Source organism: Shewanella sp. SR1, from assembly GCF_020447145.1.
In the GTDB taxonomy this organism is placed as follows: Bacteria; Pseudomonadota; Gammaproteobacteria; order Enterobacterales; family Shewanellaceae; genus Shewanella; species Shewanella baltica.
This window is the reverse complement of sequence record NZ_JAJAEF010000028.1, coordinates 1-57,671: the sequence shown is the minus strand read 5'-3', so window position 1 is coordinate 57,671 and position 57,671 is coordinate 1. Positions and strand designations below refer to the sequence as shown.

Sequence of the window (57,671 nt, the reverse complement as noted above, 5' to 3'; positions counted from 1 at the left end):
ACTAGATCGATATCCAGTGTCTTAAGGCAGTCGAGCATTTTCGTTTGGTCTACACGGCCATTTAACATGCGGCCTAGGAGTTGTTCCACGGGATCTGGCACGCAGACGAGTTCGTCACAGTTGCGGCTAATGGTATGAAATTGTTCAGATAAATTAGCTAAGTTGAGGAACTGGTTAAATGCCTTTGCAAACGGAACTAATTCTTCGTCTGGCAGGGCGGTAAGTAACTCGAGCATTTGCTCTCTAGCGGCTTGATCGCCCCGGCGTGAATCTTTAGCAAGTTTACGGATCTGTTCAACCTTCTCGAGAAAAGAGTCCCCGAGGTGGGTGCGCATAGTGTCACCGAGGATTTGTCCTAACATACTCACGTTCGATCTTAATGACGCATACATATCGGTCATATTGTCTGCCTTGGTTACAACCATAGTTACTCCGAATAGAAAAACATGAAAATTCCGCATTGCATTTAGCCCGTTAGCACAATACCTATCACTTGGGGCAATGGTCAACAGAAGAACTTATAACTTATACGACTGGCTTATCTAATATGCAACTAATCGCAATGATCGTTGAGGAATATTCAATATAAATGCGAAGCTACGCAATATTTTGTGATGATTAGCGTAAGTGAATATGAAGTGCATCATTTTAGGTTTTGCAGGCATGTATCTTAGCTGTTAATAAAAAGGACTGATTTTGGCGCAAATTAACCCTAGATAACTGAGTTATTAACGAGTTAGCTGAACGGATGATAGGCGGGCGAGATCTGCATTTCAGTAAGAAATATAAAAATAAATTAAAAATATATATTCACATATATTGCATAAGTAGATCTTTGTGGTAGTCTAGCCTGCAGTTGAGATGAGTCACCCCCTGTGACCTGTAGAGTAAATATCATGATTCAGAGCATTAACCTGACAGTGAATAAAATAACAACCAATTACGATTTCCTGCGACGATAATCTTGTCATCATAGATATGCGCAGTTGCGTGTACGCTATTCATCTATTCTTTAAGTTTCTTTGATTCGGTTAATAAGACAACAACACATGAAAAATATCGCCATTATTGGTGCCAGTGGTTACACAGGCGCACAACTGACCGCTTTAATCTATGCAGAAGCAGAACTGACGATTCAGGGTTTGTATGTTTCTGAAAACAGTTTAGATAAAGGTAAGCCTTTAGCGGATTTGTACCCTAGCTATAGCCATATCGCATTAACGCTGTCGCCATTGTCCGAAGACGCTAAGGCAAAAATCGTTGCCGAAGCCGATGCCGTGGTATTAGCGACTGAGCATTCAGTGAGCTTACATTTAGCCGCTTGGTTTTATAGTCAAGGGTTAGCGGTATTCGATTTAAGCGGTGCTTATCGTTTTAGCGATGTGGCGCAATATCCTAAGTGGTATGGCTTTGAGCATGAATATCCTGAAGTTTTAGCCAAAGCTGTGTACGGACTTGCTGAATGGAATGCTAAAGAAATTGCGGCAACTAAGATGATTGCAGTGCCAGGTTGTTATCCAACCGCATCACTTACAGCGTTAAAACCGCTGGCGAGTTTACTGACATCGGCTTATCCGGTGATCAATGCCGTAAGCGGCGTAACGGGTGCGGGCCGTAAGGCGCAGTTACACACCAGTTTTTGTGAAGTGAGCCTGACACCTTACGGCGTATTAGGCCACAGACATCAACCCGAGATCGCCACTCAGCTTGGTCAAGAAGTGATATTTACCCCGCACCTTGGCAACTTTAAGCGTGGCATTTTAGCGACTATTACCGTGCAGCTAAAACCAGGCACTACGACTGCCGATGTGGCAGCGGCCTATAGCGTGTATGACCAGGCGCCATTGGTCACCGTGAAGCACAATCAGTTCCCGAAAGTGGACGATGTGGTGCTGACACCTAACTGCCACTTAGGTTGGAAGTTTGATGAGAATAGCGGTTACTTAGTGGTCGCCAGTGCAATCGATAATTTGATGAAAGGTGCTGCCAGCCAAGCGCTGCAATGCATAAAGATTCATTTTAACCTTTAATTGTTCATCCTTATTTAAGAGAGTCGTCAAGATGTCTACAAACAACTCAGTATTAGTTCTTAAAGTGGGCGGCGCGCTGCTGCAGTGTGAAATGGGGATGGCGCGGTTAATGGATACGGCTGCGGCTATGTTAGCCAATGGTCAGCAAGTGTTGATGGTGCATGGCGGCGGCTGTTTAGTGGATGAACAGTTAGCGGCAAACGGCATGGAAACCGTCAAGTTAGAAGGTTTACGGGTGACTCCTCCTGAGCAAATGCCGATTATTGCCGGCGCACTTGCGGGCACTTCGAACAAGATCCTCCAAGGCGCAGCGACTAAAGCAGGGATTGTGAGTGTGGGCATGAGCCTCGCCGATGGCAATACTGTATCGGCAAAGATTAAAGATGAACGTTTAGGCCTAGTGGGTGAAGTGACACCAAAAGATGGCGCTTATCTTAAGTTTATCCTCGCCCAAGGTTGGATGCCGATTTGTAGCTCTATCGCCATGATGGACGATGGCCAAATGCTTAACGTCAATGCTGACCAAGCTGCGACGGCCTTAGCCAAATTAGTGGGCGGCAAGTTAGTGCTGCTGTCGGATGTGTCTGGTGTACTCGATGGTAAAGGCCAGCTCATTCACAGTTTAAATGGCAAGCAGATTGCAGACCTTGTTAAACAAGGTGTTATCGAAAAGGGAATGAAGGTCAAAGTTGAAGCTGCGCTCGAAGTTGCACAGTGGATGGGGCAGGCGGTTCAAGTTGCCTCGTGGCGTGATGCAAGCCAATTAATCGCATTAGCAAAAGGTGAAGCCGTAGGAACACAAATCCAACCATAAGTGGAGTAGGTTATGAAGCATTTACTATCGATAAAAGAGTTAACCCAGCAGCAGTTACTCGATCTGATTGCCTTGGCAAAAACGATCAAAGCCAATCCGGCTGAGTACCGCCACGCGCTGGATGGCAAGAGTGTGGTGATGTTATTTGAAAAGCCCTCGCTCAGAACACGCGTTAGCTTTGATATTGGTATTAATAAGCTTGGTGGCCACTGTTTATACCTAGACCAACAAAATGGTGCGCTAGGTCAACGGGAATCGGTTGCTGACTTTGCTGCTAACCTGTCTTGCTGGGCCGATGCGATTGTGGCGAGAACCTATTCGCACACCACCATTGAGCAATTAGCCGAGTGTGGCACAGTGCCCGTGATTAATGCCTTGTCGGATCTTTATCATCCTTGCCAAGCATTAGCCGACTTTTTAACACTGGCCGAGCAGTTTGAGGATGTCAGCAAAGCCAAATTAGCTTATGTTGGTGATGGTAATAATGTCACTAACTCGCTGATGTACTGTGCGGCTATTCTCGGTGCTACCATGACAGTGATCTGCCCAGCGGGTCACTTTCCTGATGGCTACGTAGTGGCAGAAGTGCAAGAGCTTGCTAAGCGATATGGCGGTAAGCTGGTACTGACTTCAGATATCGATGCGATTGAAGGTCACGATGCGATTTATACCGATACTTGGATTTCAATGGGCGATCCAACGCCGCTGGCGGATATCAAAGCGAAGTTTGCGCCATACCAAGTAAACAAAGCCTTGATGATGAAAGCGGGCGCTAACTTCTTTATGCATTGTTTGCCCGCCCACCGTGGTGTAGAAGTAACAGATGAAGTGATGGACGGTGCAGGCTCCTTAATTCTGCAACAAGCCGAAAATCGGATGCATGCCCAAAATGCGGTACTGGTAACCTTATTTAGTTAAATTAACCCTGTTTAGCAGCCTGTTTTCTCCTAGGTGAGAAACGAGTCATAGGAATTTAAGATGTCTATCGAGATAAAAAATACTGGCGTGAAAAAAGTGGTTTTAGCCTATTCAGGTGGTCTAGATACCTCGGCCATTATTCCTTGGTTAAAAGAAAACTACGATAACTGTGAAATCATCGCATTCTGCGCCGACGTTGGCCAAGGCGAAGAAGAGCTGGTTGGCTTGACTGAAAAAGCCTTAGCTTCGGGTGCGTCTGAATGTCATATCGTCGACCTGAAAGAAGAATTCGTTAAAGAATATATCTACCCAACGATTGCGAGCGGGGCGATTTACGAAGGCACTTATTTACTCGGTACGTCAATGGCGCGTCCTATCATTGCCAAAGCACAGGTTGAAGTGGCCCGTAAAGTGGGCGCCGATGCTCTGTGCCACGGTTGTACCGGTAAAGGTAACGACCAAGTGCGTTTCGAAGGTTGTTTCGCTGCATTAGCGCCTGATTTAAAAGTGATTGCACCATGGCGTGAATGGACCATGCAGAGCCGTGAAGATCTACTGGCCTATTTAGCCGAACGTGACATTAAGACGTCAGCGTCAGCGACTAAAATCTATAGCCGTGATGCTAATGCTTTCCATATTTCCCATGAAGGTGGTGAGTTAGAAGATCCATGGAACGAGCCAAGCAAAGGTGTGTGGACTCTGACCGCCGATCCTGAAGATGCACCGAACAAGCCTGAATATGTGTCGCTAGAAGTAGAACATGGCCGTATCACGAAAGTGAATGGTGAAGCGCTAACGCCTTATGCTGCACTGATGACATTGAACGCGATTGCTGCGCCACACGGTGTGGGTCGTATCGACATCACAGAAAACCGTTTAGTGGGCATGAAGTCTCGTGGCTGTTACGAAACACCCGGCGGCACCGTGATGTTCGCTGCGCTGCGTGCGATTGAAGAACTTGTACTCGACAAAACCAGCCGTAACTGGCGTGAGCAAGTTGCCGCACAAATGGCGCATTTAGTGTATGACGGCCGTTGGTTCACGCCACTTTGTAAGTCACTGCTGGCAGCATCTGAGTCACTGGCAGAATCAGTTAACGGTGAAGTCGTGGTTAAACTCTACAAAGGCCAAGCAACGGCAGTGAAGAAACGTTCACCTAACAGCTTGTACTCCGAAGCGTTTGCCACCTTTGGTGAAGATCAAGTGTACGATCAAAAACATGCAGAAGGCTTTATCCGCCTGTACTCATTAGCGAGCCGCATCCGCGCCCTCAACGCTAATGACGTTAAGTCTAAGTAATAGGTCGTTTAAAAGGGCGCCTAGCGCCCTTTTTTGTTTCTAGGTTTTGATCAAGTTTTTTGATTCAGATGAGTCGATTTCAAATCAGCAGTGAGTAAGGGGAGTTAGCATGGCTTTATGGGGTGGAAGATTTCAGGGCGAAACGAGCGCGCTATTCAAATTATTCAACGATTCGCTACCCGTGGATTATCGCCTGTTCGAACAGGATGTGGTCGGTTCTATCGCTTGGGCTGATGCGATTGCTAGTGTGGGTATTATCACGGCCACTGAATGCAGCGACTTGAAAAAAGCGCTCAATGACTTGCTGGTGGAAGTGAATGGCGATCCAGCGATTATTCTCGCTTCGGGCGCTGAAGATATTCACAGTTTCGTTGAGTCGGCCTTGATTGCCAAAGTGGGCGATCTCGGTAAGAAATTGCACACCGGCCGGAGCCGTAACGATCAAGTCGCCACCGATTTAAAGCTTTGGTGTCAATCCGAAGGGGCTATATTACTGGCGCGCCTTCAAAGCTTACATGCTGAATTGCTGGCGTTGGCTGAACGTGAATTTGATGCGGTAATGCCTGGTTACACTCACTTACAACGCGCACAACCTGTGACATTTGGTCACTGGTGTTTAGCGTATGTGGAAATGTATGAGCGTGATATCAGCCGTTTAGCCGATGCGTTAACCCGTGCTAATACCTGTCCATTAGGTTCAGGTGCCCTTGCTGGCACAGCCTATAAAATGGATCGACATGCACTGGCTGCCGCGCTGAATTTTGCCGCACCGACGCTCAATAGTTTAGACAGTGTGTCAGACAGAGATCACGTAGTAGAGCTTTGTTCTACAGCATCGATCAGCATGATGCATTTAAGCCGTATGGCCGAAGATTTGATTTTCTTTAACTCGGGCGAAGCCAACTTTATCTCTCTGAGTGATGAAGTGACCTCGGGTTCATCCCTGATGCCACAGAAGAAAAATCCTGATGCATTAGAGCTTATCCGTGGTAAAACGGGTCGGGTTTATGGCAGTTTAGTGGGTATTCTCACCACCATGAAAGCGCTGCCTTTGGCGTATAACAAAGATATGCAGGAAGATAAAGAAGGCCTGTTTGACGTAGTTGATAGCTGGGCAATTTGCCTCGATATGGCGGCGTTAGTGTTATCGGGTTTGAAAGTTAATCGTCCTAATGCGCTGTTAGCTGCGCAGCAAGGTTATGCCAACTCTACTGAGTTAGCTGATTATCTAGTTTCTAAGGGTATGCCTTTCCGTGAGGCGCACCACGTTGTGGGTGAAGTGGTGGTTGCCGCGATAGCGAAGCAAATTCCGCTGGAGGAATTCTCCTTGGCCGAGTTAAAAACCTTTGCCGCCATCATTGAAGATGACGTTTATCCTAACCTCACCATTGAAGCCTGTTTAGCGAAACGCGATGTGCTTGGTGGTACTGCTCTGCCGCAAATTCAGCAGGCGATCGCGGCTAAAAAAGCCCGCTAAGGCAAGTTGTTCAAATCAACAAGCCAATAAAAAACGCGACTTTAAGTCGCGTTTTTTATTGGGTCATTATCCGTATGGGCAATGACTTTCTATGCGTTGTTTATTGGAATAGATCGTCAGTTGGCGCATCGATGAAGATGTTGTTCTCATCCTGAGTTTCGCTGATGTATTCCTTCGGCTCAGTGCCCGAGATGAAGTATTCGAACGCGCTGGTATAGTCGGTTTTGCGCGTAAGTTTACCCGTTGCTAAATCGATCCGTACCGAGACAATACCTTCTGGTGGAATCGATGTGGTTTCAGGTGTGCCTTGTAAGACACTGTTCATAAACTCGTTCCAACCCGGACCTGCCGTTTTCGCGCCAGCTTCGGCGCCGGTTATCTGATCTTTCTCTGCGCTGGCATTCCATGCGGTTCTGCCCAGTTGTCGACCGTGATCGTCGAAACCGACCCAGAACGTACTGGTGAGCACAGGGCTAAATCCACTGAACCACGTATCGCGAGATTCGTTGGTTGTACCTGTTTTACCCGCAATATCATGGCGTTTAATCAATCTTGCTGCACGCCAAGCCGTACCTTGCCAACCAGTGCCGTGACTCCAATCACCGCCACCCCAGATCACGCTCTTTAACGCCTCGGTGATGAGGAATGCAGTTTGCTCTGAAATGATCTGTGGCGCAAAGCGACCCGTTTGCTCGAAACACTGGGCAACAGGTGCACTCGGTTCAGCACTAGAGTCTCCACTAACACTGAACGCTATAGGATCGCTCGGTGTAACTGGTTGGCTAAGACTTTGGCTAGGCTTACAGGCCAATGTTGGATTCGCTTTTTCAATCACATTACCGTAGGCATCTTCGACGCGATCGATATAGAAAGGTTCGAGTAAGAAACCACCGTTAGCAAACACGTTAAATGCCGTGACCACTTGTAATGGCGTTACTGAAGACGAACCTAATGCAATCGACTCGTTACGCGGTAAGTCATTAGGGTCGAAACCAAATTTTATCAATTCAGCAATGGTGGCATCAAGTCCGACATGGCGCATTGCACGCACAGACATCACGTTGATTGATTGCGCTAAGCCCACACGTAAACGGGTTGGGCCGCCATAGATATCAGGCGAGTTTTTAGGGCGCCATGCGGTGCCTTGGCTGATATCGGGTTTATTGATCGGTGCATTGTTGATGAGGGTCGCTAAGGTAAAGCCTTTCTCTAATGCGCCAGCATAGATGAAAGGTTTGATGTTCGAACCTAATTGGCGTTTTGCTTGAGTGACGCGGTTGTATTGGCTTTGGCTAAAGCTATATCCGCCGACTAAAGAACGAATCGCACCATTTTGTGGGTCGAGTGACACAGTCGCGCTGGCAACTTCTGGTACTTGCGATAACTGCAAATATTGGCCGTTATCACGGATCCAAATACGCTCACCAACCTTGAGCATGTCAGAAGCTGATTTAGGTACACTGCCTTGACGCTTATCGGTAATAAATTTACGCGCCCACTTCAAACCATCCCAAGTAATGACTTTTGTCTCGCCTTTGGCGGTCATGACACTGGCTTGTTGATCTGCCACGCTGATGACTGCTGCGGGGTGCAGTTCTTGAATCGAAGCCACCTTGGCGAGTTCAGCTTTGATTTGGGCTTGATCTGGTTTTTCATCTGTCCACAGAACGGCGGCAGGACCACGGTAGCCATGACGCTCATCATAGGCATAAACGTTATTACGTAATGCTTGCTGAGCTTTCAGCTGTATATCCGATGAAATGGTTGTGTAGACGTTGTAGCCATTGGTATAAGCTTCTTCTTCGCCGTACTTTTGCACCATATAATCTCGTGCCATTTCAGAAATATACGGCGCATAGAGATCAATTTCGGCGCCGTGGTATTTAGCGACCAGCGGTTCTTGTAGTGCGGCTTGGTATTCGGCTTGGCTGATGTAACCTACTTCATTCATCCGCATGAGGACGAGATTACGGCGAGCGACGGCACGAGAAGGTGAGGTTACAGGGTTGAGTGTCGAAGGCGCTTTAGGTAAGCCTGCGATCATGCTCATTTCTGAGAGCGTAAGATCTTTTACATCTTTACCGAAATAAACTTGTGCAGCGGCACCGACACCATAGGCGCGTTGGCCTAAGTAAATGCGGTTCACATAGAGTTCTAAAATCTCGTCTTTGGTGAGTAATTCTTCAATGTGATAGGAGATAAAAATCTCCTTCACTTTACGAATAATCGTTTTATCGCGGGTTAAGAAGAAGTTACGCGCAACCTGCATGGTAATGGTACTGGCACCTTGCTTTTTCTCACCTGTGGTCAACATCACTAATGCGGCGCGAAGTACGCCAACGGGATCTATACCGCCATGCTCGTAAAAACGCGCATCTTCAGTTGCGATAAACGCCTGAAGTAGGGGTTTTGGTACTTCGTCTAACTTCAATGGAATGCGACGTTTCTCACCAAATTGTGAAATAAGTTTGCCGTCACTGCTGTAGATGCGTAAAGGTGTTTGAAGTTGCACATTTTTTAGTGTTGAAACATCCGGCAAATCCGGCAAAACATAAAAGTATGCTGCCACAATGGCGCCTACTCCCAAAAGGGCTAGACTGAATAGTGCTATAACAATACGTTTTAACCACTTCACCAAAATTTATCCTAATGTTCCGTTAAGTGCGACAGTATATAAGGCGTACACCTCTTGGTGAAGTAAAAACGTGAGAAGCCTAAAATAGCGTTTGTAAAATGATGAAACATTCTATACAAGTAAGTATAACAAGTTGATTTTGTGCTAATCTCTTTTACTGAAATATAAATAAAAAAGTGACAATGGATATGCTTTCAAATTTATGGAAGCGTCAGGCTCCGCAGATGGTGGGAATTGACATCGGTTCCCATGAAGTTAAGGCCATTTTGTTGAGCAAGACTGCTGATGGATACAAGATATTGAGTCATGCGGCGGTACCCATTAAAAAGGGGGCCGTTAACGATCATGATATTCGTGATGCTGATGCCGTTGTCGAATGCCTTAGGCAAATAAAACGTACTTTACCTAAATCGGTTAGATATGCGGCGGTGTGTGTTTCAGGCTCTGCTGTCATGACCAAAGTGATCTACATGGACGCCTCACTGAGCGAGGAAGAAATGGAGGCGCAGATAGAAATTGAAGCCGACAACCTTATTCCGTATTCACTCGATGAAGTCAGCATAGATTTTGAAACCCTCAGCGTAAATAGTACAGATCCTACCAAGGTAGATGTGTTGTTGAGCGCATGCCGTACCGACAATATTGATGTCAGAGTCGATGCGCTCGATAGTGTTGAGCTTGAGGCTAGAGTGGTGGATGTTGAAGGTTACGCTTTAGGTCGCGCCGCCGAATTGATTCTGGCACAGCTGCCAGAAGGCGCGAAACATAAGGCCATCGCTATGGTCGATATCGGCGCGAATATGACCACTTTCTCTGTTGTTGAAGCGGGTGAGACGACCTTTATTCGCGAGCAAGCCTTCGGTGGTGAGCAATTTACTCAGTCAATATTATCTTTCTATGGCATGTCCTACGATCAAGCAGAGAAAGCAAAGATTGAAGGCGACCTACCACGAAATTATATGTTTGAAGTCTTATCACCTTTCCAAACTCAGCTATTACAACAAATAAAACGTACGCTGCAAATCTATTGTACTTCGAGCGGTAAAGATAAAGTCGACTATCTCGTATTATGTGGTGGGACATCTAAATTAGAAGGTATGGTTAATTTACTGACGAATGAATTGGGTGTTCACACTATCATCGCTGATCCTTTTCAAGGGTGTTTGCATGCCGATGAGTCGGTTAAAAGTGCGCTGCAACCTACAATCAGCAAATATATGATTGCTTGTGGCTTAGCGTTGAGGAGTTACGGTCAATGGCGAACATAAACCTACTCCCTTGGCGAGAAGAGGCGAGAGAAAAACAAAAGCGCGATTATATAAGTATCTTAGCTGCAGTTTTTTTAGCGTCAGCGATCTTAGTCTATGTGGCTGTATCTTTGTTGGGCGTGATGACCGACGAGCAAAAAGCGCGCAATGCCTATTTGCAGTCGGAAATTAGCTTACTTGAAACACAAATAGCTGAGATTAAGAAAATTACCGAGCGTAAGAAAGACATTGAGCGTCGCACCGAAATTATTCTGAATTTACAACAATCCCGTAATTTACCTACTCATGTGTTAGATGAGCTAGTGCGAATAGTGCCCCCTGGAATATACCTTTCTAGCTTAGAGAAAAAGGGCAGTTTGTTGCTGATAGAAGGGCGTAGCGAATCAAATAATAACGTTGCCAATATGATGCGTAAGGTAAAAACCTCTGAATGGCTAACCGATCCGAATATGCAATCGATCGTGACCCAAAATGAAGAATTACGGCAATTACAGCGATTCAGTTTAAGGGTCACGATTAAAGGCGCGAATGTGGGTGAGCCTGAGAAAATGACAAAAGGAGCGAGTAAATGAAACTCGATCTAAGTCAATTCAATGATATCGATTTTGAAAATATTGGTGGCTGGCCCAACCAAGTTAAAACCTTTTTTGCGATCCTATTAGCACTTTGTGTTTTTGCTGCGGGTTATTTTTTGGTCGTTTCAGATTCGGTCGATACCTATACAGCAGAGCAAGATAAGGAAGTACAACTTAGAGATGACTTTAAAAATAAGTATCAACTTGCAGCAAATTTAAAACTCTATCGTGAGCAGTTAGCAACGATGGAAGTGCAATTTGCCGAGTTACTGAAGATGCTACCCTCTGAGAATGAAATGCCTGGTTTGCTAGACGATTTAACCTTCGTAGCGACCGATGCAGGACTTCGAATAAAGAGCTTAGATTGGGAGCCGGAAATTCAGCGGGATTTCTATATTGAGTTCCCCATCAAAATGTCCGTGACGGGCGATTATCATCAACTAGGTAATATGGTGAGTGGTGTCGCAAAACTGCCGCGTATTGTCAGCCTTCATGATTTTACGATTAAGCGCGATGATGCAGGCAACTTAGCAATGGACATTTTAGCCAAGACCTATCGCTTTAAAGAAGGGGCTGAATTACCGCCTGAAAAGCCTGCTAAGAAGGGCAAGAAATAATGAAATTCTTACCTCTAGTGGTTATGTGTATTTTTTTAACGGGTTGCGTTGGCGATCGCAGTGATTTAGAGCTATTTGTTACTACAACCAAAGCGCAACATGTTGCTCATATCCCGCCCTTGAAAGAGCCGCCGAGATTTGAGCACTTCGCCTATCAAGCTGAGTTAATGCGTAGCCCTTTTGTACCTCCTTCGCGTGAATTAACGGAAGAGGTTGTCGATACCAGCAAAGATTGTTTACAACCGGATTTAAAGCGTCGAAAAGGGCGGTTAGAAACTTATCCTTTAGATAATTTAAAAATGCGCGGCACCTTAAGTGAAGCTGATACGACTTGGGCGTTAGTTGAAACAAATGACGGCAGTGTGTATCGGATGGGAACGGGTGAGTATTTAGGCCTGTTTAATGGACGCATTTCTAAAGTGACTTCACAAAATGTCGAAGTAGTAGAATTAATTCCAGATGGTTCTGGTTGTTGGTCTGAAAGGACAAGCAATTTAGAACTTTCTGGAGAATAACGAGCGAAGGATGAGGAAATAATGAAATCTTCTGCCGCGATAAAAGTCCCGTTAATTTCTTCAGGCTTAATCAAGTCTGTTATAGGGATCGCACTGATATTTGGAATTTTGCCATCGAGTTTTGCGGCAAATCGATTAATGGATGTTAAATACCACGCCTTGGTTGACCATCAATTGGAGCTAGAGCTGGTCTTTGAAGATGCGGTCACTCCGCCTGCAATAGACTCAAATGCCTCGCCCGCAGAGCTAGTGCTGACCTTCGATAACAGTATCTCAGGTTTATCTAAGGATCGTTTACCTATTAATCAGGTTGGGGTGGCAGACATCACCACTGAGCAGCAAGATACTCGTCTTAAAGTCATATTAGGTATGTCCAAAGTGAAACCTTACCAAGGTTCAGTAATGGGGAATTCATATCGACTCACTATCAACGATGAAGTGGCGGGCACTCAAGCCCAAGCTGAAAACCCTTTCGTTAATAGCATTAAAAATATCGATTTCCGTCGTAATGATAATGGTGGCGGTGAATTATTAGTCTATTTAAATAATCGCTCGGTTGCGGCTAATGTCGAGCAAGTGGGCGCTAAGCTCGAAGTGAAGCTATATAACACAGATATTAATAACGATCTTCTGTATGTTATGGATGTGAAAGATTTCTCAACGCCAGTAAAAAGCTTCGAGACCTTTAAAGAAGACTTAACAACGCGCATATTAGTTGATATCGCGGGTGAGTATGAATTTACTTACAAGCAAGAAGATAACCTCTTTAGGCTCTCAATGAATAAAGTCGAGAGGGCCGCCGCCAAGAAAGACGTTAAAAAATACAATGGCCGGACTTTGTCGCTTAACTTCCAAAATATCCCTGTACGAACTGTGCTGCAGATCATCGCCGACTATAACAACTTTAACTTAGTCACCAGCGATACTGTGGAAGGCAATATCACCTTAAGATTGGACGATGTGCCTTGGGATCAAGCTTTAGAGTTAATTTTGCAAACCAAAGGATTAGATAAGCGTATCGAAGGCAATATCTTAATGGTGGCGCCGAGCGAAGAACTGGCAATTCGTGAAAGCCAGAACCTCAAAAACAAACAAGAGGTTAAAGAGTTAGCACCGCTCTATTCTGAGTACTTGCAAATTAACTATGCTAAAGCGGTCGATATTGCTGAGTTATTGAAAAGCGCGGATTCAAGCTTACTTTCACCACGCGGTTCAGTCGCGGTCGATGAACGTACTAACACAGTGTTAGTGAAAGATACGGCTGAAACGATTGAGAACATTCACCGTTTAGTCGAAGTTCTCGATATCCCCATCCGCCAAGTGTTGATCGAGTCACGCATGGTGACAGTGAAAGATGATGTCTCCGAAGACTTAGGTATTCGTTGGGGCGTCACAGATCAGCAGGGTAGCAAGGGAACCTCAGGCACATTAGAAGGTGCACAGAGTATTGCCAACGGGATAATTCCTACTGCCGATCAGCGTTTGAATGTTAACTTGCCCTCGGCGGCCACCAATCCAGCGAGTATTGCCTTCCATGTCGCCAAATTGGCTGACGGTACCATTCTTGATTTGGAATTAAGTGCGTTAGAGCAAGAAAATAAAGGTGAAATCATCGCTAGCCCTCGTATTACCACCTCTAACCAAAAGGCGGCTTATATTGAGCAAGGTGTCGAGATCCCTTATGTGCAGTCGACTTCTAGTGGTGCAACGTCAGTCACGTTTAAGAAGGCGGTGTTGTCTCTACGGGTTACACCACAAATTACGCCTGATAACCGAGTCATTTTAGATTTAGAAATCACTCAAGATTCTCAGGGTAAAACCGTTGATACTCCAACGGGTCCCGCAGTTGCCATCGATACTCAACGCATCGGCACCCAAGTGCTCGTTAATAACGGCGAAACCATAGTGCTTGGCGGTATTTATCAGCAAAATCTGATCAGCCGTGTGAGTAAAGTACCAATTCTAGGTGACATTCCTCTGGTAGGTTTCCTGTTTAGGAACACAACAGACAAAAATGAGCGTCAAGAGCTACTTATTTTCGTCACCCCCAAAATAGTCGGTGAGAAGATCTAAGCACTTGCTATGTATCGACTAAAGCCAGCAGTGATTGCTGGCTTTATTATTACTGTTATACAATTCTTTGCATAAATAGCGCACATGGCTTGCCATAGTAGACCCTAAGCTGAGATAATCCTCGGTCAAGTCTCATAAGAGCAAGGTAACATATAGGTCGGCTTGATTTTGAGTCGATATAGGCATACTTTTCAATAAGATTCAGACGTACAAGAAATGGCTGAAAAACGTAATATTTTTCTGGTAGGCCCTATGGGCGCAGGTAAAAGCACAATTGGTCGCCATCTGGCGCAAATGCTGCATTTAGAATTCCACGATTCAGATCAAGAGATTGAGCAACGCACAGGCGCTGATATTGCTTGGGTGTTTGACGTCGAAGGTGAAGAAGGCTTCCGTCGTCGTGAAGCTCAGGTTATTGCTGATTTGTCTGAAAAACAAGGTATCGTCCTTGCCACCGGTGGTGGTTCAGTACAAAGCAAAGATATCCGTAATCATCTGTCTGCTCGTGGCATTGTGGTTTATCTGGAAACCACTATCGACAAACAGGTCGCTCGTACTCAAAGAGACAAGCGACGCCCATTATTGCAAGTGGATGATCCTCGAGAAGTGTTGGAGAATCTTGCAGAGATCCGTAATCCATTGTACGAAGAAATTGCCGATGTGATTGTCAAAACCGATGATCAAAGCGCAAAGATTGTCGCCAATCAGATCATTGAGCAATTAGGTTTTTAGGCAGAATTTATGAAGCAAATTCAGGTTGATTTAGGTGTACGTAGTTATCCCATTTACATTGGCCAGAATTTGATGAGTGATGGCGAGACCTTGTCTCGCTACCTGCTTAAAAAACGTATTCTTATCGTCACCAATGAAACTGTCGCGCCTTTGTATCTTAAACAGATACAAGAGACGATGGCTTCGTTTGGTGAGGTAGAGAGTGTTATCCTCCCCGATGGCGAACAATTCAAAGACTTAGCGCATCTAGATACTATTTTTACTGCATTGCTGCAGCAAAACTATGGTCGAGATTCTGTGCTGGTGGCTTTGGGTGGCGGCGTAATTGGTGACATGACGGGCTTTGCCGCGGCATGTTATCAACGTGGGATCGATTTTATTCAAATTCCGACAACCCTATTGTCGCAGGTGGATTCTTCCGTCGGCGGTAAAACGGCTGTTAACCATCCTCTTGGTAAAAACATGATTGGGGCCTTTTATCAGCCACAAATCGTGCTTATCGATACCTTATGTTTACATGCGCTTCCAGCGCGCGAGTTTGCGGCGGGAATGGCGGAAGTCATCAAGTATGGCATCATGTGGGATGCTGATTTTTTTCAATGGCTTGAAGATAATGTAACGGCACTAAAAACCTTAGATGCCCAAGCATTGGTTTATGCTATCTCCCGTTGCTGTGAGATTAAGGCCGATGTGGTTAGCCAAGACGAAACTGAGCAGGGTGTACGTGCTTTATTGAATCTAGGTCATACCTTTGGTCATGCGATTGAAGCCGAAATGGGCTACGGTAATTGGTTGCATGGTGAAGCCGTGTCAGCTGGCACAGTCCTTGCTGCTCAAACAGCTAAGGCACTGGGGCTTATCGATGAGTCAATAGTTTGTCGTATCATACAGTTACTACAAGCTTTTGATCTTCCAGTGAGTGCGCCGGAATCTATGGATTTCGACAGTTTCATTCAACATATGCGACGCGATAAAAAAGTTTTAGGCGGTCAGATTCGACTGGTGCTCCCAACGGCTATAGGCCGCGCGGATGTGTTTAGTCAAGTCACTGAATCTACCCTCGAACAGGTTATTCGCTGCGCATAAACACTGTGTGGTGGGCGAGTGACGTTTCAAGGTTCTGTCTTGCTTCCTTCTCAGGAAGCCCTCATACAAAGAATGCATCATGTTGCCAGTTATAGCGATCAGCTACTGGTGCTTTCTGGCATCAGCGGTTCAGGCAAAACCACCTTAGTGACCGGATTAGCGACCGATTTTGACGAGTCAAATGCGGCATTTGTGATTTGTCCTATGCATGCCGATAACGCTGAGATCCGCCGTAAAATTCTGGTCCAGTTAATTTCATCCCCGATTTTTGACGACGATATTCCCCTCGCCGATACCCTGTTGCGGCTTGCTAGCACGCAAACTAAACCCTTACATATCATTATCGATGATGCGCATTTATTGCCTAAGGCTTTGTGGGCTGAGTGCATTATTCTCAATCAAATTCAGTGTGCGGGTAAGAATATTGCCGTCACACTCACGGTTCCACCGGCATTTTTAGCAGATCTACTTCCACAATTACCGGAGCAGTTACGGCGGCAGATATTGCCTATCAGTATTGAGCCGTTAACCATGCCTGAGCGTGAGGCCTTGTATCAAACGTTACTAAGATACAGCGATCAAAATCCTTTTACCCCAAGGGAAATTGTGCGCAGTCAGCTTGAGAAACAAACCGGTACGCCGCAGGAAGTGGTTAATCTATTAGATAAAGCCTTGCATAGCGCGCCGGAGAAGACATCTTCCTTGGTGAAATATAAAGCTGTGATGGTGACTGCTGTGAGTATGTTACTCACCTTAGGCATTTGGCTTGGCGTTACTCAGCCTTTTTCTGAGGAGCAAGCCTTAGAGGTTGCGACTTATCCTGCGATAGATTCACCCGTCTTTTTGTCCTATGGGCAAAAAATCTTAGCCCCCTATTTTGCTCTGCGCGCTGATCAACTAAAGTTTGCCGCCGTACCCGTGACAGTTAACGAAATAGAAACATCCAAAGCCAAAACAGAACCGGCTGTCGATCCATTAAGTGAATTCCATGGTGAGGCACCACATCCTGAGCCTGATGATGCAGCCTTAGTGATCGTTGGTGAAGTCAGTAGCAAGTCTTTTGGTGGTGATGAGCCAACTGTGGATGCAGAGCCTCAAGCTAAAACGGTAGATGTTCAGTCCCCAGCGCCAGAGGTGGCAAAGGTTGATAAAACAGTTTTGGAACCGCAAAAGCCGCTCAAAGGTTACACAATACAGATTGCCAGTGTTGCTCAGTTGGACACCCTGCGTGCAACATTAAAGAGTATTGAGCATCTTGAGGGCGTTCGCGTTGCACAACATAAGCAGCGTTGGGTTGTCCTCGTTGGTAACTACGGTAGTAGCAAGTCAGCTTCGAATGCGGCGGCACAATTGGTTAAAGAGTATCGTTTCGAGCAGCCTTGGGTAAGAAAGTGGGCGGATTTAAAAGATTATCAACTAGAAGAAAGTCTGCCAAATCGTGAAATTTCAGAATAAACAGAGTACAATCATGGCCTTTATTTTTGTCGGCATTCATCAAGTTAAATGATAAAAAAACACAGAGCCTTCCTTAAGTGGGCTGGCGGTAAATTTAAATTGGTGGATGATTTGGCCAGTTATTTACCCACAGGAGACCGTTTGGTCGAGCCATTCGTGGGTGCAGGATCCGTTTTCTTAAATACGGATTATCCTAGCTACCTGCTCTGTGACATTAATCAGGACTTGATTGAGTTATACCAGATTGTGAAGCATCAACCAGAAGCTTACATTGCCGCGGCTAAGGCAATGTTTGTTGATGAGATGAATCAAAAAGACGCTTACTATCAGGTGCGGACCGACTTTAATAAATGTCGCGACCCTTTCCAACGTTCCGTGTATTTCCTCTATCTAAACCGTCATGGTTTTAATGGCTTATGCCGTTATAACCGTAAAGGCGGCTTCAATGTGCCCTTTGGTTCCTATAAAAAGCCGTATTTCCCCGAAAAGGAAATCTGGGCCTTTTCTGAAAAAGCGCAACGTGCCGAGTTTAAATGCATAGGCTACGAAAAAGCCTTTGAGCAGACACGTAGCGGCGATGTGGTTTACTGCGATCCTCCTTATGCTCCATTATCTACCACATCCAGTTTCACTACGTATGTCGGTGCGGGCTTTAGTCTAGACGACCAAGCGCTGCTGGCCCGTCATTCGCGCCATACAGCACTAGAACGTGGTATTCCTGTGTTGATCAGTAATCACGATATTCCATTGACTCGCGAGTTATACCGCGGCGCTCACTTAGCGAAAATCCAAGTGCAACGTAACATTAGCCAAAATGGTAGTGGTCGTAACAAAGTGGATGAGTTGATGGCGTTATATGATGAAAATTACGATCCAAAGGATGACTAGGTTCGACATAGCTTAGGTTTAGCTGAGCACTTGTCCTACGAGAAACATCAGGCTTGCCACTAAGATGACTGCCAACACGATTCCCATTGCGATATAAGGTAATGGTGAGCTAGTTTGGAAATCTTTTTTTCGATTGTCGTCAGTTTGTACCCCGAAAAAGGCGGCGACTGTGCTGTGGAATACTTGCCAGATACGGCTAAGCATTAATAGGCTAGATGCGACGTAGTGGGTTTGAGATCATCCATAGGCTTATCTTGATGACCGTGTAATAGCTCAAGCAAATCGACAAAGTGGAACTGACTCGAACGGTTTTTACCTGTGAGCCACGTTTTCCAGCTTAGGGTTTGTGCTTGATCGGCGCAGCGATTATTGGGATGACTACTAGGTAAAGCACTATTGTAACGAGTGTCACTGCTACAAGCGCAAGAAGCTGTTTCGGTATTTTCCGTAAGTTTTTCAAAGCCAAAGGCTAACGTGGCCACAACAACTGCAGTGAATGCCAACATCATAGATGACTTAAATGTCACCGACCTAACATAGTGTGAAAACAAACTAAACCGCCCCTTCATAACGCTTCCTTTGAAATGAACCAGCATTGCGCCTCGAGTATAACAAACTCGCCTAGTTTATGAACAAAAATTTATCAATTGCCGCCAAAATGCGCGCAAATGTTAGCAAATTTCATATTATACCAATCACATTAAATATCTAATCAGTTCAGAGCCTCACAGGCATCTCAATCCAAGGCGCATTGACGCAGAAATGGTTATTCCCTTTTAAGTCAATGCAACACGGGAGTGGGATGCCTGTGAGGCGCCCGAAGGGCGGCTGATGTTAACGGCATGGCAACGCGCTTTATACTTCGTTCAAGGCTTTAGACAGAGCACCACTATGCCTTCAAGCCTTCGCCTTGTCTAAATCGCGTTGAACTCCCGCTGAATGAACAGATATTTAATACGATTGGTATTATCTAGACCCCTATTGACTACGATAGTTGCAGAATGTGTTGCTTTGCTGACTGCTACATCGCGTATCAATTGCCAGAAATGTGGCTTTAGCTATAGAGGCTTAGCTTAGCTCAGGGTAAAATAAGGCACTTTTTATCCAAATAGCAGCGAGTGTTTTATGCGTCCATTCTTGATTGCTCCATCGATTTTATCTGCCGATTTTGCCCGTTTGGGCGATGATGTAAAAGCCGTGTTAGATGCGGGGACCGACGTAGTGCATTTTGATGTGATGGATAATCACTATGTTCCTAACTTAACGATTGGCCCCATGGTGTGCCAAGCGCTGCGTAACTACGGTATTACCGCCGATATTGATGTGCATTTGATGGTCAAGCCAGTTGACCGCATCGTGCCTGATTTTGCTAAAGCGGGTGCGTCTATTATTACTTTCCATCCAGAAGCTTCAGAACACGTCGATCGCACACTCCAGTTGATCAAAGAGTGTGGCTGTAAAGCGGGTCTCGTGTTTAACCCTGCCACACCACTGCATTATCTCGACCATGTGATGGATAAGCTGGATGTGATTCTATTGATGTCGGTGAACCCTGGTTTTGGCGGTCAATCTTTTATCCCATCGACCTTAGATAAGCTGCGTCAAGTGCGTGCGCGTATCGATGCCAGCGGTTTTGATATTCGCTTAGAAGTGGATGGCGGCGTTAAGGTCGACAATATTGCCGAAATCGCGGCCGCCGGTGCCGACATGTTTGTTGCGGGTTCTGCCATTTTCGGCAAGCCAGATTACAAAACCGTTGTTGATGAGATGCGTGCCGAACTTGCTAAAGTTGGGGCATAGGTATGTGGGATAAGATTAAAGCGATAGCGTTTGATCTTGATGGCACGCTGATCGACAGTGTGCCTGACCTAACCGTTGCCACGCAGGAAGCCTTAGCCGAGTTAAGTTTGAAGAGCTGCTCTGAGGCCCAAGTGCGTACTTGGGTCGGTAATGGCGCAGAGATGTTGATGCGCCGCGCCATGACCCATGCCTTGGGATCGGATGTTGAGCAAACTGCGCTTGATGCGGCCATGCCGATTTTTATGCATCACTATCAAGAGAATCTTGAAAAGCACAGTGCGCTGTATAGCGACGTGCATCAAGTACTGCAAACCTTGTTCGATGCAGGTTTTAAGCTCGCCGTTGTGACCAATAAACCCTATCGTTTTACCTTGCCATTACTCAATGCCTTTGGGATTAATGACTTTTTCAGCTTAGTGTTAGGTGGCGACACTCTCGCTAAAATGAAGCCCGATCCTTTGCCGCTACAGCACTTATTACATGAGTGGCAATTGGATAAAGAGGCGTTATTGATGGTCGGCGACTCTAAAAACGACATTTTAGCGGCGAAAGCGGCTGGGATAGCGTCAATCGGCTTGACCTACGGCTACAACTACGGTGAAGATATTGGGCTCAGTGGCCCAGATGCCGTATGTGAGCAATTTAGTGAGATTTTGAACTGGGTAAAACCTACCAAGTAATGCGTGTTTACCCGTTCTTTAGTCGATTTTTTATAGTCTTTTTATATATAGATAGTGGAGCAATGACGTAATGACCAAACCCATAGTACTCAGCGGTGCACAGCCGTCCGGCGAATTAACCATAGGTAACTACATGGGTGCATTGCGTCAATGGGTTGCGATGCAAGATAGCCACGACTGCCTCTATTGTGTGGTCGACTTGCATGCCATTACCGTGCGTCAAGATCCTAAAGCGTTGCGCGAAGCCTGTTTAGACACCTTAGCCCTGTATTTGGCCTGTGGCGTCGATCCTAAAAAGAGCACAGTGTTTATCCAGTCACAAGTGCCACAACACACGCAATTGGGTTGGGCATTAAACTGCTACACCCAAATGGGCGAGTTGAGTCGTATGACGCAGTTTAAAGATAAGTCACAAAAGCACGCTAACAACATCAACGTGGGTCTGTTTGGTTACCCAGTGCTGATGGCGGCGGATATTCTGATTTATCAAGCGAACGAAATCCCAGTTGGTCAAGATCAGAAGCAACACCTTGAGTTAACTCGTGATATCGCGACTCGCTTCAACAATGCCTACGGTGATACTTTCACCATTCCTGAGCCGTTTATTCCTGAGCATGGCGCTAAAGTGATGTCGTTGCAGGAGCCGTTGAAGAAGATGTCTAAGTCAGACGAGAACCGTAATAACGTCATCGGCCTGCTAGAAGATCCAAAAGCCGTGCTGAAAAAGCTGAAAAAAGCCATGACAGACAGTGATGAGCCGCCAGTCGTGCGTTTTGACATGGACAATAAGCCAGGCGTTTCTAACCTGCTGAGTCTCATGTCGGGTGTGACGGGACAAAGCATTGCAAGCCTAGAAGCCGAGTTTGAAGGCAAGATGTATGGCCATTTGAAAGGTGCAGCAGGCGAAGCGGTTGTGAGCATGTTAGAGCCGCTGCAAGAGCGTTACCGCGCGATTCGTGCCGACCGTGCTTACTTAGACCAAGTGATGAAAGCTGGCGCTGAAAGTGCGCAGGCGCGCGCTGAAGTGACTCTGAAAAAAGTGTACGAGAAGATTGGTTTGTTAGTGTAATCAATCGATATCGATAAATTAAGCCGACGTCAGCGTCGGCTTTTTTGTGTCTGTCTGTTCACCTTAGGCCTGTGATTTTAGCCAAGAGGAGAAGGCGGCAATCGCAGGTTCTGATAAACGGCGTTGCTTACAAAAGAAAGTAAATTCAAATCCGGTATGCACATCGGGAAGATTCAAGGCGACTAAACGCCCTGTGGTGATATCGCCAGCCACCATAAAGTCCGGCGCTAGGGCTAAGCCTTGACCAGTAATCGCCGCCTCAATCGCCATCACAATATGACTAAACACATGCTGTTGTTCGTTATCAAGTGGGATTTGGTGCGCCGATGACCACTTGTGCCAGTCGAGTCCGAGTGGGCCTTCATCGACAACCAGTAGGGCTTGTTGCTGGAAATTGCCCAGGCTAATGTCGCGCCATTTAAGATAGAAATTTGGGCTGCATACTGGGATTAACCGCTCTTTATGGAGTAACTGTTGCCAGTATCCGCGTTGATTCAGTTTACCGGCGATAAAGATATCCGCCGTACTAGTGCTGAGATCAGGATCTTGGGTGATCATCTCGAGGCGGATTTTCACGCTCGGATATTGGCGGCGAAAATCGGTGAGTCTGGGGATCAACCATTTTACCGAGAAGGAACTGTAAACTGCTAAGCACAGCTGCTGATTGGGCGTGTCGCGAACCTTCAAATTAAGATCACTTAACTCGTTGAATATCCGCTCTAACTCTAGAAATAGTCCGTGTCCTTTTGGGGTTAACTGCAGTTTACGCCCCTGACGGTCGAACAGTTGCTCGCCAAAATACTCTTCTAATACCCGCACTTGGTGAGAAACCGCACTTTGGGTGATGCACAGTTCATCGGCCGCCTTAGAAAAATGCTGTTGTCTGGCGGCGGCTTCGAACACTTGCAGAGCGCGTAATGGTGGGAGCTTTCTCATTATTTTCAATATCTAAAGGCTTTAGTATGAATCTAATTCATCTAGCATGAGAAAGCATCATTTCAGCTTAAGTTTTGCGAGGATTATCATGCCGCCATTGAGATTTATGGATGTTAAAAAATGCAACGCCCAGTTGTTATCGGTTTGATTTTATTGATAGTAGGTAATCTATTCAGTGCCTTCTATGATGTGTCGATCAAGTGGTTGCCGGACGATGCAAATGCCTCGACTTTCCTCCTTGTCAGGCAAATCTCCTCAGTCTTTATGCTGTTGCCAGTGTGGCTGTATTCACAGCGGCCAATGACAACACATATTTCAGTTCACCTTTGGCGTGCCAACATAGGCTCAGTTGGCGCGCTTTTTTTAATTATTGGCTTGATGGCATTGCCACTCGCGACGGTTAGCTCGTTGTTTTATTCGGCGCCTTTGATGATCATCTTGATGGGGTATTTTTTCCTGAGAGAGCGGATCACAGCCGCCCAGACCATCTGCACAGGCTTAGGTTTTGTCGGTATTTTGATTATCCTGCGACCGAGTGAAATGAATTGGTATGGCATTGCTGTGCTATTTTCGGCTTTTACCTTTGCGGTGAATCAGTTAGCGCTGAAAAAAGTGCCCTATGCTGAACATCCCGTATTAACGCTGATGTTGTATAACTTGCTGGGTATTCCGGCGACGTTAGTGATTGCGGCGTTTCAGGGCATTGAAGGTTTGAGTTGGGAGCTGGTGGGCGTGGCATTGCTGAGCAACGTATTCTTACTTGTATATCACTGGTTCTGTGTGCTGGCCTACCGTAAAGCACAGGCGAGCGATATCGCGATTGCAGAATATAGTGGCTTGTTATTTATCGTCTTTTTAGGCTGGTTGTTGTTTGATGAATGGTTGGATAATTTAAGCTGGCTTGGCGCCGCTTTGATTGTGTTGCCTTCGTTGTTTTTACCTTGGCTAGGGTCGTTGTTATCAAAATCGACACCTAAGATAGCGGATACGCTAGCGGGGAAATAATGGTGAGCGTTTAAGCCTAAGTGTACGAGTTGACTCGCGACTTAGGCTTAACTTCCACTACGCTCAAATTACAACCTGCTCAAATTGTAAAATCACTCTGTATATTCAAATACTCTTACCACTTTACGCACGCCTGCTGTATTGCGGGCGATATCAACGGCTAAGTCTGCTTGCGAGCGATGGATCACGCCGAGCAAGAAGACTTCACCATTTTCAGTGATGACTTTAATGCGAGTCATATCCAAATCTTTCTCGTTTAGCATGCGGCCCTTCACTTTGGTGGTGATCCAAGTGTCGTTGCTGCGTGTGGTGAAAGAAGTTGGGTTGCCAATGCGGATCTGATTGTGGATCTTGCCGCCTAGCTTAAGATCTTGTACGACCTTGATGGCTTTATCCCTTAACGTAGAGTTAGGGGCTTGGCCTATCATAAGCACATTGCCATTGACGGACACACCAGTGATATTAGTTTGTTTTTTAAGATCTTCTTGCTCTAGTAGCGCACTAGTGATCCTAAAATCCGTATTAGTATCATCAATCTGTGTCTTAACAGTACGCTCATCGTTGGCCATCATAGCGCCACTCACTGCGCCCACCATAACGGCACCGGCGCAGCCTTGTAGCAGCAAGCAAACCATTAACAGCGGGGCAGCGTGTCTCATTGCTGCTCGTCCTGCGGGAAGAGTGTGCGGTCAATGTTGTCACACAGGCAGTGGATCACCAGTAAGTGCACTTCTTGAATACGTGCGGTGACGTTTGAAGGCACGCGGATTTCCACATCGCCCACGCTCAACAGGCCTGCCATAGCGCCGCCATCTTTACCCGTTAGTGCAACGATCGTCATGTCGCGGCTTAATGCGGCTTCCATGGCTTTAATCACGTTACCTGAGTTACCGCTGGTGGAGATTGCCAGCAGAATGTCGCCCGGTTGACCTAAGGCAAAAATCTGTTTTGAGAAAATCTCATCATAGCTATAGTCGTTGGCGATAGCTGTAATGGTTGAAGTGTCAGTAGACAGGGCGATGGCCGGTAAGGGTGGACGTTCAATCTCGTAGCGGTTTAGCAGTTCGGCTGAGAAATGTTGTGCATCGCCAGCACTGCCGCCGTTACCGCAAGCAAGGATTTTATTGCCACCCAAAAGACAGTGCACCATCATCTCGGCCGCTTTGGCGATTGATTCTGGCAGTGCTTCGGCTGCATCGATTTTTGTCTGGATAGATTCAGTAAAGCTGTCTTTAATGCGTTCTAACATGGATAAATCCTTTCAGGATAAAGTGTTGCTATCATGCCATATTTCCACAAGCGTGTTGAGGCACAGACGTTAAAAATAATTTGTGTCGCTACTCTCGCACTATTGGCGCTTAAAAGGCATCGACGAGCCAATGAATTTGATCGGCTTCCATGGCGATGACATCGAAACGACAGGGCACATCGAGTCTATTGAGTTGCAAATAATGGTTGGCCGCTTTGCGAATCCGCGTGATTTGCGCCGCGCTTAAAGCCTGTAATGCGCCGCCATATTGGGTTGCCGAGCGATACTTCACTTCAACAAATACCCAATGGCTTTTATGGCGCATGATCAAATCAATTTCCCCAAACGGATAGCGGACATTACGTTCGACAAAAGTTAACCCTTGCTGTTCAAGGTAACGTTGTGCGTGCGCTTCTGCCTGCTGTCCGAGTGTCATAGCTGGCGGAAGCTGCCTCTTTGGTAACGTCCCCAGCTTAATTGACGGTTTACTATGCCATCTTGACTAACCGATAAAGCGCCGCTGCGGCCATTGAATTGGTAACCCGTAAATGAGCGCATTTGTGCTAAACGGCCGATCAAGTCCATCGCATCATAACCCATAACAAACAAACGTTTCTGACTGTTATTCCAGCCCGAAAATAGTGTGTTAACCATTAGGTTTTCTTCGCCGTTTTGCATCAGCCAAGGGGCATCGCTGAGGGTGAGGTTATTTAAATCCTGCGCCGTTTGTGTGCTTTCGTTCTCAACTCGGCTGCGGCTTGAGGTATACAGGGGCACAGGTTGAGTGAACACGCTGAAGTTAACGTCGATAAAGGCCTTGAGCAGAGTCAGATCCTGCGGCGTTGAAATCATATAAATGGCATCAATATCTTGGCGTGAGCGGAAGTCAGCCTGCACTGAGTTACCCAGCAGCTCCTTGATGCGTGCGATACGGGCTTGGCTATCACGCACGCCAAGGGCATCTTGCACTGTGGTTTTCATTTGGTCGCCGCCATCGTAGTAATAGACTTCGACGACGTTATCGCTCTTCTTTTTCCACGCTTGAATAAAGCTCTCGGCCATACGTTTGCCAAGGGCATCATTGCTGGCAAGCAGCAATGGCATAGTGACGCCATCTTGATATAAATGCTCGGCGGCATCGGCTGCTTCTTGGGCTGGCGATAGCGCAAAGTAGAATTTGTTTGGATCGGGGGTGAACTTATCAACTTGATTCAAAAAGAGTTGTGGTACAGGCACCGCAGGAGCTGCAGCAACCGTATTGGCCGTTTTGTCTGGGTTGGCAGCATTGGCCTGCGCATTAGTGGCGGCAGTATTTGCCGCATTCATCACTTGTAGTTGTTCGATTTCAGTCGGCAGTAATGGGCCTATAATAAACTCGGCTCCCGCCATCAGCGCCTGTTGATACGCACTCGCCGCATCATTGGCCGTATCGTAAAAATTCACTGCGACTTTATCGTTTTGCTTCGCCATATAGCTGGCTAATATGCCTTGGCGAATCGCATTGGCGGCGTTCGCTCTTGGGCCCGTCAGCGGCAACAGCACGGCAATGTTTTTCGGTGTAAAAGGCTTAGCGTTGAGGGCTCTGTCTAAATCGGCAGGCAATTTTGCCGCAGCTGGGTGATAAGGGTTCTGCTTTTGCCATTCACCTAAGTGGCGCACTAACTGGGTGGGATCGACGGCATAATGCTTAGCGATATAAGCCAGTTGTAACCAGCCTGCAAACACTGGACTTTTAGCATCTTGGGTAAACGTCTTTATCGTTTGTTCGTGCATCGGCTGCAGCACTTGCCAAATGGTGTTATTCACTTCGTTGGCTTGGGCGGGTGGCAAGTAAGTAGTCAGTAAACTCAACTCGCGTACTTGTTCAATTGGCTGTTTATTCAATTGATATAAATGCGCTTTGAACTGGTGATAGGCCGTCATCTGCCAGCTTGGCAGGCTCCAATTACTTGGATAATTTAAGGTTTTAAGGGCATCACTGTAGGTGGACGTGTGTTCAAGTACGCGTGCAGTTAAGTATTTATGTTCGGCCAGTAATGTTGGGCTCTGAGTTAAGCTCGGCTGTATCGATTTAAGCAGCTTCTGCGCCGCGGCATAGTCATTGGCATTAATATAGGCATGGGCTGCTAGCAGCAGATTAGTATCGCGCTGCTGCGGATCTTTACTATTGGCCGCTTGCGCCAAATAGACATTTGCCGCCAAAGGTGCGGATGCTAATGAGGTAGCCAATGTGGCGGTTGTTCCAGTGGAATTGGGCGATGAAACACCACAACCCGCCAAGATTACCGATAAAATGGCCACGGAAACGAACTTAGTTGTATTCAGGCTTTTTAACACTGGGCTTCACTCTGGTAAGATGCGGCCTCTAGTTTAACCTTCTCTCGCGCTTGACGAAAGTCTTGGCACTGTCATTACAGAGGTATATATGGACCAAAGCGTCGCACTCTACATAGTTCCTACTCCCATAGGTAATTTGGGCGATATGAGCTCACGGGCAATAGAGGTGCTGAATCAGGTTTCATTGATCGCCTGTGAAGACACTCGCCACAGCGGTAAGTTGTTGAGCCACTTCGGCATTACCACTAAAACCACGGCCTTGCATGACCACAACGAGCGTGCGCGTGCCCAGTGGATTGTGGATCAGCTTGCAGCGGGTCAGTCGATAGCATTAATTTCCGATGCGGGTACGCCGTTGATTTCCGATCCTGGCTACCACTTAGTCTCACATGTGCGCCAATCTGGGTTTAATGTGATCCCATTGCCGGGCCCTTGCGCGGCGATTACTGCCTTAAGCGCCTCGGGTTTGCCATCGGACCGTTTTACTTTTGAAGGATTTCTGCCCTCAAAAGAAAAAGCCCGCGCCGATAAGTTATTGGCACTGAAAGAAGATCCGCGCACGCTGATTTTTTACGAATCACCACACCGCATCGAGCATAGCTTAACGACTATGGTCGAAGTGCTGGGCGGTGATCGCCATGTGGTGATGGCGCGTGAAGTGACCAAAACCTTCGAAACCTTTTTATCTGGCCCTGTGTCAGAAGTGCTCGCTAAAGTAAGCACTGACCTAAATCAGCAGAAGGGTGAAATCGTTCTTATGGTGCATGGTTACCATTTAAGTGATGACGAAGCGATTCCCACGGTTGCCATCAACACGCTCAAACTCTTATGTGAAGAATTGCCATTGAAGAAAGCCGCTGCAATTGCCGCGCAAATTCATGGACTTAAAAAGAATGCCTTGTATAAATACGGCCTAGAGTCTGATTTATAAGCGCTAAAACGGCCGCGAGCGGATTATCTGTGGTGCATCAGGGTGGCTTAGGCTATAATCCGCGCCGAGTTGGCCAGACAGTCGCCGCGTTCGCAAGAACGGGGAGGAAAGTCCGGGCTCCAAAGAGCGGGGTGCCAGGTAACGCCTGGGCGGTGTGAACCGACGACAAGTGCAACAGAGAGTAGACCGCCTGCCTGATTTATCAGGTCGGTAAGGGTGAAAGGGTGCGGTAAGAGCGCACCGTGCGGCTAGCAATAGTTCGTAGCAAGGTAAACTCCACCCGGAGCAAGACCAAATAGGGTTCCGTATGGCGTGGCTCGCGTTGGAACCGGGTAGGTCGCTTGAGCCTGTGAGCGATTGCAGGCCTAGATGAATGACTGTCCAAGACAGGACCCGGCTTATCGGCCAACTCACCTCATTCAATAGAAAGCCCGTTTGTCGTAATGACAAACGGGCTTTTTGTTTTTTTAACTGTTGCAGTTTTAAGTGACCGTTACTTTTTAAATTATTAAAAATCAAAGTATTGAATTCCCCGTCCGTATCCAATCTATATCCTATTTAGTTGTCTGTTCTGTCGCTCTCTTTATCATCCTTCGCTGCAGGTAAAAATTACCCTATGTAGGTAACATCTACCGTTAACTGAGGGCACGGATATACAGTGTTTAAATATAAATCTTTGTTTTTGTTTGCTTATATCGATTGGCTTAGCCATTGCATTGGTTTATATGCAAAGTGCAGCATTTTGTTGCATTGCACTCAGTTCATCAAGGAGTCTGCTAATGGCTAGTTCAAAAAGTGTAACAGAACAAACTAACAGTAAAGATAACGGCGCGTTAAATTCGCCAACCACAGCGAAAGCCAGCGAAGTGACGCATCATGCCGTTGACGCTGTGGCAGAGAAAGCCGCTGTTGCAGAGGATACTTTGCGTAAAACCGCCGCTAGCTCGCAGGAAACACTGGCGCACAAGCAAGAGGAAATCAAACAGCAACTGCAAAGCTCTTACAGTAAAACCCGTGAGCTGGCAGCGCAGAATCCTCTGGCCACAGCCGGGATAGCGTTTGCTGCTGGTGTAGTGTTGACGGCCTTGTTACGCCGTCGCTAAGGTGGGGTTATGCAAAACCGTGCACAGTCAGAGGCGCCAGAGCAAAGACCTGTCCAGCATGCTGAATCCACTGGGCAGCCCGCATCAGCTGCCCAGAATAAAGTGGTTGATCAGGCCATTGAGCAATTGGCTGAGATAGCGGCACTGAGCAGCTCGGTGAAGCAAGCCTATATCAATCAGTTAAATTTGGCAGGGAAAATAGCAACGGCAGAATGGCAGTTAACGGGTCGCAGCTTGATTGTTGCTGCGGCTTTGGTCGTCTGTTTTGGGACGGGTATTACCCTATTCTGGGGCAGTATCTTGTTGTTGCTGGGTTATTTGCTGTTTCAACTGAGCGGCTCGCTGTTGATTACCGCGAGCGCGTTAGTGGTATTGCAGTTTGTGTTATTGATTTGGTGTTGGCGTAGTCTGAGCTATGTGCTGTCGCAAGCGGGTTTTTCAAAGACTTGGCAGCAGTTACGGCTGTTGTTTTCTACTCGACACTCAGCCAATAAACAACAGGAAGATCAACAATGCTAGTGCAACAGTTACTGAAAAAACAGCAATTGAAGCTCACTGTACTGACAGAACAAGGTCAGCTGCAGCATGAGTTATTGCAGGTGAGGAAACAACAACTAGCGCAAAGCGGTCGTGCTTTCATCGGTTCGACTCCCGGCCTTATTGTCAGTTTTAGCTTGGGTTGTCTGTTTCAAATGCGCCACAACAGCACAGTAAAACTGCTGCGTAGTACCTTCGGTCTGCGTTGGATGACCAAACTCTAACTGCCCAGTTATTCTCTGGACGGTTAGCGTTTGGTTTTGTAGGGCTAACCTGCATGACTTTGTAGATCAACATCTTATCAATGCGCTTTAACTCAGCGCCCAACCTTATTCGTCATACGTAAATCAGCCGCTAAAAACTGCGTTTCACTAGGAATCGCCATTCCCAACTGTTCACTGACTCGCCGCCCGTGTAAGGAATCGAAAAATCGATATGGGCGACGTTGCCATAGCTGGAGCGTGAGGAATAAATCCGCGCGCCTATACCTATGCTGCCCAGTGGGCCACTGACTTCATTATTCTCGGCAAACTGGCCGCCGGAAGCTTGACCCAAATCAGTAAAGACGGCCCAGCCCAATTCAGCCAATTGGTATAAGTTGATGTTGGGGTAATTACGTATCTCGGCGGTCAATAACCACTGATTGTCCCCTTGTTGGTATTCGTTTGGATAACCGCGCACGCCAGTTTCATCCCCCAGCCCTTTGGTCAGATCCAGATAAGTGTTCTGTGAAAGGCTGGCCCATGCTTTGCCGTAGGCTGTCCACTTCGGATTGATTTGATAGAAGTACTCGGCTTGGACATCGACCTTGTAAGTGTCTTTTTGGGTTGTACCGATTGTGCTAGTGCCGCCCATTTCTAACAGCCACAGTTGGTCGTCGAACTTATAGCCGCCAGTACTTTGCCAATTGACGTGGTAGCCGACAGGATTGTTATCGCCTATGTCATTGGTTTCTATGCCGAGTTGCACATAGTGATGCCAGCCTAAGTTAAAGTCTTCGTTGTTGGTGATCAGGTGAACGTTATTCAGTACATGGAAATCATCTTGGATAAACTCGTAGGCGACCCAAGGGTACATAAAGTCCCTGTCTTGAGGCAGCATCGAATTGGGGTAGAGATCTGAATTGGCAAACTCGTGTTTATCTTGGGTGACCCCGGTAATAAAGCGAGAAAGATGCTCACTGTTCTTATTAATTAACCAGCCATATTGCAGATTAAGATAGTCGACTGTGTGTTCGAATTCATTTATCTCTTGCCCATTTTGCCTCAGGGTATCAATCCGGTTATCGTCTAAAAACTCCGCCGAATACATGGTATTGGTATCGAGAGAATAGAAAGGCTTACTCACATAAACGTGCTTAGCTTGGCCGTCGCTATTGTCGTAAAACTCGGCGGCAACCGTGCCGTGCTCGATAATGCTCAGCGGAGCTTCGAACGCAAATTTGTAGCCATTACGGGATTCGTTGGACTGGTACTTGAGTCGAGTGCGGATACCTGTTCCGAGTAAGTTGTCTTCTTTAACACCAAAAGAATAACGAGTGTCGCCACCTGAACTGCTCAGGCTAGCAGTGGGTAATAATGACCAGTTATCCCAGGTTTCGACGACAACGGACTCAACCGTGGGATCGGTATCGGCGAGGGGATCTTTTTCGGCGACATAAATTTTGGCGTCGCGGATATAGGGCACCGCCCGCAACAGTCGTTGCGATTCGTCGAGGTCTTTCCGGGCGACAGTATCATTTTCGCCGAAGGTCAGTTTATCGAGCACCACATATTCTTTGGTGTTGATGTGTAAAGCGTTCGCCCAGCGGTGGATGAAAAAAGCATCGGGATCGGATTCATCAAAAATAGGATTGTTAACTACGACTATCTTGCTGACTTTTTTGGTTTCTTGAGCCTTTGTTGCGGGATCGGCGAGCTTAGCGTCTTCTGCTTGGGCAGCACTGATTAGGCTGCCAACACAACAAGGTAGGATGCATGCATACTGAATGAATTTCTGCATAAAAGGCCACTCCCATGAAATTGACGACTGCAGCGAAAACAATTTCACTCTGCAATTCACAATTTAATAACACATGGAAAGCGGGTGTTAGTCAAGAAAACATTTTAATAAGTTTCTGATTTTACTTAAGGTTAACTTAAGGTGGCGGCTGGGCGCGGGCTCCAGCCGAATTCACAATTGTTACAATGTTCGCCTTGGCGGGACGGCGACGTTGGCAAAAATCAATCCTGCGATCAGCGACATAAAAATTAAAAAGATTTGTGAGCCAATATGGGACTGATTGAGCATGGTCTCACCTGAGATTAAGGCATTGAGTCCGATATAGGTTTTACTGCCGGGCACTAAGATCACTATGCCTTGCAACAGGGCGATGGAGGCGGGAGCTTTCATCCAGCGGGCGAAGAGGTTGGAGTAAATCCCGACAGCCAAGGCGCCAAAGAAAATGCCCACCGAATCACCAAAATAATGTCCGCCGAGCATGGCCGAGAAAAACGCCACAATTCCAGCTAATACGCCCCAAGGTGAATCTTGCATCCGGGCCTTGAAGATAAACACTAACGCCATAGATAAAATCGGCACCGCCGACCAAATTGCCCAGCGCGGCAACCCTTCTGGCTCGATATGAATCGCTTCGCCAAACACGGCTTTACCAATCGCCATGCCGAGCACTGCACCAAAGTACAGTTTAAACAATTGCATAATCGCATCCATGATGCGCGCCGTGCCGGAAATCAAATCCCGCGCGGCAAGTTCAGCTAGACCTAAGGTTAACGCTAAGCCGGGAATAAAAATAATGATCGAGGAGAGGATCACCACCGGGATATTAATGTTGGGATCGATACGCGCTATGCCGCAGGCGGCGATGGCGCAAAGAATGGTGGCGAAGGGTTCGAGCACTTCGGCCATGCGTGCCGAGCGTTCGGCGCGGTATACCAAGCCATAGACAAATAAGCCTAATAACCCCGACCAAAATACATCGTTCCAACCTGTGCCCATCAACATGGCAAAGGCGGCGGCAGAAGTACCAAATGAAAAACAAGTTAACACTGGGCCATAGGGATTGGGTTTGTTGGCGATTTCTTCTAAGCGGTCTAAGGCCTCGGCCAAAGTGCGCTTGCCCGAAGTTAATTCATCGACTAATTCATCGGTGCGGGCGAGTGAACCTAAATCGAGTTCGCCGGGCTTTACTCGAGCGGCATGGTTATATTCTTGATCTGTATCGTGTTGTAAAACGAAGGTCATCGAAGTTGGCGAGATAAGGAAGTAGCCTTCGATACCTAAGGTGCGCGCAACGGTTTGTAAGTGGGTTTCTAGGCGATAAGCGGGTGTGCCAAACTTATGCAATGCCTTGCCTAGCTTTATGATAAATCTGCGTTTTTCGATAAACTCGTCGTTATCCAATCGGGGTCTTCACTGTATAAAAAGTTGTAGGGATTAACGCGCGCATATTAACCTATCTTGTCTATAAAAGGTTAACGGCTTTTAACCTTAATACAAATAAATTGCTGAATTTTTGCAGCTCGGGCTATAGTCAGCTTTTTGATAAGGGGAAATAGATATGTCTTTGATGGTAACGGGTCTTTACGCTAGCCTCACTGGGCTATTAATCGTCGCTTTAGCCTATCGAGTGGTGAAAGTCAGAAAAAGTCACAAGATTGGCCTAGGGGATGGCGGTAATAATGCGCTTGCCTTAGCGAATCGCGTCCATGTAAACCTGATCGAAAATGCGCCTATCGTATTGATTCTCATGCTGGTGGCCGAAGCCGGTGGCTTACCCGTATTTTATCTCCACTGCTTTGGGACTGTGTGGATAGTGGCGCGCCTGCTCCATGCTATCGGTTTAACCCAAGGCCAAGGCGGTTACCATTTTGGACGTTTCTGGGGCGTATTGCTCACTTGGATAGTGATCATCAGTCTGGCATTGGTGAATTTGCTGCATTTTGTTCAAGGATTAGGAAAGGGTCTCTAGACGCTTGGGATTGGGCGGTTGAATCCGCCCTAAGCCATATCCATAGCGGATTTAGGGGTATTAGGCTTCAGGCTCAAATACCCCGAAAACGCCTTGATTGATGTTTTTTTAATCGCACTTATCCCTCGTTGCCTGCTATACTCCGCGTCCCTAAATTGGTGTAACTTATTTTCAGTGACGCCTTTATTTGACATTACGTTTTCGGGTCATAATCGATGCAAGTTGAATCCACACTCTTTAGTCATCCCAAGTATTGGGCTACAGGCGATAGCACTGCGCCTTTCTTACCTATGTCCCGCAAGGAGATGGATAAGCTTGGCTGGGATAGCTGTGACATTATCATAGTCACAGGCGACGCTTATGTGGATCACCCAAGCTTTGGCATGGCAGTGATCGGCCGTATGTTAGAGGCCCAAGGTTACCGAGTCGGCATTATTTCCCAGCCCGATTGGTCGAGCAAAGACGCCTTTATGCAATTGGGTCGTCCAAACCTGTTTTTTGGCGTCACCGCCGGCAACATGGATTCGATGATCAACCGTTACACTGCTGACCGTCGCTTACGTTCTGACGATGCTTATACCGCGGGCGATATTGGCGGTAAGCGCCCAGATCGCGCCGTGACTGTGTACACCCAGCGCTGTAAAGAAGCCTTTAAAGATGTGCCTGTGATCATTGGCGGTATTGAAGCCAGTTTACGCCGCATCGCCCATTACGATTATTGGTCGGACAAAGTGCGTCGCAGTGTGATTTTCGATGCCAAGGCCGACATTCTGATGTACGGCAATGCCGAGCGTCCTTTAGTTGAAGTGGCACGCCGCTTAGCTGCCGGTGAACCTATTAGCTCGCTGCACGATGTGCGTGGCACTGCGGTTATCCGTAAAGAGCCGCTGCCCGAATGGCGCGGTATGGACTCGCGCAAGATTGACCAACTGCACAAGATAGAGCCGCTGCCGAATCCTTACGGCGCCGACGATGTGGGTTGTGCTAACTTGTCTGGCCCGTCGGATGTAAAGATATTCGATAACGAAGCCCCTAAGCCAATTAGCGTTCAGCCGCCTAAACCTAAGCCATGGGATAAAACCTATGTGCTGCTGCCCGCGTTTGAAAAAGTCTCTGAAGACAAATATTTATATGCCCATGCTTCACGGATTTTGCACCAAGAGCAAAATCCAGGTTGTGCCCGTGCGTTATTCCAACCCCATGGTGATCGCGCCGTTTGGGTGAATCCGCCCGCATGGCCGCTTAATACCGATGAGATGGATGCCGTATTCGATTTACCTTACCAGCGCATTCCTCATCCTATCTATGGCAAGGAAAAAATCCCTGCCTATGACATGATCAAGACTTCTATCAACATCATGCGTGGTTGCTTTGGTGGTTGTTCTTTCTGTTCGATTACCGAACATGAAGGCCGCATCATTCAGAGTCGCTCACAAGAGTCGATTGTTAAAGAAATCAAAGATATTCAGGAAAAAGTGCCAGGCTTTACTGGAGTGATTTCCGATTTAGGCGGCCCAACCGCCAACATGTATCGTTTAGGTTGTACTAGCGAAAAGGCCGAAAAAACCTGTCGCCGTCTTTCTTGTGTGTTCCCATCGATTTGCGGCCACTTAGGCACAGATCATAAACACACTATCGACCTGTACCGCGCGGCACGTGCGGTACCTGGCATCAAGAAAGTATTGATCGCCTCTGGCGTGCGTTACGACTTGGCAATTGAAGATCCGGCTTACGTTAAAGAGTTAGTGCAGCACCATGTGGGCGGCTACTTAAAAATCGCCCCTGAGCATACGGAAGAAGGTCCGCTCAGCAAGATGATGAAACCTGGCATGGGCGCCTACGATAAGTTTAAAGAATTGTTCGATAAGTTTTCGAAGGAAGCGGGCAAAGAGCAGTTCCTGATCCCTTACTTTATTTCGGCGCATCCGGGCACGACCGACGAAGATATGGTGAACTTAGCGCTGTGGTTGAAGGAACGTAAGTTCAAGCTCGACCAAGTACAGAACTTCTATCCGTCACCGATGGCGAATGCGACCACGATTTATCATACCGAGTTAAACTCGCTGAAAAACGTCAAGCACACCAGCGAAGTGGTCTCTGTGCCGAAGAAAGGGCGTCAACGTCGCTTGCATAAAGCATTGCTGCGTTATCACGATCCTGCGGGTTGGCCATTGATCCGTGAAGGGTTAACTGCCATGGGGCGTGAAGACTTGATTGGTAATAGCCCACATCAATTAGTGCCGCCAGAAGGTCGAAATGAGCGCGGACCTAAGTGGATGAAAGATGCTAACCAAGGCCAAAAAGCCTTTACGCGCTTCTCGGGTAATCAATTCGATGATCGCAAGGGCGATGGCAAATCTAAAGGTACGGCTAAAGGCGGCGCGCAAGCTCAAGTTGGTGCGGAATCAAAACCGGCCAGCAAAGGTGGAAAACCTGCAGCGAATGGCGCTAAGCCAACGGGTTCTAAACCTAGCGGAGCACATTCGAGCCGTCCGGGAGCAAAAGCGCCCTTCGGGCAGTCTGGTTTTAAGGCCGGAGGCTCTCAGGCTAAAAGTAGTGCTAAAGGCAACAATCCATCAAAAAGTGGTGGTAAACCAGCAGGTAAGCCATCCCAAGGTCGCCAACAGGCTAAGTAATCACTTTTAGCTATCACAATAATGTACAAAGGCCGCTCCAGACATAAGTTAGGAGCGGCCTAGCTAGCACTATCATCCCGCAATACTCTCCTTTTTTACAATCCTTTTTGATTTCGCCACAATTTTGCCAGTATGTTTGCCTTAGCTCAGTCTGAAATAAGTTAATGTATATACGGGCTAGCACTTGAGCTTTTTGTTATCAGCCCCTCATCATCTTTACCGATAAATGCTTACAATGAGCGGCGCCGCGATAAAAGAGTCCTAACTGGTATCGCAGGGCGAACTATTATAAAATCTCGTCTGATGCTTATGTCTACTATTTGTTTATATTCGATATTTTAGCTATACATCTCACCCATATCCGCGGTTCGTCAACTAACATTAGATACTATGAATAAAAAGCGTAGACCCACTCTTCAAGACGTTGCCGATCAAGTTGGGGTCACCAAAATGACGGTGAGCCGCTATTTAAAAAATCCAACAAGAGTGGCGCAAAGCACTCAAGAAAAGATAGCTATCGCACTAGAAACCTTAGGTTATATTCCTAATCGCGCGCCGGAAATTTTGGCGCAAGCAACCAGCCGCGCCATTGGTGTGTTAGTGCCGTCGTTAACCAACCAAGTGTTTGCCGAAGTGCTGCGCGGTATCGAGAATGTGACCGGCAAACGCGGTTATCAAACCATGCTGGCTCACTACGGATATCAGGCAGAATTAGAAGAGGAGCGGGTGGCATCACTGCTTTCTTACAATATTGATGGCTTACTTTTATCCGAAAGTTACCACACGCCGCGTACCGTGCGAATGATTGAAACGGCGGGCATTCCGGTCATCGAAATGATGGATAGTGTGTCGCCTTCGATTCAACAGTGTGTGGGTTTTGATAACACAGCGGCTGCATGCGAAATGGTTAAGGCCATGATTGCACAAGGCTATCGCCACATTGCTTACTTAGGCGCGCGCATGGATATTCGCACTCAGCTTAAGATGCGAGGCTACGAGTTAGCGATGCAGGAAGCCAAGCTCACACCTTTGACGATGACCACCAATGAGGCTTCATCGTTTTCCTTGGGGGCGTCGTTATTGCAACAAACCTTAGCGAAATATCCCTATGTGGATAGCTTTTTCTGCACTAACGATGATTTGGCTGCGGGGGTGATATTTGAGTGTCAAAGACAAGGCATCAAGATCCCAGAACAAATAGGCGTTGCAGGGTTTCATGGCCATGATATAGGGCAATCCATGACGCCAAAATTGGCGAGCATTATTACCCCAAGAAAGGAGATCGGTCGAATTGCTGCCACTGAGTTATTAGACCGATTAAATGGCAAAGAGATAGCAGAATCGGTTATCGATCTGGGCTATCGTATTGATTTAGGGGAAACATTGTAGACTTCCCCTTGAACTTTCGCTTAACGGCTAATGCCTAATGTCTAATGTTTTTGATCACTGGCTAGCGTTAGAGAAATGCAGAGATGATGACTGCAACTATGCCGCCCGTCGTGCCAATAATGGTCTCCATTACCGTCCAGGTTTGCAGCGTTTGTTTTTCTGACAATCCAAGAAAACGGTTAGCGAGCCAGAAGCCTGAGTCATTAACGTGCGAGAGCACAATCGAACCACCGCCAATGGCAATCGTAATCGCCGCCAATTGAGCACCATCTAAGTTCAATGGCTCAAGTATCGGGATGATAAGGCCGCAAGCCGTTAACATAGCCACGGTTGCCGACCCTTGGATCACGCGCACCGACGCCGACAAAATAAATGCCAGTATCACAATCGGTAATCCCGAACCTGCCAGCATATTCCCTAACGCATCGCCGACACCCGAATCAATCAGCACTTGCTTGAACACGCCGCCAGCACCGGTGACGAGAATAATAACCCCCGCAGGTTGGAGCGCACTGCTGCAGATTTCCATGATGCGGTCATTGGGAATATTACGTCTCACGCCCAGCACATAGAATGCGATTAAACAGGCCAGCAAAATGGCGGTGAAGGGATGACCTATCAAGGCGAGCCAATTATGCAGATCGGATTTTTCATCAATAAAGCGCGACACCACCGTCTTCAAACCGATAAGCAGCAGTGGAAAAATCACAATACTGATTGATAGCGCGAATGAGGGGATAGGTCCACCTTCTCGTTCACCTTTTTCTTGCTGCTCGTGGGCTGGTAGCTCAACATGGACTTTTTGCGAGATGAGACTGGCAAAGAGTGGACCGCCTAGAATCATCGCCGGAATCGATGCCAGCAGACCAAAGACTATCATGTAGCCAAAGTCGGCATTGAGCTGTGAAGCGACCAAAATAGGCCCAGGTGCAGGGATAAGAAACGCCTGACAGGTAGCAATACCCGCGAGCAGTGAAATACCAATTTTAACGACGCTGCCGCCCCCTTTACGAACCACGGCAAAGGCGATGCCAATCAGCAGCACCACAGCAACGTCGAAGAAGAGGGGTAGCGCACAGATAAAGCCAGTAAAGGTCATCGCCCAGTGGGCTTTGTCGTTACCAAATTTATTCAGCAGTGTATGGGCTATCTGATCTAGTGCACCAGTCTCTTCCATGACGCGACCAAACATCGCCCCCAAAGCGACCACCACCGCCACAAAGCCAAGTGTTCCCCCCATACCTTGTTGAATAGTATTGGTGATATCGGCTGGGTTCATGCCGGAGAAAAGGCCAGCAATGATCGACACCAGTATCAGTGATACCACTGCATGTAATCTCACTTTCATCACTAAGAACAGTAGCAGGGCGATTGAACCCAGCGCTGTCAGAATCAATGACATATCAGACATAAGAGGACTTTTCCTTGTTAGTTAAGTTGTCCACATTTTTGTAGGTTACCGGTAACATGTTACCCGTAATATGATAGAGTGGGAAGTGACTAAATTCGAGAATTGGCATGAGGTTAACAAAGTGACTGAGAGAAAAAAAGGCAATAGCTATGTGTTCATGGGCGTCTCTAGTTGTGGCAAATCTTCGATTGGTGCTGCGGTCGCAAAGGCGTTAGAGACGAAATTTATCGATGGTGATGATCTGCATCCTAGAGCCAATATTATCAAGATGAAATCTGGCTCACCGCTTAACGATAGCGATCGCGCTCCTTGGCTTGAGCGCATCAACGATGCTGTGTATAGCATTGAACAAAAAGGTGAACAGGGGGTGATTGTCTGCTCTGCGCTGCGTCGTCAGTATCGTGACTTAATCCGTCAGAACAACAGTAAGCTGGTGTTTATTCATCTATATGGTGATTTTGAATTAGTCAAAGAACGCATGTTTGCCAGAAAAGCCCACTTTATGCCGATTGAACTACTCAAGAGTCAGTTCGACACGCTGGAGATGCCTGCGACCGATGAAGCTGACGTTATCCAAGTGAGCATAGATGGCACTTTCGAAGAGGTGGTACAGCGCTGTATTCAGGCGATAAATGGCGAAGCATAAGCATAAGTTGGTTATTGGAACTTAACGCGAGGCTTGTCTGCTTTATCATGATGTTGCAGATTAGCCTTTAAAGCGAAGGGGTAGCTGAACGACAGTCGTCGGTATTAATAAGTGCCGCCGAAGGTCGAAGCAAATCTGGAGCTAGCCGCTCGACATTGAAAAAAACCACTCCAGAAATTGACTTGGAGTGGCGTAGAGATAATGGTAAGCCTGCGGTACCATCCAATGAGTGTTACGGCGAGCGTTTGTAGACGAAACGTGCGCCGCACCTCAGCCTCAAATAAGCTCACGCATATGAGCGATGACGCGAGCTGCCTGTCCTGCAAAACATGGTTAATTGAACATGTGATTAAAACAGCCACTGAAGACTGTTACTTAAAATAGTCTCGCTATATATGACCAAGGAATGCCAAAGTTGAATGAGCGCTTTAGCCACCTTGGTTAATATCCCCTTGAGCCTTAAAAGAAGTAATTAATCCCGACTGCGAAGCTGTTGTCTTCCTGCGCTTCAAGTACGGCATCATCCATATCACTGAAATCTAGCTTCATTTCGGCAAACATCACGGTATCGTTGCTATAGCGATAGTGCAGTCCCAGCATGGCAAATTGGCGGGTCCATTTACCTTGGATAGGCGTAGTTGCATCAGTGTCTAAATCTAAATAACTGAGCACGACCATAGGCACAAAACCGTTGTCGAATTGATAGGCTGTCATCAACTCGGCACCAGTGGCGTCGTAGAGATCACCATTGACCAGTTCATTACTCTTACTTTGGTGAGCGTTAAAACCCACATAAAGACCGCTGGCTTCGCGTCCTTCGGCATAGTGGTAGTAGTCACCATACATGACACCAATACCGATGATTTCATTGGTTTCATCGACTTGGGTATTACCTAAGTGGCCTTCAAAATCACCGCGGTTAAAGCCTGCGAGTAGCTTGAATTTGTCGGTTGCCGCATAGGTGATACTGGCGCCGTAACTGCTGTCGAAACTCAGCTCAGAGTTATTCATCTCGCTGCCGTCATCATTTTTTAAGCTGACATCGCCATTGGTTTTGGCGGCATATTGCAGGGCGATTTGCACAGGGCCGACACTATTGCGGTAAATAAAGGCGGAGTCGGCACGGCCAGTGCCTGTGAGGCCGCCATCGCCAAAGGTGTAAGCGCCAACGCTGTAACCTGCGAAAACGTTAGGTAAATCTGTGGTGCCGGCGACATCGTAATAGGCGCCCCATTGTTTACCAAAGCTCAAACTCCCCCAGACATCGTGGGACATGCCGACATAACCTAAGCGGTTATAGAGAAAATCATCGGTCTTTTCGGCAGCGAGTTTGCCCCCTTGCATCACTAGGCCATCGTCGCTGGAGACCATATTGATCCCCCATTCTGTGGTGGCGAAGGCGGTCCAGCCGTTTCTCTCACTGCGCTCGAAGCTAAATCTTAAGCGTGATGAATCGTCGATAACCGAGGTATCGTGGCTGTCATTCAGGGCGGCAAACCCCAACCAACCGGTTAAATCTAATGTATTTTTTTGATCTTTATAAAGCTCAACCGCCTGACTGCTGGTGGCCGTTAATAGCATAGGTAACACTAAGGCGAGACAAGTCTTATTCATAAATCCCCCGATAATGAGCAAGTATTCTCCAGGGGATCATAGGCTTGGCCTATGATCCCTGAGTAACCGTTCTTTTAGATGGTGTGATTAATCGTTTTCGATAATGCGCTAGCCGGATTTAGGCTGGACGCGTATCGGCAACGGGTGCTTTGTTTGAGATCACGCCGAAGATAGTCCAACCGAAGAAGGTGGCCATGGCGCCAAGCATTACTGCGGTTTCGCCTGAGCTATACAGGGCATAGAAGCTATATAAGGCACCGATCACGGCAATCACGTTGGCAATACGGGCTTTATTAACCGGTACTTTTTGCTGTCTTTGCATTATGCCAAGGGCGGCCATCGATAGTATGTAAGGCACAATGTTGGTGACGACGGCGAGGTTAACGAGTGCTTCGAACTGTTTGCTCAGTGATGGGCTAATAGTCATCAGAGATAAAACGGTTTGAATACAAACGATAATGGTCATACCCCAAATTGGCGCATCGGCTTTACTGACTTTAGAGAAGATTTTAGGGAAGAATCCTTCATCGGCAGAGGCTTTAAACACTTGGGCAATAGTGAACTGCCAACCTAGCAGCGAGCCAGTACAAGAGATAATGGCACAGGCCATCACGATTTTACCGACCACAGGGTTAAACATTTGCGCGAAGGCTAAACCGAAGGGCGCGTTCGACATAGCAAGTTCGGCGTTTGGCACAATACCGGCAATGACGTTAGTAGAGACGATATAAATTACTGCTGCACCTAAAGTACCGCCCATTACTGCGATAGGGACGTTTTTCTCTGGATTATCGACGGCTTCGGAGTTGGCACAGGCCGATTCTAAACCAAGGAATGCCCACAAAGTCATCGCGATAGAACCGCCTAACGCTTTGAAGAATGGCATATCATGCGGGTTCCATGCGCCTTTGTAGAGGTCGATGTCGAACCAGAACCAACCAATTAACGACACGCCAATCACGGGCAGAATAATCCCCCACACAGTCACGCTACTTACGCGACCTGTGATACGGGCACCACCGAAGTTAGCAATCGTTGCCAGCCAAAGTACGCCAATGGTTGCAAGACAAATGGCCATTGGGCTTAGGTTTACATCAAGCAGCACGGCGGCATAACCCACGGCCGAGATCGCAATGGCGACGTTGGCGATGAGCAGCGAAACGGCATAGGTGTAGTTAGCCATAAAGTTGCCAGATCGGCCGAAGGCATATTCGGCATAACCGCCCATACCACCGGATTTCTTACTGAACATACCGCACTTGGCAAAGGCGTAGGCGAGAGCAGTTGAACCCGCCGCTGTGACTAACCAAGATAAAATCGAAATAGTACCGACTTGAGCTAATTGGGTTGGCAGCATAATAATGCCCGAACCCATCATGTTGACTATGGTGATAATAGTTAATTGGACGACGCCAATTTTATTTTCTGATTTACTCATACTAATAACCTAATGTAGGTGACTTATTATAGGGAGTATGAAATTGACTGCAGAGCGGGGTTAATAAACTCTGCAGTCAGTCTTCATTATTTATTTAGTACATAGCCCATTGCTTGAATTTTGCCGTCAGGAGTGTTTTCGAGATAAACACCTTGTAGTTCTGGCGAGAATCCAGGTAATAAGTTGATACCTTCTTCGAGAGCTTGGAAATAACGTTGAACAGAGCCACCCCATATTTCACCTGGTACCATACATAGCACACCTGGTGGATAAGGAAGTGCGCCTTCTGCGGCAATTCTTCCCTCAATTTGTGATAGTGGGACTAATTCGACTTTGCCACGAATAAACTCTAGGTTTGCTTCCTGTGGATCCATGACTTTGGTTGGGAAATGCGCTTTACGGAACATTTCTTTCTGCAGTTGTTTTACATCATGGCTGACATAAAGATTGTGCATTTCTTGGCAAAGTTGGCGGATGGTATAGTCTTGATAACGCGCTTTATTCGCGTTATAGACGTTAGGTAAAACTTCAGATAATGGCGCATCTTCATCGACTAATTTCTCGAATCGAGATATTTGCGAGACCAGATGTTGCATCTTGGCCATATCTTCCGCAGGCGTCATCAGGAATAAAATCGAATTTAAGTCGCACTTCTCAGGAATAATATTATTTTCCCGTAAGAAGTTAGCCAAAATAGTTGCTGGAATACCAAAGTCGGTATATTTACCGGTTTCTACATCTATGCCTGGTGTTGTTAATAAGAACTTACAAGGGTCAACAAAGTATTGGCCTTTGTCATAACCTTCGAAGGAGTGCCATTTCTGACCGGGTTCGAATTCGAAGAAGCGTAAGTCATCGGCCATTTGCTCTGTTTCATAGTCTTGCCATAGGCGGCCATCTATCATGGTTGGCACGAATGGCTTGATATATTTACACTTTTTCAGCAGTAGCTTACGTGCTTCGATGCCGGCTTTTACCGCTTCGCGCCACAGGTAACGACCGCTTGCGCCTTCATGCATTTTCGCGTTCACATCTAGCGCCGCAAATAGAGGATAGAAGGGGCTGGTAGAAGCATGCATCATAAAGGCGTTGTTGAAACGTTTATGGTTGCAATATCTATCTTGGCCTTTGATATGTTTATCTTTTTTATGGATTTGCGATGTTTGCGAGAAGCCCGCCTGCTGTTTATGCACCGACTGAGTCACGATAATGCCAGGATCTTCAGCGGTCAGTTCGAGCAAGAGTGGCGAGCAGTCATTCATCATAGGGATGAACTGTTCGTAACCGACCCAAGCCGAGTCAAATAAGACGTAATCACACAGATGACCAATTTTATCAATTACTTGGCGAGCATTGTAGATGGTGCCGTCATAGGTGCCGAGTTGGATTATCGCTAAACGGAAGGGGCGTTTTTCATCGGCTCTTTCTGGGGCGACTTCGCGAATTTGATCTCTTAAATAGGACTCTTGGAAGCAATGAGCGTCGATGCCACCAATAAATCCGAAGGGATTACGTGCGGTTTCTAAATAAACGGGTGTTGCACCAGCTTGGATTAACGCGCCATGGTGGTTTGATTTGTGGTTATTACGGTCGAATAATACCAGGTCACCTTTAGCTAACAGCGCATTGGTGGCCACTTTATTTGAAGATGAAGTCCCGTTAAGTACAAAGTAGGTTTTATCGGCATTAAAGACTTTGGCAGCATATTTCTGCGCTGCCAGTGGCGCGCCTTCATGGATCAATAAATCACCTAATTTGACGTCGGCATTACACATATCGGCGCGGAAAATCGTTTCGCCAAAAAAGTCGAAGAACTGACGACCCACAGGATGCTTACGGAAGAATTGTCCGCCTTGGTGACCTGGGCAAGCAAAGGTAGAATTACCCATTTCAACGTACTTTTTCAGTGTGCCGAAGAAAGGAGGTAATAGCGCTTGCTCATATTTATCTACCGCAGTTTCAACCTGTTTTCCGTAGAAGTCAGTGTTATCGCCGCAGAGTTCAAATACCCCAGTAATAGATGAGCAAACATCGTCTGGGAAAGTTTCTTCGCAGCAAACTGAAACGAAAATCGGTAGTTTCAATCCGGTGTTTTTAATCTTTTCAACAATACCATTTCTAACATCATCAACAGAGACTACAGCCGCGCCCACATCGCAAAAATCTGTGGTTAATACATTGACGACTTCTCTGTCGATATCGAAACAAGATCTAACAGATAAGCTAGCGGCTACTTTTAATGATTTCATAGTTAATTTCCCTTTTACTTTTTAAAAAATAGATACAAGTGTGCCTATACCTAATTAAAAACATTAATGGCATAAAAATTAGATATAGCTATTCCGTGCGCAGATTAGGTGTGGTTATGCCAATGTCGCGAAATAAATAAAAGTTAAAATATATTTATTGGGCGTGCAAATAGCTTAGCCGCAGTAAAACTGCACTGATAAAAGAATGCTTTGATAGTGACGCAAGTTAATAAACCAAAAAAAGACAGTACATTAAGTGTTTGCAAAAATTAGAGCAATAGCACTTTAGACCTGTTCGTTGGCCTACTACCTGCGCTGAGATTAGCGGAGGAAGATAAAGGAGTGATCGAAATAGTCACGTTGACTAGGCATCATGATATGCCGCGTGCGCCGGATATGCGCCATGATTTTAGATTTCCTCTTCATATACGACTCCATTATGACTTAGAGAAAATAGTTAGGTTTTTATTACGGAATGAAGTTTATATGTGAGTTATAAATAAAATCATGACCTATGTCTTACTTTTTAATATTCAGCGCTTAAATTTAACTTATTTAATCGATATTAAACTGAGTCAATCATACTTAAGTATCTTTATCTAAATTATGAAAGTAAATATTGTCAGTGTTATTTAAATAATTATTTTTGCATAAAACATCTTATTCTTTTTTTTCTGATTTTAATTAAAGGGCTGTAGTAATAAGCTTCTTGATTTATACCGTACGACGAACTTGCATGGTTATGCATAAATTATCTTTACAAAATCACATGCATGCTGAAAGATTGCAAAAATGACAGTTTTTTTCTCACATTTGAGCATTTGGGGCAGAAAGTTGCCGTTTTAGGGCAGATGTGATCTTTTGGATTGACGTAGATTAGTCAGGTCGAAACATCAATGGGAGATAGACATGAATAAATGGTGGCTAGGGGCGAGTTTAGTATTGGGCTTATTTGGACAGGCACATGCTATGACGTTAACGAGCAAAGATATGAGCGAGGGCAATAAACTCACATCGCAATTAGTATTTAATGGTTTCGGTTGCCAAGGTGACAACATTTCGCCGCAACTGACTTGGACTGACATACCTGCGGGGACGAAAGCGTTTGCGGTGACGGCTTATGATCCTGATGCGCCAACTGGCAGCGGTTGGTGGCACTGGGCGGTATATAACTTACCCGTAGCGCAAACATCATTGGCGCAGGGCGCGGGCTCGCATGCCGATGCACTGCCCAAAGGCGCTATTGCTTTGAAGAACGACTTCGGCACCACAGACTTTGGTGGCGCTTGTCCGCCCGAAGGTCATGGCGTACACAGGTATGAATTCACTGTGTGGGCATTGCCCAGTGCATTAGATCTGCCAAAGGACGCTAGCCCTGCATTATTAGGCTTTATGCTCAGAGCACAAGCCTTAGGTAGCGCCAAGTTGACTGCGGTATATAACCGATAATCCATTGATAATTAGGCTGGTGTCATGATCCGTTTGTTTGAATATGATTCGAAGCAGGCACAATCTTTATCTCAAGTACCTGTGCATCAGCCGTCGATTATTCGGGTTATCCATGGGGAAAAGTCTTTACTCTGGCAAGATGAATCCGTTTTGGTGGGCCAAGGTCAGTTACTGTTAATTCCTGCGGGTTCGCATATCAGCTTTGTGAATCGGCCTTTTCTTGGGCGCTATCGGGCGGTACAGTTATTACTCCCCCACGATTTGCCCCAAGGCATTTTATCGAGCACGGCCGATTGGCGCGATCCTATGCCAGTCCAAAACGTATCGCGCGCGGTGGACTTAGCTTGGAATGCGTTATTACAGAGTTTGAGCTTGTCGCTGGCTGATTCTGTTCAGCTGCATTATCTGGCTGCGTTACTGCTCAGTTTGCCTGATAAACGCAGTGTGAACTGGTTGTATGGCCACACGCAACGCAGCGTGACTCAAGCGGCCTTAGCTTTGATGAGCGTGAGTCCTTCGGCGCCATGGCAGCAGGAGGAGATTGCCGACAAGTTACACATGAGCACGGCCAGCCTTAGGCGTAAATTGGCGTTAGAAGACACCAGTTTTAGGCAGTTGTTAGTCGAAGTCCGGCTGAGCCATGGTTTGGCCATGCTGCAACACTCGGGCGAGCCATTACTACAAGTGGCCTTAGCCTGTGGTTATCAATCGGCGGAAAAGTTTTCCTTACGTTTTAAGCAACAATTTGGCCTGACCCCTGCGGCTTATCGTCGTACACTGTGAGGAGGAATAGATTGATACTCAAACAATCTCAAGCTGCAGGAGCGATATAATGGCGGATGAGCAATTTACCGACAGCGGATTTTGGAACAAGGTTAAACTCTTTAGCCGTCAGGCGGGCAGGGAAGTGATCGAGCGTGCCCTGTGGCTTTATTATGCGGCGCAGCAGCCGAATACGCCTAAATGGGCCAAGTCTGTCATCTTCGGTGCCTTGGCGTATTTTATTTCTCCCTTAGATGCGATCCCCGATCTCACACCTTTAGTGGGTTTTACCGACGATTTAGGGGCGCTTGCCGCCGCTTTGACTATGGTGACCTTATATATTGATGACGAAGTCAAATCCCTCGCGGCGGATAAACTGGCACTCTGGTTTGGCGATAAACCGACGGAACCTAAGGTTTAAGCCTAATGTGCTCGCCAAGACCTAAGTGATGCTAAATTGCGCTAAAAATATGATTTTATTAGGAGTCGTTGATTTGGTTTTACCTTAGCTTTTTTAAGGGAAAAATATTTTTTTGCAAACGTTTCACTATTGCTTGATTGCGCTATATGCTAGCGCTGTTTTGTAAACCCCTTGTGTTTGTTTAGGCAGATAAATGAAAAATATTATGGTAGTGATCCTATGGCTTTTAGGTGTCTCTGCCGCTACCCCCGCGTTTGCCGATGAGGCCTCTCCGGAACAACTCGCCCGTCTTTACCTCGATTTTATGGCGCAGAATAGTCGCCAGAGCGAAGCTCTGTGGCCGGGTTTTCGCCTCGAAGATAAAGTGCACCTCTTTAGTTATGGCGGCAACGTTTGGCTACGTCAGCCAGGCGGTGAAATCATCCAAGATAACAGCGTCTTAGAGTCAGTCAACCTGCAGTCTGGTTTGTCTGTTAATTTCGGTTTTCCGCAATATCAAGGTCAGCCTGGGGTATTAATCCAACTCGAAGCGCCGAACATCCAATTTACTGCCGACACTAAGCCCACTGATTTAGCTTTTTTAATCTGGGCCAGTAATGGTCTGCATGAAGCTTTTCACTTTTATGCGCAATCCGAATGGCGAGTTTTAGAAGAGGGCAGGCGTTACGAGGGCGAAGTGTTTCCGCTCAGCCTCGATGCCCGTTATTACCGTTTACAGTTGTTTGATGCCTTAATGGCGGCGCTGGCACAACCCGAGCAGCAGTCATTACACTTGAGCCATGCGGCCTACTGGTTACAGCAATGGCGTCAAATTGCGCCGAACGAGGATAGAGTCGGTTACATCAACGACCTCGTCGAAGGCAGCGCTAAGTATGTGGAACTGGCTGCTGGCGCACGTATCTTGAGCCAAAATCAAACCTTACTCGGTTATCAGCAAATACTGACCCAATATGTGCACGACTATTACCAGCAGAGGAAAATGTTGGGTGGTTGGACGGCGGAGGCGGAAAACATCGGTGCTCTGGCGGGCATATTGTTGGATAGCACTCAAGACCCTTACGTGTGGAAAGAGTCTGTCATGTCGGGCATGTTACCGCTAGATTTACTGTTAAATCGCGTGAAACCAGTGCAGCCGGTGGAAAGAAAAGATAATAAACAGAAGAAGCCGTTACAGGAAATGCTGGCGTATTATCCCGCCACTCAAGCGAAATTGTCGCAGCTATTATTGAATGCGCAGGACGTTAGAGTACCGTTATTGGTGATGCCGAGCGTCAGTGATAGCAGTAGTTTTATTGATGTGGGTGATGTGCGTTCTGGTTTTTATGTTGTGCCGTACCAAGATGAAATGACGCAAGCCTATCTAGGGATGAGCGCGCAATTTAGTAACTTGTCAGTGAGTGGCAGTCCATTACTCGATGTTCCTGTACAAAATTATTGTGAGGGCATTGAGGCTGCAACTCTGTTACCTTTGGCATTCCCCTTTCAGCGTGAGGGTCAGTATCTGGTATTCAATGAAGCAGAAGTCCATGGAACTATTAGGGTTTCTGCGAGTGTTGTTGATGGAAGAACCCTCTACTGTGCGATGAATTAATAATGAGAAAAAATCAGCTCGAATTTACCTACATGCGTGGCATTGCGATTATCTTTATCGTGCTTGGCCACAGTATTTACAACTCTGGAGAAGGTTTCCCGCTGTTATTGGAAAACCTATTACGCGGTGGCACGGCCTTATTCGTGTTTATCTCAGGGTACTTTTTCCATCGTATTTTTTATAAGGATTTCGACTATAGCAAGTTCATGAAGAACAAAGTACAGAACGTACTTTATCCTTTTTTAGTCGTGTCTCTGATCGGTTTATTCTGTTTGTGTTTACGCTGGATTTTTATGGAGCACCAGTCGCTCGATAAACTCTTGCTGAGTATTTTTTACACCATACGTAACGGTTATATCCTGTATCCGCATTGGTATATTCCATTCATCATGGCGGTATTTCTATTTTCGCCAATATTTTTGTGGTTTATCCGTTGCTCACAGCAGATGCGTTGGACGCTATTTGTGCTGAGTTGTGTAGTGGCTATTCTGCTGCATAGACCCATAGGTAACGTCAATTTCATCCACTCAGTGGTGTATTTTATGCCTTTCTATTTGATTGGTATTTTATATTCGCAAGATGAACATATTGTGACGCGCTTTGGTTCTATCTTTACTGCCCTCGCGATGATTTTTTTAGTGGTGAGCTTAGTCGAGCAAACTTACATAGTGCAGCATATTGGTAACTACCATAAGGCTCCGTTTGAATATAACGGCATCGATTGGCAGTTTATTCAAAAACTCTGTTTATGTGTGTTAGTGCTGAATTTCTGCGAATGGTTGTCGGGGCGCAGTCGATTGCCTTGGTTAGTGGAAGTGGCTGAGATGAGTTTTGCGATTTTCTTTATTCATCCGCTGTTCGACATGATGTTTAACGCCACCGCGACCTTAATGCGTTACCGTTTACCGCCGGGATCTTGGATCACTAGCGTGCTCTTCTCCGCGGGGATTTTTATCTTCCTGATGATGGGAAGTATTATTACGGCTCGCTTTATCAAGAAGCGTCTCGGTAATCGTTCGCGTACTTATATCGGCTGGTAATCACTTGGCTTATCGTCACTAACACTAGGGAAAATTCAGTTTGAATTTATTTCCTAGTGTTAGGGTGTTTTTCATCTAAAAAATGGAGAACAAGATGAAGTCCAGAATTGCCCTACAGAGTCTCGCGCTCGCCAGTTTGTCTTCGATTGCCTTACCATCCATAGCGGCTCAAGCTGAGCCCTTATCCACTGAGACGCAGCATACTTTCTTTGCGCAAATTGCCGTCCGTTGCGGCCAAGCCTTTGCGGGCAAAGTAGTTTCGGGTGACACTGCGGACTCGGCCTTTAGCGGTAAGTCTTTAGTTATGCACGTGCGCGAATGCAGCGACACTGAGCTTAAGATCCCGTTCCATGTGGGTGATGACCATTCACGTACTTGGGTGCTAACTAAAACGCAGCAAGGGCTTAAGTTGAAACACGACCATCGCCATCAAGATGGCAGCGAAGATGCTGTGACTATGTATGGCGGCGATACCATGAATGACGGGACAGTGCTGAAACAATCGTTCCCCATTGATAGGGAATCTATCGATAACTTCGTTAAGAATGGGCTAACCCAGTCGATCACGAATGTGTGGCACATGGAAATTACGCCAACAACGTTTAGTTATCAACTCACGCGCGAAAACCGCGATTTCAAAGTCGATTTTGATCTCACTCAACCCGTCGCATTACCGCCAAAACCTTGGGGGCATGAGTAGTTGTCGCTGAACCCATACATTGACATAACGTACCCATAGCTTGACAAATTTAACTCATTTAATGACATAAAAATGGCTTTTGTAATTACAATACAGAAGCTATTTTATTTAATATCAGTATTTTGGCTTTCAAATAACCCATAGTTTGACAAATATTTGTATCCCAGTACAATAAATGTACATTATTTGTGCGAATTTAACTCATGTACATAAGAAGCTTACGCAAACCATCACCGAACAAAAACGTATTTAAATTCGCTAGCGCAAAAGTTAGCGAAACGATAATGTGTGAAAGTTCATTGGAGTTTGATGCGTGCTTTCATCATGAATACAATGATTGTATAGAGGTGTTTGGTAGCCAGCCTGAAGGGTTCTATTACGCTTTTGAGGGCAAAAGATTGCCCTATACTCCTGATGCGATAATTCAGTTTTTTGATGGGACAGTAAAGTTCCATGAATATAAACCTTATAGCAAAACATTCGATCCAATCTTTAGGGCTAGATTTCTAGCAAAGAAAGCGGCTGCTCAGTCTTTAGGTGCAGATCTTATCTTGGTCACTGAACGTCAAATCCGTGTAAACCCGATTCTAAATAATCTTAAAATTTTGCATCGATATTCGGGAGTTTACGGCTTGAGCGACATTCAAGTTGAACTGCTCAATCTTATAAAAAAAACAGGGAAAATTAGTGTTAACGATGTGGCTGCAAAGCAATCATTAGCATTAGGGGAAATCCGTTCACACTTGTATTCCCTTATGCATAAAGGATTGGTTAAGGCGAACTTAAGCCAGGATGATCTTGGTTGTAATCCAGCGGTATGGTGCATTGAATGATGGATTTTGAGGATGAATTTAGTGAGTCTGAATTAGTTAAAAAACCAGATACCCCCATTCAATATGTGAAGTTAGAAGATACAGCATTAGTCAAAAGAGACTTAGATACCTTCCCTGAATTTTTAAGAGACAATGCGTTAAACAAATATCAACTCATTGTCTTCATAGACAAAAAAATTTCTGGTGGATGGACTCAAAAAAATCTAGATCCAATTCTTGATGTTCTTTTTACTACGGCCATGGACAAGCGGCCTAACTGGCGAACGTTAGTCCGTTGGCGTAAAAGCTACATTGAAAGTGATGGTGACCTTGCATCATTAGTCGTTAAGCGACACAAAATGGGTAATAGAACGAGTCGAGTTAAGGGGGATGAAGCATTTTTTGAGCAAGCCCTAACTCGTTTTTTAGATGCTAAAAGGCCTAAAGTATCTACAGCATATCAGTACTATAAAGATGCCATCACAATTGAAAATGAAAACATTGTTGATGGACAAATTCCTATCATTTCTTATAAAAGCTTTAGCCAAAGAATAAAGTCATTACCTCCTTATCCTGTTGCAGTGGCGCGGCATGGTAAATTTAAAGCAGATCAATGGTTTGCTTATTGCTCTTCCCATATTCCCCCAACGCGAATATTAGAGCGGGTAGAAATCGATCACACTCCACTAGATCTAATTCTGATTGACGATGAATTATCTATCCCAATTGGCAGACCTTATTTAACTTTGATTGTTGATGTTTTCAGCGGTTGTGTTTTGGGGTTTCACTTAAGCTATCGGTCGCCTTCATATGTTTCAGCTGCCAAGGCAATCGTACATGCAATAAAACCTAAATCACTTGAAGGTCTTGATATAGAGCTTCAAAATGAGTGGCCTTGCTATGGTAAATTTGAAAACCTAGTTGTGGATAATGGAGCTGAATTTTGGTCGAAAAGTTTAGAGCATGCCTGTAAAGAGGCAGGAATAAACATTCAATATAACCCAGTTCGTAAACCTTGGTTAAAGCCTTTTGTAGAACGTTTTTTCGGGATGATTAACGAATGCTTTTTAGCCGAAATGCCAGGTAAAACCTTCTCGAATATCCTAGCAAAAGAAGACTATAAACCGGAAAAAGACGCTATTATGCGCTTTTCTACTTTTGTTGAAGAATTCCATCGCTGGGTTGTTGATATTTATCATCAAGATTCAGACTCACGTGAAACACAAATTCCTATAAAACAGTGGCAGCGTGGCTTTGATATTTACCCGCCACTAAAGATGAGTGCAGAGGACGAACAACGGTTTACTGTGCTGATGGGTATTTCAGATGAGCGAACATTAACCAGAAATGGTTTTAAATTTGAAGAGTTAATGTATGACTCTACTGCTTTGGCCGATTACAGAAAGCATTACCCACAAACCAAAGAAACCATCAAAAAAATCATTAAAGTCGACCCTGACGATCTATCGAGTATCCATGTTTACCTCGAAGAATTAGGCGGTTATCTTAAAGTCCCCTGTACTGATAATAGTGATTATACCCACGGTTTGAGCCTTCATGAGCATAAAATGATCAAGAAAATTAATCGTGAGATTATTCGGGAAGGGAAGGATGATTTGGGATTAGCTAAAGCGCGTATGGCTATTCATGCTCGAGTTAAACAAGAGCAAGAAGCATTTATAGCATCCAAAACCAAAGCAAAAATTACAGCGGTTAAGAAACAGGCTCAGTTGGCTGATGTGAGTAGCACAGGCCAAAATACGATAAAAATGAAAAGTGATGATCAGAGCTTACTTTTACCTAGTAAATCAGCAGCTAAACAAATCCATATTTTCGAAAACTGGGACGACGATTTAGAGGCTTTTGAATGAAGACATTAAGTCCTACTCAAATTGAACAACTGGGTAAATTTAGCGACTGTATTGTCATGCATCCTCAATTGATAACCATTTTCAATGATTTTGATGAACTAAGGTTTAATCGAACTTTTCAATCAGATCAGCAATGTATGCTCTTAACGGGAGATACCGGAGTAGGCAAAAGCCATCTAATTAACCACTATAAAAAACAAGTATTAGCTAGCCAGAAATACGGACGTGAATTTATACCAGTTCTAGTTAGCCGTATATCTAGTGGCAAAGGATTAGATGCAACACTAACTCAGATGTTGATGGATCTTGAACTGTTTGGAAGCCATCAAAGAAAGAAGCATGGCTATGCCACTGACTTGAGGAAAAAACTGGTCGATAACTTGGTTAAAGCCAAAGTTGAGCTGCTTATCATTAATGAGTTTCAAGAATTAATCGAGTTCAAAACAGTTCAAGAGAGACAGCTGATTGCAAATGCGTTCAAGTATATAAGTGAAGAAGCCAGAGTTCCTATTGTGTTAGTCGGTATGCCTTGGGCCGAACAAATTGCAGAAGAACCACAGTGGTCATCTCGCTTAGTGAGAAGAAGAAAACTTGAATATTTTAGTCTTCAAAAAGACAGCAAGTATTACCGCCAATATCTGATGGGTTTAGCTAAGTACATGCCCTTTGAGGAGCCTCCCAAGCTGGAAGACAAGCATGTGGCAATTCCCTTATTTGCAGCCTGTAGAGGTGAAAATAGGATTCTAAAACACTTTCTTTTAGAAGCATTGAAGAATGCGCTACTCGCAGGTGCTAACACGCTAGAAAATCAACATTTTGCGGACGCTTATACAACACTTTTCAATCGAACATCAGGGACTGTCTCAAATAATCCATTTACTCAACCAATAGAGGATATTCTGATTTCTGAAGTTTTTGAGCATTCTAGGTATAACTCAAATGCAATGTCAGCAGAAGAAATGCTGATTGCTAGAGTATTTTCTAAACCACAAACCTTAGCTCAGCTACTGAGTAAATAATTATCAAACATTCTGACGATTTGCTCTTTATATGAACCTAGCAATGCCAAATTGTAAGAGTTCTCTTCGTCAATGGCGGACTTATGTGAAGCGCTAGCATGTCCATTAGTATTGGATAATGAAAAACCTGACAGATCCACATGTAACTCATTACCTATATTCCCTTGAGTAGCTTCATTTGATGTTAATTGCGGTAACTCTATGTCTAAATCCTGTGAGCCAGTCTGCTCGATAACCACAGATTGCTCCGGTAAATCTTGGTCAATTCTATAAGCAAACTCTGTCAGGCTTGTTTCTGCTAACGTAAATAACCAAGCTTGTTGAGCCTCATTTGAATTAACCCTTAATATTCGACCTAGGACTTGTCGGTAATGCATTTCAGTTTTTATTCGGCTCAAATGACAACATACTTGCAGCCGAGGGATATCAGTACCTTCAGAAATCATCCCCACACTAACAATCCACTGGGTGTGACTTTGTCGAAATCCATCAATAATACAGGAAGGATTCTTTGAGCTAGATGTCACGATGCACGCACTTTGTTTAAGATCAGAGACAAGTATTTGGAGTAATCGTTTAGCATGTTTAATTGACGCCGCAACAACTAAACCGCCGGCATTCGGGTTACTGAGGCGTATTTCAGCTAATTTTTTAACGCTTTGATTCAACATATAATGCATTATTTGATGATGATTTATTAACGCTTGATAACTATATCTTGGGCCTAACAAGAGCTCAGCTATAGATGCAAATGTCTCAATCTCTTGATCAATTTCTAGTTTGATTTTGTTGTTATCAATTAAAACGATATTAGGCTGACGACAGACGTTATCCGCAATTGCCTGCTTTAATCCATAGCTAAAATCACAGTGGATTGTATTATCTGGTTCAGTGAATCGTGAAAGCACTATAGGGGCCTTATCTGAGCGCCAAGGTGTACCAGAAAGCGCTAACGTATATGCCGCATTATATTGAATATTTAGTAGTACCTCTTCTCCCCATGCATTGGCATTACTAAGAAGATTGCCCTTTAGATGATGAACTTCATCCATGATCACAAACACTTTATGCGTTCGTAATAGCTGCCAAAACGCCTCAGTTAAGGAGGGCATGAACTGATAGGTATAGACACTACCAATGGCACCCATTAGCCCGTCAAATCGCTTATTCAGACGCTTTGAAAAGGTTGAGCGAATGCTGTCATTCACCTCTGATGATGGAGAGAAGCACAGCACAAAATCAATTTTCCCCATAGCAATCAGTCTTGCAGCTAGTTCTGCAGCCATAATAGTTTTACCAGCACCTGGCGTGGCTAAACACATAAAGTGACTTTGAGTTTGATATCGTGCCAACGCCGCATCAACGCATTGGCTTTGCCATTGTCTTAACTTCACCGTCATAGTCCTTTGAGGTCGTTAAGGCATGACTCTACAGCTTTAATCTTCCCCATCAATGTTGAACTTTGATTACGAGCATTCATGTATCTGGGATAAAGCCTGGGTTTCGAATTGGGGATCTCTTCAATGAGACGTTTAAACTCTTCCGCTTCCCCAATGTATCCAAGTAAATCAACTTGATATTGGTTGAGTGTAGCCTTAAGGCGTGTTAGTTCTTGTGAGTTTGAAGACGTGATAGCTATTGCTTTGACTCGCGCGTTGCTGGGTACTAGCTGTGATTTATCGAACAGTGCTGTTTTATAATAAACGTGCTTATTCCCCTGGTTTCTTTTCTCCAAAAATCCAACATTGACCAGCTTTGCACAAGCACGACGCACCAGTTGATCTATATCTTTTGACGATACTGAAGAATTTGCCTCTATTATCAAGTTTTTTATCTGAGTAATAGTGAATTTTTCAAGCTCTACGGCAATGATAATACTAAACAAAATTTCATTGATACGAATTAATTTTATAGCCACGGTTTTTACCAATAGTTTTTAATTTCAATGCTTAACGAGCCACTCCATGACATTTTGTTACGCTTAAATCAACAGAGTCTTCATTGATAGGTAACTTGATATTACTTAGCTCAGATTAAATCTTGACAACAAGCCCTAAAAAGCTAAGGATTCCTTAGTATACCTCAAGTGAAAAAACTAAGACAATCTGAGCATCAAAGGACAAATCATGTTGAAGCTGTGGCAGATAAAATCATCAATCCATTACCTATTAGACTTAAACAAGCCCGCATTGCTAAGGGAATTAGTCAAAAACAACTGGGTATTCAGCTAGGTATGGAGGTTGGTAGCGCCAGTGCGCGTATGAATCAGTATGAGAAAGGCAAGCACACGCCTGACTACAAGACCTTAAAGGCCATGGCCCATGAGCTAGGTGTGCCTGTGGCGTATTTTTTTTGTGAGTCAGAAAGCACAGCAGAGTTACTGTGCTTGCTTGAAAAGATGACTGAGGAAGAAAAAGCTGCACTAGTGCATCAAATTAAAGGTGATTAATCACTAATGCCCTTTAGTATAAAATCCCTCTAATGTTCGTTCTCCTGATTCCCCACCTGCCGTATGTAGTGGTCAAGTAAAATTGGCCACGGTTTTAGAGTCATTCCAATATAAACGTTCTGACTCATTTGGCGTTAACCCACCATTATATTGATGGGGTCTGGTCTCACTGTAA

General features: G+C 45.8%; 54 protein-coding genes and 1 other RNA gene (1 of these 55 running past the window's edge). 37 read left to right on the top strand and 18 right to left on the bottom strand.

The annotated features are described in order from the left end of the window. Positions 1-425: the beginning of a phosphoenolpyruvate carboxylase gene (gene ppc, locus KV201_RS19435; protein ID WP_006084518.1), read on the bottom strand. It extends 2,245 nt beyond the left edge of the window; 425 of the gene's 2,670 nt are visible here — the first part of the coding sequence; it begins with the start codon at positions 423-425; the stop codon falls past the left edge of the window. A 624-nt stretch (positions 426-1,049) separates the two neighbouring features. Between ppc and argC the strand changes: the two genes are divergently transcribed. From argC to argH, 5 genes are all read left to right on the top strand, one after another. After that, a complete protein-coding gene (gene argC, locus KV201_RS19430) occupies positions 1,050-2,030 on the top strand; it encodes an N-acetyl-gamma-glutamyl-phosphate reductase (protein WP_226060269.1) in 981 nt (326 codons plus the stop codon). Between the two features lie 31 nt (positions 2,031-2,061). Continuing rightward, a complete protein-coding gene (gene argB / locus KV201_RS19425; RefSeq protein WP_011848138.1) occupies positions 2,062-2,844 on the top strand; it encodes an acetylglutamate kinase in 783 nt (260 codons plus the stop codon). 12 nt (positions 2,845-2,856) lie between these two features. Then, entirely contained in the window at positions 2,857-3,762 is a 906-nt protein-coding gene (locus KV201_RS19420) for an ornithine carbamoyltransferase (protein WP_012197753.1), read from the top strand. 60 nt (positions 3,763-3,822) lie between these two features. Beyond that, positions 3,823-5,061: an argininosuccinate synthase gene (locus KV201_RS19415; RefSeq protein WP_006083550.1), complete on the top strand. Its 1,239-nt coding sequence runs from the start codon at positions 3,823-3,825 to the stop codon at positions 5,059-5,061. 109 nt (positions 5,062-5,170) lie between these two features. Continuing rightward, the gene (argH, locus tag KV201_RS19410) at positions 5,171-6,538 is read left to right on the top strand and encodes an argininosuccinate lyase (protein WP_226060268.1); all 1,368 of its coding nucleotides are present in this window, start codon (positions 5,171-5,173) and stop codon (positions 6,536-6,538) included. 100 nt (positions 6,539-6,638) lie between these two features. Here argH and KV201_RS19405 read toward each other — a convergent pair whose 3' ends face one another. Beyond that, entirely contained in the window at positions 6,639-9,173 is a 2,535-nt protein-coding gene (locus KV201_RS19405) for a penicillin-binding protein 1A (RefSeq protein WP_226060266.1), read from the bottom strand. Between the two features lie 188 nt (positions 9,174-9,361). Here KV201_RS19405 and KV201_RS19400 point away from each other — a divergent pair, with 188 nt between their 5' ends. From KV201_RS19400 to KV201_RS19360, 9 genes are all read left to right on the top strand, one after another. Continuing rightward, positions 9,362-10,441, top strand: a complete 1,080-nt coding sequence (locus tag KV201_RS19400; RefSeq protein ID WP_226060265.1) for a pilus assembly protein PilM — start codon at positions 9,362-9,364, stop codon at positions 10,439-10,441. After that, on the top strand, positions 10,429-11,013 hold the full coding sequence (locus KV201_RS19395) for a PilN domain-containing protein (protein WP_226060263.1): 585 nt from the start codon (positions 10,429-10,431) through the stop codon (positions 11,011-11,013). The genes KV201_RS19400 and KV201_RS19395 overlap by 13 nt, the downstream gene beginning before the upstream one ends. Next, the gene (locus KV201_RS19390; RefSeq protein ID WP_226060262.1) at positions 11,010-11,633 is read left to right on the top strand and encodes a type 4a pilus biogenesis protein PilO; all 624 of its coding nucleotides are present in this window, start codon (positions 11,010-11,012) and stop codon (positions 11,631-11,633) included. The genes KV201_RS19395 and KV201_RS19390 overlap by 4 nt, the downstream gene beginning before the upstream one ends. After that, positions 11,633-12,148: a pilus assembly protein PilP gene (locus KV201_RS19385; RefSeq protein WP_226060261.1), complete on the top strand. Its 516-nt coding sequence runs from the start codon at positions 11,633-11,635 to the stop codon at positions 12,146-12,148. The genes KV201_RS19390 and KV201_RS19385 overlap by 1 nt, the downstream gene beginning before the upstream one ends. 21 nt (positions 12,149-12,169) lie before the next feature. Continuing rightward, positions 12,170-14,221 carry a type IV pilus secretin PilQ gene (locus KV201_RS19380; protein WP_226060260.1) on the top strand — a complete coding sequence of 684 codons (2,052 nt, stop codon included), beginning with the start codon at positions 12,170-12,172 and terminating at the stop codon, positions 14,219-14,221. A 216-nt stretch (positions 14,222-14,437) separates the two neighbouring features. Beyond that, positions 14,438-14,953, top strand: a complete 516-nt coding sequence (gene aroK, locus KV201_RS19375) for a shikimate kinase AroK (RefSeq protein ID WP_006083542.1) — start codon at positions 14,438-14,440, stop codon at positions 14,951-14,953. Positions 14,954-14,962: 9 nt separating this feature from the next. After that, a complete protein-coding gene (aroB, locus tag KV201_RS19370) occupies positions 14,963-16,039 on the top strand; it encodes a 3-dehydroquinate synthase (protein WP_226060258.1) in 1,077 nt (358 codons plus the stop codon). A gap of 18 nt (positions 16,040-16,057) precedes the next feature. Then, positions 16,058-17,494 (top strand): AAA family ATPase, encoded by a 1,437-nt coding sequence (locus tag KV201_RS19365; RefSeq protein WP_226060257.1) that lies wholly within the window; start codon positions 16,058-16,060, stop codon positions 17,492-17,494. A gap of 48 nt (positions 17,495-17,542) precedes the next feature. Then, positions 17,543-18,382 carry a Dam family site-specific DNA-(adenine-N6)-methyltransferase gene (locus KV201_RS19360; RefSeq protein WP_012588791.1) on the top strand — a complete coding sequence of 280 codons (840 nt, stop codon included), beginning with the start codon at positions 17,543-17,545 and terminating at the stop codon, positions 18,380-18,382. Between the two features lie 18 nt (positions 18,383-18,400). On the opposite strand, the gene KV201_RS19355 is transcribed toward KV201_RS19360, so the two are convergent. Continuing rightward, on the bottom strand, positions 18,401-18,586 hold the full coding sequence (locus KV201_RS19355) for a DUF2970 domain-containing protein (RefSeq protein WP_006083538.1): 186 nt from the start codon (positions 18,584-18,586) through the stop codon (positions 18,401-18,403). Next, complete coding sequence (locus KV201_RS19350; protein ID WP_226060255.1) at positions 18,586-18,951, bottom strand: hypothetical protein; 366 nt, start codon at positions 18,949-18,951, stop codon at positions 18,586-18,588. Before KV201_RS19350 ends, KV201_RS19355 begins: the two co-directional genes overlap by 1 nt. Before the next feature lie 556 nt (positions 18,952-19,507). On the opposite strand from KV201_RS19350, the gene rpe reads away from it, so the two are divergent. From rpe to trpS, 3 genes are all read left to right on the top strand, one after another. Then, the gene (gene rpe, locus KV201_RS19345; protein WP_006084504.1) at positions 19,508-20,182 is read left to right on the top strand and encodes a ribulose-phosphate 3-epimerase; all 675 of its coding nucleotides are present in this window, start codon (positions 19,508-19,510) and stop codon (positions 20,180-20,182) included. Positions 20,183-20,184: 2 nt separating this feature from the next. Beyond that, on the top strand, positions 20,185-20,862 hold the full coding sequence (locus KV201_RS19340) for a phosphoglycolate phosphatase (protein ID WP_226060253.1): 678 nt from the start codon (positions 20,185-20,187) through the stop codon (positions 20,860-20,862). A gap of 70 nt (positions 20,863-20,932) precedes the next feature. Continuing rightward, complete coding sequence (gene trpS / locus KV201_RS19335; protein WP_006083534.1) at positions 20,933-21,931, top strand: tryptophan--tRNA ligase; 999 nt, start codon at positions 20,933-20,935, stop codon at positions 21,929-21,931. 63 nt (positions 21,932-21,994) lie between these two features. Here the strand turns inward: trpS and KV201_RS19330 are convergent, their stop codons facing one another. Then, on the bottom strand, positions 21,995-22,867 hold the full coding sequence (locus KV201_RS19330; protein WP_226060251.1) for a LysR substrate-binding domain-containing protein: 873 nt from the start codon (positions 22,865-22,867) through the stop codon (positions 21,995-21,997). Between the two features lie 120 nt (positions 22,868-22,987). Here KV201_RS19330 and KV201_RS19325 point away from each other — a divergent pair, with 120 nt between their 5' ends. Continuing rightward, a complete protein-coding gene (locus tag KV201_RS19325; protein WP_226060250.1) occupies positions 22,988-23,872 on the top strand; it encodes a DMT family transporter in 885 nt (294 codons plus the stop codon). 92 nt (positions 23,873-23,964) lie between these two features. Here the strand turns inward: KV201_RS19325 and dolP are convergent, their stop codons facing one another. The 4 genes from dolP to KV201_RS19305 form a co-directional block, all read right to left on the bottom strand. After that, positions 23,965-24,531: a division/outer membrane stress-associated lipid-binding lipoprotein gene (dolP, locus tag KV201_RS19320; RefSeq protein WP_006083531.1), complete on the bottom strand. Its 567-nt coding sequence runs from the start codon at positions 24,529-24,531 to the stop codon at positions 23,965-23,967. Next, positions 24,528-25,121 (bottom strand): phosphoheptose isomerase, encoded by a 594-nt coding sequence (locus KV201_RS19315; RefSeq protein ID WP_006083530.1) that lies wholly within the window; start codon positions 25,119-25,121, stop codon positions 24,528-24,530. Before KV201_RS19315 ends, dolP begins: the two co-directional genes overlap by 4 nt. 109 nt (positions 25,122-25,230) lie before the next feature. Next, positions 25,231-25,557, bottom strand: coding sequence for a YraN family protein (locus KV201_RS19310; protein ID WP_006084496.1), 327 nt, complete (start codon positions 25,555-25,557; stop codon positions 25,231-25,233). Beyond that, positions 25,554-27,458, bottom strand: coding sequence for a penicillin-binding protein activator (locus KV201_RS19305; protein WP_226060249.1), 1,905 nt, complete (start codon positions 27,456-27,458; stop codon positions 25,554-25,556). Before KV201_RS19305 ends, KV201_RS19310 begins: the two co-directional genes overlap by 4 nt. Before the next feature lie 88 nt (positions 27,459-27,546). Between KV201_RS19305 and rsmI the strand changes: the two genes are divergently transcribed. The 5 genes from rsmI (at position 27,547) to KV201_RS19280 (ending at position 30,253) form a co-directional block, all read left to right on the top strand. Beyond that, complete coding sequence (rsmI, locus tag KV201_RS19300) at positions 27,547-28,389, top strand: 16S rRNA (cytidine(1402)-2'-O)-methyltransferase (RefSeq protein WP_006083527.1); 843 nt, start codon at positions 27,547-27,549, stop codon at positions 28,387-28,389. 65 nt (positions 28,390-28,454) lie between these two features. Further along, positions 28,455-28,806, top strand: an RNA gene (gene rnpB / locus KV201_RS19295) — RNase P RNA component class A. 362 nt (positions 28,807-29,168) lie between these two features. Beyond that, positions 29,169-29,492, top strand: coding sequence for a DUF883 C-terminal domain-containing protein (locus KV201_RS19290; protein ID WP_006083526.1), 324 nt, complete (start codon positions 29,169-29,171; stop codon positions 29,490-29,492). A 9-nt stretch (positions 29,493-29,501) separates the two neighbouring features. Beyond that, positions 29,502-30,011: a hypothetical protein gene (locus KV201_RS19285; protein ID WP_226060248.1), complete on the top strand. Its 510-nt coding sequence runs from the start codon at positions 29,502-29,504 to the stop codon at positions 30,009-30,011. Beyond that, on the top strand, positions 30,005-30,253 hold the full coding sequence (locus tag KV201_RS19280; protein ID WP_011848121.1) for a hypothetical protein: 249 nt from the start codon (positions 30,005-30,007) through the stop codon (positions 30,251-30,253). Before KV201_RS19285 ends, KV201_RS19280 begins: the two co-directional genes overlap by 7 nt. A 130-nt stretch (positions 30,254-30,383) precedes the next feature. On the opposite strand, the gene KV201_RS19275 is transcribed toward KV201_RS19280, so the two are convergent. Continuing rightward, on the bottom strand, positions 30,384-32,030 hold the full coding sequence (locus tag KV201_RS19275) for a hypothetical protein (RefSeq protein WP_226060247.1): 1,647 nt from the start codon (positions 32,028-32,030) through the stop codon (positions 30,384-30,386). A gap of 180 nt (positions 32,031-32,210) precedes the next feature. After that, entirely contained in the window at positions 32,211-33,431 is a 1,221-nt protein-coding gene (locus KV201_RS19270) for a threonine/serine exporter ThrE family protein (protein WP_006083522.1), read from the bottom strand. Positions 33,432-33,588: 157 nt separating this feature from the next. Here KV201_RS19270 and KV201_RS19265 point away from each other — a divergent pair, with 157 nt between their 5' ends. The 3 genes from KV201_RS19265 to gntR all read left to right on the top strand — a co-directional run bounded on the left by KV201_RS19265 (position 33,589) and on the right by gntR (position 38,024). Then, positions 33,589-33,999, top strand: coding sequence for an MAPEG family protein (locus tag KV201_RS19265; protein ID WP_226060246.1), 411 nt, complete (start codon positions 33,589-33,591; stop codon positions 33,997-33,999). Positions 34,000-34,214: 215 nt separating this feature from the next. Continuing rightward, positions 34,215-36,635, top strand: a complete 2,421-nt coding sequence (locus KV201_RS19260; RefSeq protein ID WP_107946278.1) for a YgiQ family radical SAM protein — start codon at positions 34,215-34,217, stop codon at positions 36,633-36,635. A gap of 390 nt (positions 36,636-37,025) precedes the next feature. Next, entirely contained in the window at positions 37,026-38,024 is a 999-nt protein-coding gene (gntR, locus tag KV201_RS19255; RefSeq protein WP_107946279.1) for a gluconate operon transcriptional repressor GntR, read from the top strand. A 67-nt stretch (positions 38,025-38,091) separates the two neighbouring features. Here gntR and gntU read toward each other — a convergent pair whose 3' ends face one another. Then, positions 38,092-39,435 carry a gluconate transporter gene (gntU, locus tag KV201_RS19250; RefSeq protein WP_006083518.1) on the bottom strand — a complete coding sequence of 448 codons (1,344 nt, stop codon included), beginning with the start codon at positions 39,433-39,435 and terminating at the stop codon, positions 38,092-38,094. Positions 39,436-39,520: 85 nt separating this feature from the next. Between gntU and KV201_RS19245 the strand changes: the two genes are divergently transcribed. Then, positions 39,521-40,081: a gluconokinase gene (locus tag KV201_RS19245; protein WP_226060245.1), complete on the top strand. Its 561-nt coding sequence runs from the start codon at positions 39,521-39,523 to the stop codon at positions 40,079-40,081. A gap of 459 nt (positions 40,082-40,540) precedes the next feature. On the opposite strand, the gene KV201_RS19240 is transcribed toward KV201_RS19245, so the two are convergent. The 4 genes from KV201_RS19240 to speFL form a co-directional block, all read right to left on the bottom strand. Beyond that, entirely contained in the window at positions 40,541-41,695 is a 1,155-nt protein-coding gene (locus tag KV201_RS19240) for a porin (RefSeq protein ID WP_226060244.1), read from the bottom strand. A 118-nt stretch (positions 41,696-41,813) separates the two neighbouring features. Continuing rightward, entirely contained in the window at positions 41,814-43,133 is a 1,320-nt protein-coding gene (gene potE, locus KV201_RS19235) for a putrescine-ornithine antiporter (RefSeq protein WP_006084479.1), read from the bottom strand. An 86-nt stretch (positions 43,134-43,219) separates the two neighbouring features. Continuing rightward, a complete protein-coding gene (speF, locus tag KV201_RS19230) occupies positions 43,220-45,382 on the bottom strand; it encodes an ornithine decarboxylase SpeF (protein ID WP_011848112.1) in 2,163 nt (720 codons plus the stop codon). A 321-nt stretch (positions 45,383-45,703) separates the two neighbouring features. Further along, positions 45,704-45,787, bottom strand: a complete 84-nt coding sequence (gene speFL / locus KV201_RS22670; protein WP_224022194.1) for a leader peptide SpeFL — start codon at positions 45,785-45,787, stop codon at positions 45,704-45,706. 504 nt (positions 45,788-46,291) lie between these two features. Here speFL and KV201_RS19220 point away from each other — a divergent pair. The 9 genes from KV201_RS19220 to KV201_RS19180 all read left to right on the top strand — a co-directional run bounded on the left by KV201_RS19220 (position 46,292) and on the right by KV201_RS19180 (position 55,047). Beyond that, a complete protein-coding gene (locus KV201_RS19220; protein ID WP_226060243.1) occupies positions 46,292-46,831 on the top strand; it encodes a YbhB/YbcL family Raf kinase inhibitor-like protein in 540 nt (179 codons plus the stop codon). A gap of 24 nt (positions 46,832-46,855) precedes the next feature. After that, positions 46,856-47,614, top strand: coding sequence for an AraC family transcriptional regulator (locus KV201_RS19215; RefSeq protein ID WP_126493040.1), 759 nt, complete (start codon positions 46,856-46,858; stop codon positions 47,612-47,614). A gap of 49 nt (positions 47,615-47,663) precedes the next feature. Further along, the gene (locus tag KV201_RS19210) at positions 47,664-48,014 is read left to right on the top strand and encodes a YkvA family protein (protein ID WP_006083509.1); all 351 of its coding nucleotides are present in this window, start codon (positions 47,664-47,666) and stop codon (positions 48,012-48,014) included. Between the two features lie 193 nt (positions 48,015-48,207). Continuing rightward, positions 48,208-49,605, top strand: coding sequence for a hypothetical protein (locus KV201_RS19205; RefSeq protein WP_226060242.1), 1,398 nt, complete (start codon positions 48,208-48,210; stop codon positions 49,603-49,605). A gap of 2 nt (positions 49,606-49,607) precedes the next feature. Beyond that, the gene (locus KV201_RS19200; RefSeq protein WP_106649133.1) at positions 49,608-50,645 is read left to right on the top strand and encodes an acyltransferase; all 1,038 of its coding nucleotides are present in this window, start codon (positions 49,608-49,610) and stop codon (positions 50,643-50,645) included. 94 nt (positions 50,646-50,739) lie between these two features. Then, the gene (locus KV201_RS19195; RefSeq protein ID WP_226060241.1) at positions 50,740-51,345 is read left to right on the top strand and encodes a hypothetical protein; all 606 of its coding nucleotides are present in this window, start codon (positions 50,740-50,742) and stop codon (positions 51,343-51,345) included. Positions 51,346-51,629: 284 nt separating this feature from the next. Continuing rightward, entirely contained in the window at positions 51,630-52,178 is a 549-nt protein-coding gene (locus tag KV201_RS19190) for a TnsA endonuclease N-terminal domain-containing protein (RefSeq protein WP_226060240.1), read from the top strand. Continuing rightward, a complete protein-coding gene (locus KV201_RS19185; RefSeq protein ID WP_226060239.1) occupies positions 52,175-54,028 on the top strand; it encodes a Mu transposase C-terminal domain-containing protein in 1,854 nt (617 codons plus the stop codon). Before KV201_RS19190 ends, KV201_RS19185 begins: the two co-directional genes overlap by 4 nt. Next, the gene (locus KV201_RS19180) at positions 54,025-55,047 is read left to right on the top strand and encodes a TniB family NTP-binding protein (RefSeq protein ID WP_226060238.1); all 1,023 of its coding nucleotides are present in this window, start codon (positions 54,025-54,027) and stop codon (positions 55,045-55,047) included. The genes KV201_RS19185 and KV201_RS19180 overlap by 4 nt, the downstream gene beginning before the upstream one ends. On the opposite strand, the gene KV201_RS19175 is transcribed toward KV201_RS19180, so the two are convergent. Both KV201_RS19175 and KV201_RS19170 read right to left on the bottom strand, forming a co-directional pair. Then, positions 55,029-56,441, bottom strand: coding sequence for a DEAD/DEAH box helicase family protein (locus KV201_RS19175; RefSeq protein WP_226060236.1), 1,413 nt, complete (start codon positions 56,439-56,441; stop codon positions 55,029-55,031). The two genes, KV201_RS19180 and KV201_RS19175, sit on opposite strands and share 19 nt — an antisense overlap. A 2-nt stretch (positions 56,442-56,443) precedes the next feature. After that, positions 56,444-56,965, bottom strand: a complete 522-nt coding sequence (locus KV201_RS19170) for a hypothetical protein (RefSeq protein WP_012588894.1) — start codon at positions 56,963-56,965, stop codon at positions 56,444-56,446. Positions 56,966-57,196: 231 nt separating this feature from the next. Between KV201_RS19170 and KV201_RS19165 the strand changes: the two genes are divergently transcribed. Continuing rightward, positions 57,197-57,496 (top strand): helix-turn-helix domain-containing protein, encoded by a 300-nt coding sequence (locus KV201_RS19165; protein ID WP_226060272.1) that lies wholly within the window; start codon positions 57,197-57,199, stop codon positions 57,494-57,496. The last annotated feature ends 175 nt before the right edge of the window (positions 57,497-57,671 follow it).

Coding starts and splice junctions, on each gene's coding strand:
- argH (WP_226060268.1), top strand. CDS start 5,171: ATGGCTTTATGGGGTGGAAGATTTCAGGGCGAAACGAGCGCGCTATTC.
- aroK (WP_006083542.1), top strand. CDS start 14,438: ATGGCTGAAAAACGTAATATTTTTCTGGTAGGCCCTATGGGCGCAGGT.
- KV201_RS19350 (WP_226060255.1), bottom strand. CDS start 18,951: ATGAAGGGGCGGTTTAGTTTGTTTTCACACTATGTTAGGTCGGTGACA.
- KV201_RS19415 (WP_006083550.1), top strand. CDS start 3,823: ATGTCTATCGAGATAAAAAATACTGGCGTGAAAAAAGTGGTTTTAGCC.
- argC (WP_226060269.1), top strand. CDS start 1,050: ATGAAAAATATCGCCATTATTGGTGCCAGTGGTTACACAGGCGCACAA.
- KV201_RS19210 (WP_006083509.1), top strand. CDS start 47,664: ATGGCGGATGAGCAATTTACCGACAGCGGATTTTGGAACAAGGTTAAA.
- KV201_RS19220 (WP_226060243.1), top strand. CDS start 46,292: ATGAATAAATGGTGGCTAGGGGCGAGTTTAGTATTGGGCTTATTTGGA.
- trpS (WP_006083534.1), top strand. CDS start 20,933: ATGACCAAACCCATAGTACTCAGCGGTGCACAGCCGTCCGGCGAATTA.
- KV201_RS19330 (WP_226060251.1), bottom strand. CDS start 22,867: ATGAGAAAGCTCCCACCATTACGCGCTCTGCAAGTGTTCGAAGCCGCC.
- speF (WP_011848112.1), bottom strand. CDS start 45,382: ATGAAATCATTAAAAGTAGCCGCTAGCTTATCTGTTAGATCTTGTTTC.
- KV201_RS19390 (WP_226060262.1), top strand. CDS start 11,010: ATGAAACTCGATCTAAGTCAATTCAATGATATCGATTTTGAAAATATT.
- gntR (WP_107946279.1), top strand. CDS start 37,026: ATGAATAAAAAGCGTAGACCCACTCTTCAAGACGTTGCCGATCAAGTT.
- KV201_RS19215 (WP_126493040.1), top strand. CDS start 46,856: ATGATCCGTTTGTTTGAATATGATTCGAAGCAGGCACAATCTTTATCT.
- KV201_RS19395 (WP_226060263.1), top strand. CDS start 10,429: ATGGCGAACATAAACCTACTCCCTTGGCGAGAAGAGGCGAGAGAAAAA.
- KV201_RS19190 (WP_226060240.1), top strand. CDS start 51,630: ATGTGTGAAAGTTCATTGGAGTTTGATGCGTGCTTTCATCATGAATAC.
- KV201_RS19200 (WP_106649133.1), top strand. CDS start 49,608: ATGAGAAAAAATCAGCTCGAATTTACCTACATGCGTGGCATTGCGATT.
- KV201_RS19205 (WP_226060242.1), top strand. CDS start 48,208: ATGAAAAATATTATGGTAGTGATCCTATGGCTTTTAGGTGTCTCTGCC.
- gntU (WP_006083518.1), bottom strand. CDS start 39,435: ATGTCTGATATGTCATTGATTCTGACAGCGCTGGGTTCAATCGCCCTG.
- KV201_RS19340 (WP_226060253.1), top strand. CDS start 20,185: ATGTGGGATAAGATTAAAGCGATAGCGTTTGATCTTGATGGCACGCTG.
- KV201_RS19275 (WP_226060247.1), bottom strand. CDS start 32,030: ATGCAGAAATTCATTCAGTATGCATGCATCCTACCTTGTTGTGTTGGC.
- KV201_RS19360 (WP_012588791.1), top strand. CDS start 17,543: ATGATAAAAAAACACAGAGCCTTCCTTAAGTGGGCTGGCGGTAAATTT.
- KV201_RS19265 (WP_226060246.1), top strand. CDS start 33,589: ATGTCTTTGATGGTAACGGGTCTTTACGCTAGCCTCACTGGGCTATTA.
- aroB (WP_226060258.1), top strand. CDS start 14,963: ATGAAGCAAATTCAGGTTGATTTAGGTGTACGTAGTTATCCCATTTAC.
- KV201_RS19380 (WP_226060260.1), top strand. CDS start 12,170: ATGAAATCTTCTGCCGCGATAAAAGTCCCGTTAATTTCTTCAGGCTTA.
- speFL (WP_224022194.1), bottom strand. CDS start 45,787: ATGGCGCATATCCGGCGCACGCGGCATATCATGATGCCTAGTCAACGT.
- rsmI (WP_006083527.1), top strand. CDS start 27,547: ATGGACCAAAGCGTCGCACTCTACATAGTTCCTACTCCCATAGGTAAT.
- argB (WP_011848138.1), top strand. CDS start 2,062: ATGTCTACAAACAACTCAGTATTAGTTCTTAAAGTGGGCGGCGCGCTG.
- rpe (WP_006084504.1), top strand. CDS start 19,508: ATGCGTCCATTCTTGATTGCTCCATCGATTTTATCTGCCGATTTTGCC.
- KV201_RS19400 (WP_226060265.1), top strand. CDS start 9,362: ATGCTTTCAAATTTATGGAAGCGTCAGGCTCCGCAGATGGTGGGAATT.
- dolP (WP_006083531.1), bottom strand. CDS start 24,531: ATGAGACACGCTGCCCCGCTGTTAATGGTTTGCTTGCTGCTACAAGGC.
- potE (WP_006084479.1), bottom strand. CDS start 43,133: ATGAGTAAATCAGAAAATAAAATTGGCGTCGTCCAATTAACTATTATC.
- KV201_RS19420 (WP_012197753.1), top strand. CDS start 2,857: ATGAAGCATTTACTATCGATAAAAGAGTTAACCCAGCAGCAGTTACTC.
- KV201_RS19315 (WP_006083530.1), bottom strand. CDS start 25,121: ATGTTAGAACGCATTAAAGACAGCTTTACTGAATCTATCCAGACAAAA.
- KV201_RS19310 (WP_006084496.1), bottom strand. CDS start 25,557: ATGACACTCGGACAGCAGGCAGAAGCGCACGCACAACGTTACCTTGAA.
- KV201_RS19280 (WP_011848121.1), top strand. CDS start 30,005: ATGCTAGTGCAACAGTTACTGAAAAAACAGCAATTGAAGCTCACTGTA.
- KV201_RS19260 (WP_107946278.1), top strand. CDS start 34,215: ATGCAAGTTGAATCCACACTCTTTAGTCATCCCAAGTATTGGGCTACA.
- KV201_RS19385 (WP_226060261.1), top strand. CDS start 11,633: ATGAAATTCTTACCTCTAGTGGTTATGTGTATTTTTTTAACGGGTTGC.
- KV201_RS19355 (WP_006083538.1), bottom strand. CDS start 18,586: ATGCTTAGCCGTATCTGGCAAGTATTCCACAGCACAGTCGCCGCCTTT.
- KV201_RS19325 (WP_226060250.1), top strand. CDS start 22,988: ATGCAACGCCCAGTTGTTATCGGTTTGATTTTATTGATAGTAGGTAAT.
- KV201_RS19285 (WP_226060248.1), top strand. CDS start 29,502: ATGCAAAACCGTGCACAGTCAGAGGCGCCAGAGCAAAGACCTGTCCAG.
- KV201_RS19180 (WP_226060238.1), top strand. CDS start 54,025: ATGAAGACATTAAGTCCTACTCAAATTGAACAACTGGGTAAATTTAGC.
- KV201_RS19195 (WP_226060241.1), top strand. CDS start 50,740: ATGAAGTCCAGAATTGCCCTACAGAGTCTCGCGCTCGCCAGTTTGTCT.
- KV201_RS19240 (WP_226060244.1), bottom strand. CDS start 41,695: ATGAATAAGACTTGTCTCGCCTTAGTGTTACCTATGCTATTAACGGCC.
- KV201_RS19185 (WP_226060239.1), top strand. CDS start 52,175: ATGATGGATTTTGAGGATGAATTTAGTGAGTCTGAATTAGTTAAAAAA.
- KV201_RS19290 (WP_006083526.1), top strand. CDS start 29,169: ATGGCTAGTTCAAAAAGTGTAACAGAACAAACTAACAGTAAAGATAAC.